The following is a 57,671-nucleotide window of genomic DNA, read 5'->3' on the forward strand; positions in this document are numbered from 1 at the left end:
GACAGACAGACAGACAGACAGACAGACAGACAGACAGACAGACAGACAGACAGACAGACAGACAGACAGACAGACAGACAGACAGACAGACAGACAGACAGACAGACAGACAGACAGACAGACAGACAGACAGACAGACAGACAGACAGACAGACAGACAGACAGACAGACAGACAGACAGACAGAGTCTGTCCTTTTTGGTGTATAATCAAAGTCATAAAAGTATATCCATAAGCACTATTGCATCTTGATTTTAGGTGTAATGGTGCTTTTTGCGTGTGTCAAAGGAGGAGGGAGATGGATAGGATGAGTAAAAAAGATAGGATTATCGCAGTCCTGGTCCTGCTGCTGGTTATGCTATCCGGCTATATTATCTGGCAGAATGACAGGAATGGGGATGAACCACAGTCCGGGCAGACTGCTGCAGAGGATACCTGTACCGAAGAAGATATTCCAGATGGAATTCAGATTCCTGGTTATCCACAGCTGACAGCAGATCACGAGAGCGGGGTGATTCAAGTATATTTTGAGAATCCGAAGGGAAATCCCTGCTATTTTCAGATAGACTTGATACTGGAAGAAACCGGAGAGACTGTCTATCAGTCGGAGATGTTTAAGCCGGGGACAGGCATAGAGACACCAAAACTTGATACGATACCGGCCCCAGGTGTATACAAAGCCACAATCGTATACACTACGCAGAGCCTGAGTGATAACACAGCCATGAACGGAGCGGTTATCCAGACAAAACTGACGGTACAATAACGATACGAAAGGAATGGTGAGATGAAAGGGAAACGATTCATATTTATGGCACTTGCAGTGATGATGCTTGCGATGTGCTGCAGAGAAGATGTACGGGCTTCCAAAGAACAGGGGGGAGAGACAACAGTATCCATTAATTTCTTACCACCGGATACGGATACCGGCCAGGAAGAAAAAGGTACGGCCCAGGAAGATAAGGCGGCACCTCCCACGGGGGACAGTCTATTGCCGGCAGCCATCTGGGCAGCCATCTTTTTCTTAGCAGGGCTGTTTCTTATTACCACTTGTTTAAAAATGCGATTCGCCGCGTTGAAAACCGGGCCGCAAAGATTTACCGAAGATAATGCTGAGAAAAGAGGATGGGGGGAAGAATGATGCGTAAGAAACTATTCACTCTGTGCCTGGGGCTCTTTATGCTGTTATCAGCAAATCCGGCTGTTGTAAAGGCGGAGGACAATCGGATACCTGCCGATGATAAGAACGCAGCAGCAGGCGGAGGGAGTTCAGTAGAAGTCACACTCAAGCCTGTAAACTATACGTTAGTTATTCCTTCGGAATTGAAGTTTACAGATGCGCATTGGGAAAAAGGGAGAACATACACGAAAGACTTTCAAATCTATGTTACAGGAATGGAACAGGAGGCAATAGAGCAGGGTTACCGTGTGCAGGTATTTGTCAGCGGCGATAACAACAATGGGGAATATGGCCTGAGAAATAAATCGGGCGGAGAGGACTTAGCTTACACGATTGAAAAGGAGGGCGGCATTGAGATTCCGGCCCATAAAAGATTTGCAACCTTTCAGCAGAATGACCGGCCACAGAAGGGCAGAGTCATCTTGAGCGCACCGGACAGTCTGGATAAAATTGGAAAATACGAAGGACGGCTGATATTTTCCGGGGAACTTATACCGCCTTCTGAACCCTGATTCAAGTCAACATACAAGGAGATTACTATATTATGAAAAAAGGAATATTAGTGATGGTGCTGCTGTGCTTCCTGCTGTCCGCACTGCCTGTCCTTGCGAAGGAAACGGAAGGCGGAACAAAACAGTCAGAAGAACAGAATACTGAAACAAGGGAAGACACCGGTGAAGAGGCAGAGGCCGGTACAGAACTTCTCGGGGACCCTGTTCCTGTGACAGCCAGTTATACTGTAACAGTTCCCCAGTACATAAAAGCTGGAAATAACGGCATGATCTATCAGTTTGATACCTTAGGCCGCAGAATTCCCTTTCAGATTAGTGTAAAGCCACGCGGCGGTGAGACTATGCCCTATAATATATCGGTCCGGGTTCGTGGATCAGGGGGGATAACTAATGATCAATTTATACTGTATGATACTGGAGGCAGTGGTGTGAAGAATGAGCTTGCCTACAGCGTATGTAAATTCGATGCTGCCGGACAGAAAATAGCGATAAAGCCGGGTGAGGAATTCGCTCGTTTGTCCCCCCTTGATCCGAACAGGAGGACTGCAAAAGGGGAGATTGTTCTGGATGACCCTTCCAGCCTTCAGGTCCATGGTACTATGAATCTTGGTGGAGAACTCTATTTTGAGTTTGAGACAGAAATAACATCGGCCAAACAGCAGAATATGGAAACAGTGGGAGTGCCCGGTGATAGATCAGAGGAGCAGCCGCTTATTCTTGTTTCTAACAATGGTACTTCTGATACGGATTCCGATGCTGATGGCAAAGCAGAAGCCATGGCTGCGGTTTCTGTGTCACTTGTGGACCCTCCCCGTTATACTTTGATTATCCCACAGACAATAAAGTCCGGGAATAGCGGTGTGATTTATACGTCAGATACGATACGGCGCAGGATTCCTTTTCAGATAAGCATTGCTGATGTAAAGGACTTGGAGTCTGGACTTTATAATTTATCTGTCAAAGTACATGGGGACGGCGGAAGCAGCGGTGAATTTGAACTTTCAGGCGATGACGGCGCCGGGAATAGAATGCAGCTTGGCTATAGCGTATATCAATCCGATGCTGCCGGACAAAAAACAGCGGTCAATCCACATGAGGAATTCGTTCGATTTCGGAACTTCTCTGAACCTGATGAGAGTATTGCAAAAGGGGAGATTGTTCTGGATGACCCTTCCGGATTAAACATCGGTCAGGCTGTAACACTCAAGGGGAACCTTATGTTTGAGGCAGAAGTTGTTCAAAATGACCAATATCATAGCGGTGATGCTATGAAATAGGGCGCGGCGATGAAACGCCAGAGAAGCGGTATAGAAAAATGCTGACATGTATAGGGAGCATTTGTACTTTGAAAAGGAAATGGAATGCAGGGAGGAGGAAGAAACGCTTGAAACTAAGAAATATAAGAAAGAAAACGTCCGCGCTTCTGCTGGCAGCGGCAATGATCATCACGGTATCTTTGCAGTTTTGTACCAACGTGTATGCGGCAGAATTACCGGACAGCAGTCAGTTTGCGACAGTGGAGCAGTTAAAGGATTTCAAGACGGACAGTCAGGACGGTAAAAATACGGTAAAAGTGTATTATGGAAAGAATGACCAGCAGTGGTGGATTGCGGGAAGCCAGAACGATAACCTTACATTGTTTGCGGCAAGTCCGCTGACGGAGGATGACCAACCGTTTGCGCCAGGTGTCTCAGATGAGGGATATCCCAATTATTACAAAGCCAGTCCGCTTCGCTCTACGCTGCAAAGCTTGGAAACCTCTTATTTTACAGAAGCAGAACGAGTTCTCATGAATCCCACTGTCGTTTATACGGAGGATATATAAAATGGGGTGGTTTATTCAACGACGGACAAGCTGTACCTTGCCTATGGCCTTTTACGTGTTAACATCGACAAATTTATAATAGTCGGCGCAAACAGTTCTGACAGTTTAAATGACGGTCTGCGTGTAGATAAACGTTATTGGGGAAAGCATGTTTTTTGGCTGCGCTCGCCGTATATGAAACCCGTTGCTGGCAGTGTTATAACGAACAGCAGTGACTATGCGTTGGTGGCGCTTCCGGGCGTGAAGACGGACATCGACAATGTGAGCCACGCCCGTGCCGTGGTGCCAGCGTTTGAACTGAACCCGTCTTCTGTCATCTTTTCATCTGCTGCGCCGGCGGCAACATCTGACGGACGGTTAGGGAGGAATGACGCAATGACGCTGCGATACAGTTCTGATACACTTGGTTCTGCAGAGGTGTCTTTTGACAAGCAAAGTGTAGCGCTGACAGATGTTCCGGAAGATACGTATCTGGTCGTACAGAACAGTGAGGGCGCATGGGCAAAAAAGGTCAGCGGTACAACTTCTGTCTCTGCAAGTGATATGGGCTGGATGAGATTGGAAAGCTTTGCGAACTGTAAGGTATGGCTGGAGAAAAGTAATACGGATGAAAGAAAGACATATGCCGCTGAGGCAACCGAAAGAACCGGGCACAATGTCACAATCAATGCAGGGGAAAATATGACGGTTACAAATAGTGTGCAGACGAATGTAACCGGTACAATTGCAGAGATTACAGGAGAAGCCGAGAAGGGTTATTACTTCCCCGCCGGCTATAAAGATTCCGCCGCAGGACTGAATGGTCTGCATATCACACAGAATGGAAATGTGGTCACGATTTCAGGAAAACCGGCAGGAGATGTGCAGGTTACTCTGCGGGACGCTACGGTTATGACGGAAGAAGACAGCCATATGCAAAGCACGGCGGCAGATGCGGATAAGCCAAAGGATAGCGCAAAAGATAGTGTAAAAGATAAAGGGAATGTAAAGACGGGTGACAGCAGCCGGATAGGCTTGTTTGCAGTATTGGGTATGATTTCTGCCGGATGTATCGGCGTACTTATAGGGAAGAAAAGGAAGAAACATATGAAAGAAAGAAACGATTAGGGTATGCCATTACATCCATGTGGCGGTAGGATGCCCTATCGTTGACAAAAAAGAGCTCCCCAATCGTTCTGTCAGAGGTGATTGGGGGGACGGGACTTACAATCCTGCGGGACTTATACTTCCGTAAGCTTGAACACTGTATGATGAAATCCCAAGTTTTAGAAAAGCACGATGTGAAAGTCTCGCTTACCTTTTTGCTTGTATGCTTTATAAAAATAGATTATACTGTATAGTAGTTAAGCAAATTAATTTGTGAGATGGTAATACATAAATCGACGGCTGAGCTAGGTTATTATATAGCAGAAGAATATTGGGGAAAAGGAATAATGACGGAAGCAGTTAAAATGCAATAAAAAATGATTCCCTTATTTTTTAGTTTTGAAGAGAGGAATGATAAAATGTTGTGTCATATGATAATAGATTTAAGCGCTATGCTCTGTGCAAGGTCTGGTGACTGGACGATACTTGTACAGAGATGATTTGATAATCGTCCACATTGGATTTTGCACTTATAGGACTATTCAAACAACTATAAGGAGATAAATTCAATGAATAACAATTATAATAGATACATAATATTTTGGCTTAGTCAGGCTATATCGCAATTTGGGAGCTCTATGACGAGCTTTTCGCTTATATTGTGGGCATATACACAGAATGGAACAGCCATGACGGTATCACTGATGACTTTCTTTAATTATGTACCATACATAATTATCAGTTTATTTTCTGGGACATTTGTTGATACTCATAGCAAGAAGAAAATTATGCTGGCAGCGGATAGTATTGCTGCCATATGCTCATTGTCCGTACTAGTGTTGAGTACAGTAAATGAATTACAGATTTGGCACATTTATCTGGTGAATATTATTATTGGTTTGACGAATGCGTTTCAAGGACCTGCTTCTTCTGTTGTACTTGGGAAAGTTGTGCCGCGGGATAAAATTACACAGGTAAGCGGAATGAATTCTTTCTCAAGTAATCTGGTGGCTGTCATGTCACCCATATGTGCAGCTGCTTTATTTGGATTCGGAAGTCTGGGACTAATAATAGTAGTTGATTTGATCAGCTTTTTATTTGCACTTTTAGTATTATTGTCTGTGCTGAAAATTCCTGAGGATATCATAAAGAAAACAAACAGGAAAGCTGTGTTTAGTGGGTGTAAAGAAGGTTTTTTATTTCTTAAGCTTAATCATGGCATTTTAATCATAATAATAACGATGGCGTTGCTTAATTTCTTCTCAAGATTGACTTATGAGAATATTTTGTCTCCGATGATACTTATGAGAAGTTCAAATAATTCCTTAATACTAGGAACTGTGAATGCAATAATGGGTGTTGGTGGAGTGTTAGGTGGTATTGTAGTATCAACTGGAAGAGTGAAAGCAAACAGTGTGAAGATGATATATATATCAGCAATGTTATCTTTTATGTTTGGTGATATCATTATGGGTATCGGTAGGAATGGTTTTGTATGGTCCGTTGCTGGATTGATGGCTAGTTTTCCTATTCCGTTTATTTATGCAGGACAGATGGAGATCTTGTATCAGAACATCCCTAAGGATATGCAAGGAAGAATTTTTTCTGTGAGAAATGCCATACAGTTTAGTACGATTCCTATAGGCATTTTGCTAGGTGGTTTTTTAGCTGACTGTGTATTTGAGCCATTTATGACACTGGATATTCCGCTTACAAGGTTCTTGAAAATGTTAGTAGGTGAGGGGGCAGGCAGTGGAATGGCTGTAATGTTTTTATGTACTGGAATATTAGGAACCTTGTTTAGCCTCATTTTTTATAAGGGGAATCAAAATGAGACGGGAATATATAATTAATCCTTGCAGTGGGATGAAAATTGAAGTAAATAGAGGTCAAAAAATTGGGAAATTTGATTGATTCTAATAAATACATGCTAATGTTTAAAGTTTTTGATGATACCGGAAATCTACATTGGTGAAAACGGTAACTGGTACATTAATGGATATGATACAGGAGTCAAAGCAAGAGGGGACGACGGAATCACCCCGCATATCGGAGCAAACGGCAATTGGCATATAGGAGAAACTGACACGCTGGTGCCGGCCACCGGTCCAAAAGGCGACCCGGGTGTAGCTGGCTCACAGGGAATCCAGGGTCCAAAAGGTGAAAAAGGAGATCAGGGTCCGGCCGGTCGTGAATATCGTGAACAACCTTGAGACATCGGAAGAAGGGTACGCGCTGGATGCCCGGCAGGGTCAGTTTCTAAACAAGGAAATTAAGGCCATGGAAACTGAAAAAGCGCCTATTAAGAGCCCTCAATTTAACGAAGTATATACAACAGGAACGGCTCGATATGGATAGACAATGCTTTAATTGGTGTGGTTAAATAATTAATAGGTTACGGTGCACAGAAAGCAGTTATAGGAGGATTCAGCATATGAAACATTTCTTTGAAGCTCTGGCAAGTGAAGAAAAACATAAAGCACTGCCTGAAGAGTTTGACTATTTCGAAAAACTGATTGGCAGCTGGAAAATAGATTATGTAGACAATAGTAGTTCCCATGCCATAAAAGACGAGTGGCATTTTTCGTGGATTCTTGAGGGAATGGCAGTGCAGGATGTCATTGTCTTGCCTGGTTTTGAATACGGAACAACGATTCGTGTCTACAATCCTGGAACGCACGCTTGGGACGTCGCATATTGCTATACAGGAAAAATCATGAGGTTTGAGGCAAGGAAGCAAGACGATAAGATAGTTCTTACTAACATCGAGGATGAAAGAAGAAAATGGGTTTTTGCAGAAATTTCAGACGATTATTTTCATTGGCAGGATGTGACAGTAAAAGAGGACGGCAATTGGTATGCTGATTTTGACTTATATGCCAATCGTGCCTGATGGTTATATCCGTTTCATCTTATAGGATAATTACACAGCCGCCTGTCGTTATGATAACCATAAAACCATCGTAAACAGATATTGTGGGAGGAAAAGATAATGGAAAAAGAGAAGGGTTCATTTAAAGAGTTTCTAGCGGCGGTCGCGCCGGAGCAGCAAGCGTTTGTCGAAAGACTTAATAACAAACTTGTGGAACAAGGCTGTGACCTCGTAATCAAAGAAGCAAAAAGTGGCTATACCGCTTCATACCGGTTAGAGAAGAAAACGGTAATGAACTGGGTATTTCGCAAGTCAGGCATTTTGGCACGGATTTACGGGGACAATGCTAAAAAGTACGAGGATACTATCGCATCTCTGCCTGCTGATATGCAGAAGAAAATGACTTCTGCTCGTGACTGCAAGAGACTTATGGAGCCTAATGCCTGCAGCGATACTTGCGTGAAAGGTTTTGTTTACACCTTGAATGGCGATACACATAAAAAATGCCGTAATGACGGAATGTTCTTCCTGCTGACAGATGAATCAGCGGAGCATATAGCTGGGCTGGTCTGTGCAGAGGTTGCTGCGCGGAAGTCGGCTTCATAGCGAAAGTGCTTCACCTCCTTATATATTTAGGATGGTGAGAGCTTGAATTGGTTTAATTTTATGCTTTCCCTCCCTATAAATCACAAACGCTTCGTGCTATAGTGTCTGTTAACACAAGAAAACATTTGCTTCAGGCATATAGGAGGAATAGCTATGGCCAACATGATTGCGATAACGATACCCATCATTATCGGGATAAACGGAATCTTGCTGATTGCATTGGAGATTATAGATTCCGTTTATCGAAAGAAGGGACAGAAGGAACAGGAAAAAGAAAAGGAAAGGGAGGAAATCAAAGCCCGGTGGGATCAGCTGTAGGGTGTGCTTATGTAAACAGGCACAGGGCAATAATAATCCCGGCAGTAATGACGCCGCCAAGGATGGCAGGATGAGCGGCCTTAGGATTATAAAGCGGATTAAGGGGCGACACGTAACTGCCCCAGGGGCTGTTAAAGGATTCCTCCAGCTCCCGCCTCGTCCTTAAGGGAACCGGCAGTTCGTCGACAAACTGCTTCCAGTCTTTCCTGAGAAGCAGATAGCCCCTCCTGCATTCATTTTTTTCCGTGCCAGGGTGTTCAAAAAAGAACCCTCCGTTATCATTCTGCTTCACAAATTGTGCATATGCATACTTTAAAGCCGCTGTTAGGGCGCTCCCGGCATTCTGCTCTTTTAGGCATATGGCTCTGAGACGGCAGTATATATCAGAGACTATAGTTCCACAACTTTCTTTCCGCGGGACGACGGCTCCAGGCAGATCTGCCAGAGAAGCAGAATGACCGGGTCCTGCAACGCTGTTCATATACACGAGCAGCATCTTGTCGACAGTCTGCGAAATGCTGTCTGCCAATCCTTTCTGTATGCCGGACGCATACAGGAAGGTATCTGTCTTCAGCCAGGTAGCTGCAGCCAGAAACCCTTTCATCTGGCTGTTGCATGCTGATATCTCAGGATGGCTCAGCAGATTTCCTTTACCGAGAAGCTCTGTCAGAAACTTTTCCGCAATCTTTAGATCCTCTGTCCGGTATAAAATATTAAGGCTTGACTTGTTTTCTGAGAACAGGTCTCTCGAGACAGGACCCTCTGCATTTTCCAGAGGCTCTGCCCGTACACTTTGCCAATAGTCCGATTCTAATAATTTTTTACCGCTGAACGCCCTACTGTAAGGCGTTTCCTTTTCGGAGGGGTTTCTGAAGTACACGATTCCTTCACGCACATTTTTCGAAGCTGTCTCTTTCCCATTGAATCCGCCTGTAAAAGAAGAGTGCTCCTTTGCCAAAAAACGCATGACCTTGTCAGATGGCAGAGTCCGTCCCGCGGAGGACTTAAACAGACTGTTAAATAGAATGATTCGATGCTGCCTTTCCCCAAATCGTTGAAAGAGGCTGTCAAGGGTATTGAAATGCTTCTGCGTCAGCTTCTCCATGTTTTCCAACAGATATGTTTCCAGAAGGCAGAGCAGCCTTTTCTGTTCTTCGCTTCCCTTAAGCTGGATAACATGCCTGAGGATATCGGTATAGAGCTCTTTCAGCCGGGCCAGCTCCTTTTCAGGAGAAGTGCCAGGATATGCCTGCCATACGCTTAACTTTTCTAAAAGCCGTGCAATGTCTCTTGCTGTGTCTGCTTCTTCTGTCCCCCTGGCCTTACTTTCTCTTGAGATGTCGGCCGAATCATTTCTCTCCGTGGCCTTTGTACATGAATTTTCTGCGTTTTCAATAAACTCCATTTCAGCCTTCGACTGCCGGCTGCTTATATCGGCTGCAATATCAGCCACAGACGTCAGATTGCTGTCCGGCTGTTCGCTGGCGGAATAGGGAAGGCCTTGTATATCCATGTGCATCATCTCCTCATCTCGATGGTCTCTTACTATGAATATCGTCAGCCGCAGACCTTACATAAGTGATAACCTTAACAGCTTGAAAAGAATGGATGCAAATCTTGTAACGAAAAAGAGCTGCGCACAATCAGCTTGTGCGTCAGCTCTTCTTATTCTGTACTTTATAGCCGGGAGATCTGCCGGCCCTTCTGTGCTCATATTCCTCGATATCTCTGCCTACAGCCTTACGCATTCTATCCATGACCCTTATGGACGGCGTACCATATGCTGTACGGCTCATTTCCCGTTCCATCTGTTTTGCTTCTTTTATGAATGCTCTCTGTATTGCCCTTTCCATCTCATCCATAGGAATCACCTCCGCCAGCGTGTTGATTCGTGGGTCTTCAGCCTATAAAATCTAAAGTGTACTTACCGTACACCCTGTTCACATTATACCTTATCTATGTTTCAAAATCAATAAATCTTGACCGGATTATGTGAGAGGAGTGCAGGCTTCGGCAAATTCCAGTTCCATAAACGCATCCGATATAACCTCTGCCTGATGTTGAAGCAGTTCTTCTAGTATGATGGCATAACCTTCAGCATCAAAATTTTCCAGGCAAACGGCCATATCATCAAGATAGGGGAGATAATAGGAGTTGATTGCGTCCTGGTTTCCTAATTTGCATCTCATAGGATATCCCCAGAGCAGCTGCTGGAACAGTTCCCGGTACACGGTCCTTATCGTCTTATATGGTGCGGCCTGTGCGATAAACTTAAGTGAATAGGAGGTAACCAGGTCCGGTCTTCCGATGTTCTTGAACATATCAAGCTGGTTTATAAAGGAACGGATACCTTCTCCATCCGTGGAAGAGAAGGCTGCCGCTGCTGCGTCCCGGCAGGAAAGGAGGATAATCTGCAGACTATATGCAAAGTCTGACAAGCGTTGCCTTACCTGGGGCTCCGTCCATCCGCAGTACGCCTCGATCTGATCCACCCGCAGTATCTGGGTGCCGATACCATTGACGGACCTTGTCATACCGATGCTGTTCAGCAGCGCGAGCGTCCGGCGCACCGTACTGACTGATACTTGCTTTTCCTCGGCGAGCCTGCTGATAGAAGGCAGATAATCTCCCGCCGTGTAACCGCCTCGTCCCATCGTGGTCATAAGTTCAAGGGCGAGGCTGTAGCAGATTTGAGAGGCCTTTTTATAGCTGCTCCATGTAAATGCAGCCTGCTGGCTTGGAAGAGTGCCTGTAATCCTGCTTTCGTAGAAGTGCTGGACGGCTGTGGCGTACGTATCTATAAAGTCCATTGACGCGGTGTAAAGGGCGGCCCAGTCTTTCCTGCGGCATAGTTCCGCTCTAAAGGAGACAGCGTCCGTTTCTGCATCTATATAGGAGCGGTAATCTTTCAGACTGAAAAATGGTATCATATAATGGATGCATATCTTGTGGATGAGACGCATCAGAAGCGGATTGTCCAGTGAACCATATATCAGGTTCAGATACTGCATGATGAGGTAGGACGGATGGACCTGCCGTGCCGCAATCAGTTCTTCCAGACGGTCTATTTTATCCTGGGTCACCTTCTTCCATGCCGCCAGCTGGATGTTGCCGAACAGTATGGGCATACTAGGGAGCAAGTCCAAAAAGGCATCTTTGCGTTTGGCAAAAAAAGTCTGGATATGCTGTTCCACCGCTCTCTCCTGATAATCTGCCTTGACTATAGAACCTTTGTTTTTCGACAGCGTGACATAGCCTTCTTTCTGAAGTCGGCGGTAGGCAGACCGGGCCGTATCCAGCGAGACCATAAGAAGGCTGCACGTATCCTCTATCTTAGGCAGACGGTCGCCGCACCGGTAAGTTCCGAATTCTATCTGCGTCTTGAGAATATCATATATAACAAACTGAAGGCTTGATTCATTTTCCAAACATTATTCCTCCGACCATTTTTTATCATTCAACCTATATTTATTGTAACACTATTTTACAGCCAAATCTATAATTAAGCAGTTCCTTTATCACCGCGGGTTGCCATACGCATTGTATTTTGCTATAATCAATAAGATAAAGTCGGATGTGGACAAGGTGTTGTTCCACTGGAGTGCAGGCGTCCGGCAGGTTACCAAAGACGAGAAAGGAGTCCCCGGGGCGGCAGGGAAAAGGAATGTATGCCCTGGCTACGAGTTATGAAGAACGAGAATTTTATTAAAGATGAGGCAGCAGGAGAGAAGACGATGCCGGTCGACGTGGCAAAAGGGAGCGAGGGAGAAGGTCCGGCCGTCGTGCCTGCCACAACCGACATTGATGCTGCCTGCCGTCCGCAAGAGGAGAAAACACAATACTTTGATTGGATGATGGAGGAATACGCCGGTAACATCTACATCTGTGATATGGAGACTTATGAGCTGCTTTATGTGAACCAGGTTGCCTGTACAACGCTTCAGACTCCGAAGGAAAAGATCCTTGGAAGAAAATGTTATGAGGTGATTCAGGATAGGAGCGAACCGTGTCCGTTCTGTACGAATCCATATCTGAGCAAGGACAAATTTTACGAATGGGAATTTGATAACAAGGCATTGGGCCGTACCTTTATGATTAAGAACCGGATCATCGAGTGGAACGGACGGCGCGCACGGATAGAATTAAGCTGCGATATGCTGAGCACGGAATATAAGCTGGCAAAGAAAGACCAGGAGCGCGAGACGATTGTCGGTACGATACCAGGAGTATTCTGCAGGCTGGATGCCAGAGATTATAAGACCGTCTTGTGGCATGGAGCAGGCTTCTCCAAGCTGCTCGGCTGTGAGGAGGATAATCGTAAGATTACAGAAGTTTCCGCCCCTGCATACGTAAAAGAAGATGAGCTTCAGCGCATCAAAGAGACGCTGGATGGTCTGACGGAGACCGGGCAGAGTTCGGTCATGGAAGTGGTCGTCACTCCTCCCGGCGGGGAAGAGAAGATACTGACGGTCACATTCAGCTATATAAGCGGCGAGGACAGCTGGGACGGCATACCATCCATATACAGCGTGGGGATAGACATTACGGAAGACCGCATAGAACAAGAAAGGCAGCATGTGGCTCTGGAGGACGCATACCAGTCGCTTAAGTCGGCCAATTCTGCAAAGACGGATTTCCTGTCTGCCATATCGCATGATATCCGTACGCCTATGAACGCGGTGATTGGAATGACCGCTATCGCGGAAGCAAATCTGGAATCGAAGGAAAAAGTGGAAGACTGCCTGAAGAAGATCAAAGTGGCGAGCCGCCATCTGCTGAGCCTGATTAGTGAAGTGCTGGACATGTCCAAGATAGAAAGCGGCAGGATTGATCTGACGCCGCAATACGTGGAACTGCCGGAGCTCATCCAGAACACATGCGATATGTTCCGGACATTGATGGAAGAGAAGCAGCAGGAGTTCCATGTCATAGTCGGGCAGGTGCGGCATGAGAAGGTAGTCGCGGACGGAGACCGCTTAAGTCAGGTATTTGCTAATTTGCTTTCTAATGCAATGAAATATACGCCTGAAGGGGGAAGAATCAGCATGGAAATTAACGAACTTCCTTCTCTTATCCCTGGAAAAGGCTGGTATGAGTTCATATTTAGAGATACTGGGATTGGCATGTCTGAGGACTATCTGCCCCATCTGTTTGAACCATTTACACGGGCTGAGGGGGTCCGGGATGGGAAGACACAGGGTACGGGGCTTGGAATGTCGATTACAGAGAATATAGTCTCCATGATGAATGGTACGATTGACGTAAAGAGCAGGCTCGGCGAGGGAAGCTGCTTTACGGTCTCGCTCCCTCTTCAGCTGCTGAACGAAGAGGAGGAGAGTAAGGAAGAGCTGCTCGGCCTTCCGGTGCTTATTGTGGATGACGACCAGATCGTATGCGAGAGTGCGGCCGTCATGCTGAATGAACTGGGAATGAAAGGATACTGGGTATCATCAGGAGCTGAGGCGGTACGCCGTATCGTAGAGGCGGAAAAGCGGGCGGACGATTTCTTTGCAGTCATACTTGACTGGCAGATGCCTGGGATGGACGGCCTGGATACATTAAAGGCCATTCGGAAACAGGTAGATAAGAATATTCCCATTATCATCATATCTGCATATGACTACTCCGGTGTCGAAGAGGAATTCATACAGGCAGGGGCTGACGCCTTTATAACAAAGCCGCTGTTTCAGTCTAAGGTTCTGCATGTTTTAAAGATGTTTTGCGTAAAGAAGAATAAAAAAGCGGAAAAGTTAAAGCCAGAAGAGGAACAGAGCATACTTTGCGGCAAACGTCTGCTCCTGGCTGAGGATAATGAAATCAACAGGGAAATTGCGGAGGAACTGCTTGAAATGAGGGGAATAGCTGTCGATTCTGCAGAGAACGGGGCGCTTGCAGCGGAGATGTTCCGCAAATCGGAAGCAGGATATTACACGGCGGTGTTAATGGACATACAGATGCCGGTCATGGATGGATATGAAGCCACTGCCGCGATTCGGGCGATGCCCCGTAAAGACGCGGCTTCTGTTCCGATTATCGCCCTGACGGCGAATGCCTTTGTAGCAGACATCGGAAAAGCACAGAATGCGGGAATGAATGCCCACGTGCCAAAACCGATAGATATGGAAAAATTATTGGCAACGATTGAAACATGTATCGGTCAATAGCCATCTGCCCGGGAGTCTATACGATTTCCGGGCAGCATTCCTAATTCACGCATATTTGCGGATTCTTAATGTGACACCAAGAGAATCAGCCAGCCTCTGGCAGGCTTCGATTTCGTCCGCTGGGAGGACGTCTACGATAGTGAGCCTCACATCTTCTATGTGCTCTCTGCATCCGGACGCAAACTGAAGCAGGGCATCAAAAGCGCCTTCGAACTGAGGCCGTGTCACTTTGTCATACGCTTCCGCTGTGGGAGCATTTAGACTAATCGATACTGCGTCTACAGCTTCGGAAAGCAGAGGAATGATATCCCTTTGGTGGTATAGGTTGGCAAGTCCGTTTGTGTTGACACGGATACGCACCCCATATTTTTGTCTGGCATATTTTGCCGAGGCGATGAGGTTGTCAAGCGCACAGGTCGGTTCACCATAGCCGCAGTAGACAAGCTCTTCAAAGCCGGAAAAGTCAAAGGCATCCATGGCATCCGTAATCTCTTCCAGCGTGGGGTCTGTCTTATGCCAGAGTGTCTCTGCATCGCCTACCGAATCTTCATGGCTGCGTATGCAGAACGTGCAGCGGCAGTCGCATTTGTTCGTGATATTGGCGTATACCTGATGTTTGTACGTATATAATATATCAGCCATCTTACTCTCTCCTTCTTCTATGTCATTTTCGTTCAATTACAGGAACAGCAGCTGGTTGGTGCGGTTCTTGATGTGTATCTTGTCGAGTGCCGCAGCTGCTGCCAAAAAGATGACGGCACTTCCCCCTGACTGTATGGCGCTTCCGGTGAGGGATGCTATCGGGGACAGGAAGGAGCCAAACAGTATTCCCTCGGCCAGATAGTAGCCTGCGGCAGATATGAGTCCCGCGATAAATGGAGCGGCTGCATTTCTCGGACTGAGCATACGTCCCTTACGGCTTGTAAAAGGAAGGACAATCAACATCTTTATGACGATTGTGGCCGGTGCCCACATGGGAGCGGTGAGCATATCCGCAAGCCCTCCCCCGATAGCGGCAGCGGCCAGAGCATAAGGTCTTGGCAGCAGGACGGCCGCAATGTATATGAGGGCGTCTCCAAAATGTATATAGCCTCCGTTCGTACCGTAAGGTATGTGGAAAATGTAAGCTGTCATGATGACAATCATGGCGGCAAAAAGCCCGGTTACGGTAAGAAGCGGAACTTGTTTTCCGTGTTGTCCATATTGTTTCATATTCCATCGGTCCTTTCCATATTTGCTGATAATGATAACACCAAAGTGGATGGATTGAAAAGTCCAGATATGATATATTTGAGCAAGCCAGTTTGCTTAGAAGAAAAAAGTACAAATAACCCTTTACTTTTTATCAAATATGTGTTAAAGTGTAAAAGTAATCAATGAGATTTGAATCGTACCTATGTTTGTAAGTCGTTTCAGGATGATTTACAAGATAAGGTACTTTTTTTATTATCTCAGATACAAATATTATTAAATGGAGGTACTGACAATGAACAGCGGTACAGTTAAGTGGTTTAACTCACAAAAAGGATTTGGATTTATTACAGATGACCAGGGCGGAGATGTATTCGTACATTTTTCAGCGATTGTTTCTAACGGATTCAAGACTCTGGAAGAAGGACAGAAAGTGACGTTCGATACAGAGACAGACCCGAAAGACAGCAGCAAGCTGAAAGCAGTTAACGTCTGCACAGCTTAGTCTTTAATTTAAGTCCAGGATAAGAATTATTAAGAAATATGTTTCAGAGCAGAAGAATTATACTTTCATTTGAATATTTGTATTTTTGATAATTTAGAGGATTATGGCCTGCACTTCCACGGAAGTGCAGGCTGTTTTTATCATATAGAATAATTTAGGCCTGTCTGAACAGCATGGGGAGGTATTTTTCGTAATTGACCCCGTCGTTTCGGGGGACTTGTTCTTTTACTGAATCTGCAAGGGCCAGTTCCAGAAATTCCCCCGCCATATTCATGATAGATGGTATGGAATCCCCCCTTGTGACGCCTGCCGCCAGACATGAGGCGAACAGGTCGCCGGTGCCTGAATAACTGCCTCCGATGTAAGGAAATGAAGAGAGGCTGCAATCCTTTTCCGTGATAAAAAGGTTTCCCATCATTTCAGTACCTTTTTCATCATGGTGACGGATGCCGGTGACGATTATCTTCTCCGGTCCTTCTTTGCACAGCTCTCTGCCGATTCTGCCGATAGATTCAGTAAGACGGCCGCAGTCGTTTATCTGTGACAGCATGTGATAGTCCGTATCTGCAAGCAGACACAGCTCGGTGAGATTAGGCGTGATGATATCCGCCTTAAGCGTCAGACTCCGCATCTGTCTGAGGAGTTCTTCTGTAAACATGGCATATGTATTGCCGTTGTCTCCCATAACAGGGTCCACGATAAGAAAAGTCCCCGCTCTGTAGAATGTCTCTATGAACTCAAAGATATGCTGAATCTGCCGTTCGCTTGCTACAAAGCCTGTATATATACCGTCAAAAAGGGCGCCCATCTTCTTCCACTCAAGGCGGAAGTATTCCATCTTATCGGTATAGTCGTCGCAGTAATAGCTCGGGTAGCCTGTCTGTGCGCTTAGGACAGCGGTTGGCAGCGGGCAGGGCTGTACCCCCATGGCAGCAATAACGGAGATTGCGGCGGTAAGAGAGCAGCGGCCGAATCCGGACAGATCATTGATAATTGCTATTTTTTTCGTCATAATATTACCCTTCTTATCGATTTATTCTTTCATTATGGCACGGCTTCTGCTGTATGCCATGAAGTCATTCTACCACTAACCGGCAATATTTGAAAAGTCTGTATTTTTATTTTGGTTTTACATAATAGAAAAATATCCAATATAAAGGAAAAGTATTGCAATGCGTTATTTTTTAGACTATTATTAAAATATAAGAAAATCGACAGTTTATTCATAATGAAAGGGAGCATTATTCTTAATGTTTCCACATGAAAAGGAGGGAAATAAGTGAAACTGGAACTGGGAAAAATATTCATTCATGATGTTCAGTTTGCAGAACGGACCTATGCAGAAAATGGCATCCTCTACATATGCAGACAGGAGATTCTCGATCTGGTACTTCAGGACGACAGGCTTGTGTCTGCCGAGGTGGAACTTGCAAGGCCGGGGGAGTCTGTTCGTATCGCGCCGATCAAAGATGTGATCGAGCCTCGCGTGAAAGTGGATGGCGGCGGCCTCTTCCCTGGAATCATAAGCAAGGTAAAGCAGGTGGGAGAAGGCAGGACACACGCTCTCGTGGGAGCGGCAGTCGTGACGTCTGGAAGGATAGTCGGCTTTCAGGAAGGAATCATAGACATGTCCGGCGAGGCGGCGCGATATACGCCGTTTTCAAAGACGAACAATGTCTGTGTCATCTTCCATGCCAAAGACGGAATTGACGCGCATGAGCATGAGACCGCCGGGCGCCTCGCAGGTCTCAAGGTGGCTGCCTATATCGGGGAGGCGGCAAGAGACATTACTCCGGATGAAGTCGTCGCGTATGAGACGAAACCGTATTTGGAGCAGATTGCCGAATATCCTGACCTCCCCCGGGTAGGCTATATCCATATGCTTCAGTCACAGGGACTTCTGCATGATACATATTATTATGGAGTGGATGCCAAAAAATTTATACCGACCTTCATGTACCCTACGGAAATTATGGACGGGGCAATCGTGAGCGGCAACTGTGTGGCGCCGTGTGATAAAGTGACGACGTTCCATCATCTGAATAATCCGGTAATCGAGGATCTGTATAAGAGACACGGAAAGGATCTTAACTTTATAGGTGTCATACTTACGAATGAGAATGTCTTTCTGGCGGATAAGGAACGCTGTTCTGATATGGTTGGAAAGCTGGTGGGCTTCCTCGGCCTTGACGGTGTAATCATCACCGAAGAAGGATACGGCAACCCGGATACGGATTTGATGATGAACTGCAAGAAAGCTACGATGGCCGGGGCAAAGGTCGTTCTCATCACAGATGAATTTCCGGGCCGGGACGGTAAATCGCAGTCTCTGGCCGATGCGGTACCGGAGGCGGAGACGGTCGTATCTTGCGGACAGGGGAACGTCATCATCCATTTTCCGCCGATGGACAAAGTGATAGGCACGCTGGAGTATGTTGAGACCATGATTGGCGGTTACGAAGGCAGCCTGAAGCCGGACGGGAGCATCGACGCAGAGCTGCAGATTATCATAGCGTCCACGATTGCAAACGGCTATAACCATCTGGCCGCTCGAACTTATTAGGAAGGGAGGAATGCTGGATGTCTAAGACTATTATTGTCCACTATATCAATAATTTTTTTGCCGGGGCGGGCGGAGAAGAGGCGGCAGGCATGGCGCCTGAACTCCGGGAAGGCGCCGTGGGACCAGGTCTTGCACTTGCAGAAGCCTTTGGAGAGGAATACGAGATAGCAGCTACCGTCATTTGTGGAGACAACTACTTTGGCGAACATATGGAAGAGGCAACAGAAAGGATTCTCAAATTGATCAGACCGTACGGTCCTCAGCTGTTCATTGCCGGTCCTGCATTTAATGCAGGAAGATACGGGGTTGCCTGCGGCACGATAGCCAGAGCGGTCGAAGAACAATTCCATATACCGGTGCTGACCGGCATGTATGAGGAGAATCCAGGCGCCGATATGTTTCGCAGAGATCTTATCATCATAAAGACGAAGAATTCAGCCGCCGGAATGCGCCAGGCAGTCAGGAAGATGGCTGCAGCAGGAGAGAAGCTGGCTAAGGGCGGGGAGATTCTGGGACCGGAAGAAGAAGGTTATCTGGAGAGGGGAATACGTGTAAATTACTTTCATGAAAAGAGAGGTTCGGAAAGAGCGGTAGATTTGCTTGTCAGAAAGATGCGGGGCGAGGAATGCACGACAGAGTATCCGATGCCGGTCTTTGACCGTGTGCCTCCGCTTCCTCCTGTTGATGACGTAAGTAAAGTTAAGATAGCTGTAGTCACTTCAGGCGGAATCGTTCCACAAGGCAATCCAGACCATATAGAATCCTCCAGTGCCACCAAATATGGTATCTACAGCATCAAAGGGATGGATCACATGGATAAGGCAGACTTCATGACGATTCACGGAGGATATGACAGGGCATTTGTCACAGAAGACCCGGACCTGGTCGTTCCGCTCGACGTACTGCGTGAGATGGAAAGCGAGGGCGTTATCGGCGGGCTGGCCGATTATTTTATCACGACTACAGGGACAGGGACATCGACTGGGAATGCCAGGGGATTCGGCAGGGACTTTGTAAAGAAGCTGCTCGATGACAATATCGGGGCTGTCATCCTGACTTCTACATGAGGTACTTGTACGCGTTGCGGTGCAACGATGGTAAAAGAGATTGAACGCGCGGGTATCCCTGTCGTGCATATCGCTACTGTCGTTCCAATCTCACTGACGATCGGGGCGAACAGGATCGTGCCCGCGGTTGGAATCCCATATCCGCTCGGGGATCCTAACCTGGGGGAAGATAAGAGCAAGAAAATCAGGCGAGAGCTTGTGGAGCTGGCGCTGAAAGCATTGATGACGCCGGTGGAGGAACAGACGGTATTTGAGAAATAGCACCGAATAACTAAAAAATAAGGCAGGCATATTGACAAAACATGCCGGATGCGTTAATATTATATACGTTGCAAACGAGCAATGTATATAATATGTGGGCGTAGCTCAGCTGGATAGAGCGTTTGGCTACGGACCAAAAGGTCGGGGGTTCGAATCCTCTCGCCCACGCTGGAAAAGCCTTTGTATGACGCAAGTCTGCAAAGGCTTTTTGCCGTGTGCGGATAAGAGACCGTCTTAAAACATGAGTCAAATAAATGGATTAATAGCCGTCTTTATGGTATAATTTATGCAAATATATATGGGCCGCCGGAACAACCGGGTGCGGGCTCCAGGGTAATCTGGCGCAGTGGCCGTGGAGGATACTACATGAGAAGAAGAGTTATCGGGATATGTGTGTTTCTTTTGTCTTGCGGACTCATCATAAGCGGGTGCAGTAAGAAGAACAAAGTTGTAAACTATGAAAAGGAAAGCGGAGATATCATCGATATCACGTTTTTTGGCAATAAATATGAGCCAGAGAATGTCACTGTCATTGAAGAGATCATTTCGGAATTTATGAAGGAGAATCCGGATATACGGGTGTCGTATGAGAGCCTTAAAGGGAATGATTACTTTGAAGCGCTGGGAAAGAGGATGGCTGCCGGAAAAGGCGATGATGTCTTTATGGTAAACCACGACGCCGTACTGGAGCTGTCGGAGGAGAAAAAGCTTGCGGATCTGTCAGGTTTGCGGACGCTGTCAGGATATACGGACCGTATGCTGGATCAGATGGATGAAGACGGAAAGATATATTGGGTTCCAACGACGGTGTCCGTGTTTGGCCTGTACTGCAATATGGATCTGCTGGAAGAGAACGGGCAGAAGGTGCCCGAGAATCTGCACGAGTGGAGGCAGGTTCTTGATTACTTTAAGGGACAGGGCATAACCCCTATAATCGCGAATAACGATATCTCTCTGAAGACGCTCGCTATCGGGCGGGGATTTTATGATATCTATCAGGACGGGCGGCAGAATGAGGTGTTTTCAAGTCTGAACAGAGGAGAAGATAAGATAAGCACTTATCTGTCCTCCGGCTTTTCTCTGGTGGAAGAATTCGTACAGAAGGGATATATAGATGCACAGGCAGCCTTGGGCACAGAAAAAACATCTGACGATTTGGAGCAGTTTGTGAAAGGGGAATCCCCTTTTATGCTGACAGGTGCATGGGCGGCGGGAAGGGTCGAGAAGATGGAGCCGGAATTTTCGTTCCAGGTAGCTTCGTACCCTGTTCTTGATGATGGTTCGCTTATTGTTATCAACCCAGATACCCGGTTAAGCGTAAATGCAGACAGTGAACATTTAGATGAGGCAGTGAGATTTGTGGAATACTTTACGGAAGCGGGAAATATTCAGAAGTTTGCGGATCAGCAGGCGTCTTTCAGCCCGCTCAAGAAAGGAAGCCCATCCTCCGTGGAAGAGATACAGCCACTCGTTCCGTGTTACCAGTCCGGAAGAACGGTCATAGGCGCTGATGCCAAACTGGACATGCCAATCTGGAATCTGACGGCGCAGGCGTCTGTGAAGCTGCTTTCCGGCGAAACGCTTGATACGGTTATGGACTGGATGGATGGACAGGAAGGGAGTATATCAGAGTGATGGAGACAAAGGGAAACAGAAGTACAAAGAACAAGGTAGCTCTGGCGGCAGCAGGCGTCGGGGCAGTTCTTTGTGTTCTGACTTTTTTCTTTATCCAGGCCGTGAAGCAGCAGCTGTGGGAACAATCCGTGGATACTATCATGGAGAGCACCCGGCAGGGCTGCACGACGCTTAAGGTACAGCTTCAGGATGATATCAATTCTATCCGAAGCGTGGCAGAGCAAATTGAAAGCTATTCGCTCGGGCAGGCCGGAGAAATAGAGGGTGCGGTACAGAATTTCAGTGAAATAGAAGGCGGAGTCAGCATATATCTGGAGGATGGGGCTGGTGTCCTGGGAGATACGCCTGCGGATACCCAGGCAGAGGGAGTGCTGTGGTCGTCAGGCGGAGAAGAAGGGATCATCAATCCCCACATAAGCAGCGTTACAGGGATGAATGTGTTTGATGTCTTCGTAAAAGTAACACTGGCGGATGGGACGGAAGGCTATATTGTGAAGGAATATGAAGTAGAGGGCATCGTGGATAGTTTTACCCTTTCCTTTTATAATGATGCCGGTTTTTCTTACGTCGTGGATGCCAAGGGAGATGTGCTCATACGTTCGCCCCATCACAACAGCAATAAGACGGTCAAGAATTTGTTCGATATGCTGGAAGGTTCTGACAATGATGAATCCAGCGTAGAGGAATTTGCGCGTTCACTGGAAGGCTCAAGTACCGGGTGGGCGGTATTCGACTATAAAGGGGAGGACACGGTATTCTGCTATACGCCGTTAAAGCTTGAGACAGACTGGTACCTTGTCTCTATCATTCCTGAAAAGGTGGTGAACGCCCAGACAAATGATATCATTTTGCGTTCCATGGTTCTTATCGCGAGTATCATTATCGGCATACTGCTGCTCGCTTTATTGTATTTTAAATATGCGAACAGGACCAACAGAAAGCTCAGGAACCAGGCTGAATATATCAGCCATCTCTACAATGCCATCCCGGAGGGGATTGCCCTCATATCGGCGCAGCCTCCGTACAGACTTATCCAGCTGAATGAGGAAGGTATGAGCCTTCTTTCGTATCCGGCCGGCGCGCTGGAAGATGTGCTGAAGGACGGACAGTTTGAAGATATGTTCCATCAGGAAGAGCGTGGGTCTGTTCATCAGCTGATATCGGATACGGTAGTCAGCGATGAGAAGCATACTTTTGAAAACCGGATGAAGAAGGCAGATGGGGACTATATATGGACGTCCGGTATTGTGGAAAAGACGCTGGACGAGGACGGCAACCCTGTTCTTATCGCTGCATTCCACGACATTACTGTTGAAAAGCAGAAAGAGGTGGAGGCGGAGCGAGAGCAGCTGCAGGAGAGGGTGACGCTTGTCGGGGCAATATCCAATGCGTACCCTGTGATCGTCAGTGTCAATCTTACGAGGGATCTTGTCAGCTTTATCTATGTAAAGCCGGGGCTTCTGCTCCATCTTGGGGAGGAAAAGACGTACAGCGAGCTGTTTTCTAATATGGTATCTACCGTGCACCCGGATAATGTGAAGGAGTACAGGCACCGCTTCGCACCGGAAAGAATCGAGAGGATATTGGGACAGCAGAAGCAGGAAGTATTTTTGGAAATGCGGCAAAAGCTCATGGATTCTAACTACCACTGGACGTCAACACAGATAATCTATGTAGATAATCCATATTCTGAAGATAAGCTGGCAATCCTCATCTCCCGCCGCGTTGATGAGCAGCGCTATGAGGAAGAACAGCAGCGCCAGGCGCTGCAGACTGCGTTGGACAATGCCCGGGACGCCAGCGAGGCAAAGAGCCGTTTCCTGTCTAATATGAGCCATGATATACGTACGCCGATGAATGCGATCGTCGGTATGACTGCTGTTGCGGAGGCCCATCTGGATGAGAGAGAACGGGTGCGGGACTGTCTGAACAAAATCAACCGTTCCGGAAGCCATCTGTTAAGCCTTATCAATGACGTGCTGGATATGTCCAGGATTGAGAGCGGGAAGCTGTCTCTTACAAATGAACCGTTTAACCTTGCGGAGAGCGTGATGGAGACGGTAGAGCTTGTCCGTCCACAAGCGGAGGAGAAGAAGATCCATATTGATGTCCACTTTTACGGACTGAAAGATGAGAAGGTGGAGGGAGATGCCCTGCGCCTGCGCCAGGTAGGGGTCAATATTCTGAGCAATGCTGTAAAGTATACGCCGGAAGGTGGTAGCGTAGAGGTTGACATAAGCCAGGAGAAAAGCAGCAGGAAAGGCTACCAGAGCTTTATATTCCGGTATGCGGATACCGGGATAGGCATGACGGAAGAATTTCTTGAAAAGCTGTTCCTCCCCTTCGAGAGAGCGAAGGATTCTACGAGCAGCAGAGTAGTTGGCACCGGACTCGGCATGGCAATCACTAAGAACGTAATAGATTTGATGAGCGGTGACATTCAAGTAGAGAGTGTGCCAGGAAAAGGGTCCGTATTTACGGTGACGCTTCCGTTAAGGCTCCAGGAAGGCCAGCATAAGGAAGGTCCTGAGGGCTGGAGCGGTGCACGGTGCCTCATTATTGATGATGAGAAAAACAGCTGCAGGAATGCGGCGAAGATATTCGGTGAGCTGGGGCTTGACGTACAGTATAGAAATGCCGATACAATAGCCCAGGCATGCAGCAGCCCGGAAGAGCTGGCGGCAGGTAATCTGCGTCTTATAATGTTTGGGTGGGAAACGCCGTCTGAAAACAGAACCGAGGCCGTAAGGAAGATGCGGGAAACGGCTGGACCTGACATACCAATACTTGCACTTCGGACGCAACATTCAGAAGAGGTGGAGAGCAGAGCTATTGAGGCCGGAGTATCACTCGTTTTATTCCGCCCGTGCTATCGCTCCAAGCTGTCTGAGCTGCTGGAGACGCTGAGCGGAGGAAGTGAACAGGACAGGGAAGAAAAGCAGACTGGCGGCATGCCGGACTATTCCCGCAAACATCTGCTCCTTGTGGAGGACAATGAGATGAACCGGGAGATAGCCAGGGAATTGATAGGTGAGTTTGGCGTGCAGATCGATGAAGCGTGTGACGGAAAAGAAGCGGTGATGAAGGTGGCTGAATCGGAAGAAGGCTATTATGATCTTATCTTGATGGACATTCAGATGCCAGAGATGGACGGATATGAGGCGACAAGAAATATCCGTTCTCTTGGCCGGAGTGATGTCCGTGAGATGCCTGTCATCGCTATGACGGCGAATGCGTTTGACGAGGATGTGCGTATGGCGCTGAGGGCGGGGATGAATGCGCATTTTTCTAAGCCTATAGATGTAAGGACGTTAAAACAGATGCTATATACATATTTATCACAGGGAGAACAGGGGGCAGAGGAAAAGTAATCCAGGCAAAGCCGATGCGCTTTGCCCGGACAGGGTGAGCATTTATACAGGTGAGAATTGGCTATTGTACAGGCGGGCGTAGAACCCGCCTTTTTTCAATAGTTCATCGTGGCTTCCCTGTTCAATGATATGCCCTTTTTCCATCACAAGAATCATATCAGCGTTTTTTATCGTAGACAGGCGGTGGGCAACGACAAAGCTCGTGCGGCCTTTCATCATTTTCTCGAAAGCTTTCTGAATACGGATTTCTGTCATGGTATCGATAGATGAGGTCGCCTCGTCCAGTATGAGCATTGGGGGCAGGCAGAGCATGACCCGGGCGATGCACAGCAGCTGCTTTTGCCCTTGGGAAAGGTTGCTTCCCCCTTCTGCGATAACCGTATCATAGGCCTCGGGCATCCGCATGATAAAGCTGTGCGCGTGGGCCTCTTTGGCGGCCCGGACAATCTCTTCTTCTGAGGCGTCCGGTCTTCCGTAGGCGATATTGTCCCGGATAGAAGCCGCTTTCAGCCATGTTTCCTGCAGGACCATGCCATAAGCCGCCCGCAGGGAATGGGTCGTTATATTACAGATATTTTCTCCGTCTATGTTGATGGCGCCGGCATCGGCCTCATAAAAGCGCATGAGCAGATTGATGAGCGTCGTCTTCCCGCATCCGGTGGGCCCGACGATGGCAATCCGGTGGCCGGGGCGTGCGTCCAGATTCAAATGCTCAATCAACGGAGTGTCACGCACGTAAGAAAAACTGACATCCTGCAGGGTGACCTGCCCCTTTGGATCTGCAAGCTCTACTGCACTGGCGTTGTCTTCCGGGATGGAAGGCTGGTCGATTAGCTCAAATACACGGGCCGCAGATGCCAGTGAGTTCTGAAATTCTGTTATGACGCCTGTGATATCGTTGAAGGGCTTCGTGTACTGGTTCGTGTAGCTCAGGAAGCTGGAGAGCTGGCCGACCGTCAGCATTCCACCGATAACTGCAAAGCATCCGGCAATCGCCACCCCGGCATATATGGCGGAGTACATGAACCTGGTGGCAGGGTTGGTGATAGAGGAGAAGAATGTTGCGCGCAGAGAATACCCTGACAGCCTTTCATTGATTTCCTCGAATGTTTCCTGTGCCTCCGCCTGATGGCCGAATGCCTGCACGACTTTGATGCCGCCAAGCATTTCGTTCGTGTAGCCTGTCAGCTCTCCCCTCGCCTCGGACTGCATCTTAAACATGGTGAATGTACGCTTGGATATGAAGTTTGCAACGAGAAAAGACAGCGGGCTTAAAACGACCACTACGAGCGTGATGTAGGGATTGATGCTCAGCATAAAGATTATCGTGCCAAGTATGGTGATGACACCGGTAAACAACTGCGTAAACCCAAGCAGCAGACCGTCGGAGAACTGGTCAATGTCCGTGATGACGCGGCTGATCAGATCTCCGGAAGGATGACTGTCCACGTAGGAGAGGGGCAGTACCTGGAGGTGGCTGAAGGCGCGGACGCGGAGGTCCTTTACGATCCGATAGGTAATCTTGTTGTTGATATGGTTCATGAACCACTGGCATACCGCCGTGACAGCGATGCATATGAGTATCGTTATGATGATGGACACAAGTCCGCGGAAGTTTACATTTTCTTTTCCTATTATCTTGTCCACACCATGACCGGTCAGGATTGGGATGTACAGTGTCAGTACTACGGTGGCGACTGACAGCAGCAGGGAAAGGACGACAAGCGCGCGGTATGGCCTTATGCACGCAAGGATGCGCCTCAGCACTGCATGTCTGTCCGTTTTATTATCCTGTCTGTTCTTATGCTTCTGCATGATGAGCCACCTCCTGCCTGGATGTCTGTGATTCATATATTTCCTTATAAACAGCACATGACGTGAGCAATGCCTCGTGTGTTCCGGTTCCGGCAATGCGTCCATCATCGAGGACGATGATCTTGTCTGCGTTCTGGATGGCAGATACGCGCTGGGATACGAGGAAGACGGTCATCTGCCTCGTGTCCTGCCGGATGGCTTTCCGGAGCTTCGCGTCTGTGGCGAAGTCGAGCGCGGATGCGCTGTCATCCAGAATGAGGATTTCCGGCCTGCGCACGAGTGCCCGGGCGATGGTCAGCCGCTGCTTCTGGCCCCCGGACAGATTTCCGCCATCCTGCTCTATCATAAGCTCCAGGCCTTTCTTCCTGGCGTCCACGAACTCTCTGGCCTGTGCGGTGTCGAGCGCCTGGTAGATATCCTGTTCTGTGGCATCTGGCTCGCCCCATTGTATATTTTCCCGGAGTGTCCCTTTGAAAAGCTGTGCTTTTTGGGGCACAAGGCCGATGCGGCTCCGGATGGAATATGGTTCTAATGTCTTTACGTCCTGTCCGTTGATGAACACCTTGCCTTTGGTTACATCGTAAAAACGGGGAATGAGGCTAATAAGGCTTGTTTTTCCGGAGCCAGTGCCGCCGATGATACCTATCGTCTGTCCCGGCATAGCCGTAAAGTTCAGACCGCTCAGCGTCTCTTTGCCGGTACCTGCGTAGCTGAAGGAGACATCTTTGAACTGGACCGCAGGAGTGCCCTCCGTTCCTGCCTGCAGTGGCCTGCCTGTAGTATCAATGGAAGAGTGCATATCGAAGATCTGGTTCACACGGTTCAGGCTGGCCATAGATTTGGACAGAAGGATGATAAGGTTAGCGAGCTTGATAAGCTCTGCCAGAATCTGTGACATATAATTGATCAGGGCAATCACCTGTCCCTGGGTGAGCCCGCCAATGTAGACTTGCCTGCCGCCTGTCCAGAGGATAGCGATGATGCCTAGATTGATGATTACATATGTGAGCGGATTCAGCAGGGCAGATATCTTCCCTACATGAATCTGTTTTTGAAAAAGATTACCACTCTCCTTACGGAAGTGTTCCATCTCGCTGTCCTGATGGTTAAAGGCCCTCACGACCCTGATACCGAGAAGATTCTCCCGCGTGCTCAGCAGCACCTTGTCTACCTGCTTCTGTACCTTCCGGTAGAGGGGCATGCTGACAAGCAGTATCGCAAAGACGACGACAAGCAGAAGCGGTATTGCTGCCGCAAAGGGGAGCGCTGCTTTAACGTCCACGGTAAAAGCCATGATCATGGCGCCGAACACGACGAAAGGTGAGCGCAGGAACAGGCGCAGGAACATATTTATCCCATTCTGGACCTGGTTGATGTCATTGGTCATACGGTTGATCAATGTAGAAGTGCCGATGGTGTCGATTTCCTTATACGATAACGTGTTGATGTGGGCGAACAAGTCATTGCGCATAGCCATGCCCGCCGACACCGCAGATTTGGCCGCAAAAAACTGTGCGGTGACAGAAAAGCCAAAACCGACAATGCCAAGCAGGATGAGAATCCCCCCCATCTGCCAGAGATAGCCAGACCTCTGCCGACCAATTCCAATATCAATCATCCTGGCCACTACCAGAGGAACAAAAAGCTCGAAGCTGGCTTCCAGCATTTTAAAAAGCGGCGCAAGAACCGTCACCACAGGATGCTTCTTCAGATAATTCAGTAATCTTCTCATAATGCTAGTCTCTCCTTTACAAAGATAAGTATAAGCGGTGGAGGGGGAAAAAGCAATTTGGAACGTAACATTTTTCAAAAGAATCACGTCCCAAATTGAACTTTGTGGTGTACCCAATTGCATTATACATATTGACAAGTAGATGCTAAGGTGCTATATTCTATTCAAGCAATTGAAAGGGAGTAGCTGAACGCCTGGGTCAGGCGGGTTTGAAATCGTCAGCCGATACCGGAAGGTATCCGTATCAAATGAGATAGCGAGACTTTTATTGTGGCAGATGTCAAGGATGTCAATGTCATGATAGAGGTCTTTTTTAGTTCACACAATATTTAGTACCTGTCGTGGACATTGTATCCGAATAGAAGGAGGTGAAAGATATGGGATGTCTTGGAAATGTGTTATGGTTTGTGTTTGGAGGAGTATTCAGCGGCCTGAGCTGGTGTCTTGCAGGTCTGCTCTGGTGTATCACTATCGTAGGTATACCGGTAGGAATGCAGTGCTTCAAATTCGCATCGCTGAGTTTCTTTCCATTTGGCAAGGAAGTCAGATACGGTGGAGGAGCAGGCTCTCTATTGCTTAACATAATCTGGCTCATCGTCTCGGGGGTTCCCCTGGCACTTGAGCACGCGGCATTTGGCGTACTGCTCTGTATCACTGTCATCGGCATACCGTTCGGCATGCAGCATTTTAAGCTGGCACAGCTGGCACTTATGCCGTTTGGCGCAGAAGTATCGTAACGAAGGTTATTTGGAATCAAGCAATTAAGAAGACGCACATAGCAGACGGATGTCTGCAGAAATCAAAAGGAGAAATAGATGGAATTTATTATCGAAAATCTGACAAAAAGCTTTGGGGCAAAGAAGGTGCTAAAGGATATCTCATTTTCGTTTGACAGCGGCAAGATATATGGACTCCTCGGCAGGAATGGGGCAGGAAAGACGACGCTGTTCAACTGCGTCAACAAGGATATCAAGTCAGACAGCGGGAGCTTTTTCCTGGATGACGGGAAGAAAGAGGAGATAAAGCCGGAGGATATCGGTTACGTCCTGTCTACGCCGACCGTGCCGGCTTTCCTTACAGGCCGTGAGTTTATCAAATTCTTCATTGAAATAAACGAAAAGTCGATTAACGACTTAAGGCCGATAGACGAATATTTTGATATGATGAACATAGAACGAGAAGACCGGGACCGGCTGCTGAAGGACTATTCCCACGGAATGAAGAATAAGATGCAGATGCTGGTAAATATCATCGCGAGACCGCCGGTACTGCTGCTCGATGAGCCGCTGACTTCCCTTGATGTAGTGGTCGCTGAAGAGATGAAAGAACTGCTCCGGGGGCTCAAGTCTGACCGTATCATCATCTTTTCCACGCATATCATGGAACTTGCGCTGGATTTGTGCGATGAGATAGTCATATTGAATCATGGAGAACTGGAAGTTGTGGATAAGTACAATCTGGACAACAGCGAATTCAAGGACAAAATAATCCGAGCGCTTAAGGAGGAAGAAGATGATGATGAAAGCATTCCGCATATCGTATGATTTGAAAAATACATACCGGGTAAACGGGATCATATATTCTATCCAGCAGGTGCCTGTCATAAAAAGACTTTTCACGGATGATTTGTATGCCAGCAGGGGACTGAAAATATTTGCCAATATCCTATCGGCTGCCTGGGAAATCGTTTCTGCTTTTCTTGGAAAATATTTATATCTGTTACTGCTCGTGGCATTGCCCGCCGGCTTTTATAAAGGAGCAGATGTGGGAGGCGCGGCTATGCATATCCTGCTGTTCCTGACGGTCATAGGCACATTTATGAACACGTATATGTTCAATCCTACGAATGACAAGTATTATGCAATGATTCTTATGCGCATGGACGCCAGGGAATACACCCTGTCCAATTACCTGTATTCGTCACTGAAGGTGGCTGCAGGATTCCTGCCGTTTACGATTTATTTTGGCAGGGCATGGGGGCTGAATACTGGTCTGTGCATGCTGCTTCCTTTCTTTATCACGGGGGCTAAGATGACTGCCGCATGGCTGCTTCTGCTCCGATATGAAAAAAAGGGCGTATGCATGAACGAGAACCTTCCGCCCAAATTTGCCTGGCCCCTGACCGGAATCCTGCTCGTAACAGCCTACGGGTTTCCCTATGCCGGAATCATGGTACCAATGGGGGCATTTACGGCCATGGCTGCCCTGGGGGCAGTGTCCGGACTGTATTGCCTCTACAAGATGATGGGATTTGGAAAATACCGGGAGATGTACCAGCTTATCCTGGCGGATAAGAGAAATGCAGTAGAAATGAGCGATATTGTCAAGAAAACGACGGAAGAGCAGAGCCGGAAGATGATTAGCCAGGATACGGCGATTACAAGCAGGAAGAAAGGCTTTGAATACTTTAATGAGCTGTTCATCCGCAGGCATAAAAAGGCGCTGTGGCGGCCGGCCCGTCGGACAGCCTGTATCGCGGCAGTCTTCATCGCCGTGCTGCTGGCCGCCATGCAGATGGATGCGGATGTAAAAGAGGCGGTAAACAGGCTTCTGCTCATCTTTCTGCCATATTTCGTATTTATCATGTATGCAATCAACAGAGGAACATCGTTTACTCAGATATTATTTATGAACTGTGACCACAGCATGCTCACTTTTGCCTTTTATAAAAAGCCGGAGTTCATCCTCAAGCTTTTCCGCATCAGGCTCAGGGAAATCATCAAAGTCAACCTGCTCCCCGCGGCCGTCATCGGGACGGGACTGGCATTGATGCTCTATGTTTCAGGCGGCACGGATAACCCGCTGAACTACGTCATATTGTTCATTTCCATATTGGTGCTCAGCATATTCTTTTCCGTTCATTATCTTACATGCTATTATCTGCTGCAGCCGTATAATGTCAATACGGAGATGAAAAGCGCCACGTACAAGATTATAATGTCCGGTACGTACATCGTATGCTTTTTGTTCATGAAGCTACGTATGGATACATTTGTATTCGGCATAGTTGCGACGGCATTCTGCGTACTTTACAGCTCCATAGCCTCACTGCTCGTATACCGCTTTGCATCCAGGACATTCCGGCTTAGAAATTAGTTGCTTTTTTATGTCACAACAAGGCGGAATTGGAGTCTAATATAACAGGAGGTAAGATGATATGGACGATAAACTACAAAATGAAATGGAACAGCTGGTCGGCCGGGCTGTGGCAGGCGACAAAAATGCAGTGGAGAAGATACTTACAGAGATACAGGACCTTGTATTCAACTTTTCGCTGCGGATGCTCGGTACGATTGCAGATGCAGAGGACGCCACCCAGGAGATACTGATCAAAGTGATGACGCACCTGTCATCCTTCCGTGGGGAGAGCAGATTCACTACGTGGGTCTTCCGGATCGCGTCAAACTATCTGAAGGATTATAAGAAACATATGTTTTCAAAATATCCTCTCAGCTTTGAGTTCTACGGAGAAGATATCGAAGGAGGAAAAGAAAAAGATATCCCTGACCTGACTCAGGGGGTAGAGCAGGCAATCCTTGAAGAGGAACTGAAGATGTCCTGCACGAATGTGATGCTCCAGTGCCTCGACAAAGAGAGCAGGTGTGTCTTTATACTTGGGACGATGTTCAAAGTAGACAGCAGGATCGCAGGGGACATGCTCGGTATCTCCCCTGAGGCATACCGCAAGCGCCTGTCCCGCGTAAGGTCTAAGATGGCAGAATTCATGGGCAGGTACTGCGGGCTGGAAGGAGGCATGTGCAGCTGCGGCAGGCGGGTGAATTATGCCATTGCGAGCCACAGGCTTCGGCCGGATAACCTGGAATACTCAGCGATGGGGCAGGGAAACGATAAGGTGATGAATGGATTTAAAAATGCGATGGAACGTGTGGACGACCTGTCCTTTGTCTTTTCAGACATGCCATTCTATCATGGAGGCAGAGAAGTAAAGACGTGGCTGCAGGGATTCTTTGATTCAGAAGAATACCGTACGATTACAGAGGCATAAGGAGGGGGATGTATGGAGCTGCAGATCATATTGGAATATCTTAGAGGATTGAAAGAGAATAATAACCGGGAGTGGTATCATGAACATAAGACGGAATACGATGCGGCATATGCAGAATTTCTGAAGCTGGTCGAGACGCTTATGATAGAGCTTGGAAAAGAGGAACCGGGCCTGCTCCGGCATGAACCTAAAAAGCTAACGTACAAGCTTGTCAGGGACACCCGCTTCAGCAAGGACAAGTCGCCGTATAATCCTGCGTTTCGCGTACATCTGTCAGAAGGCGGAAAGCAGCCGGTGCCGGTGGGTTATTTTCTTATGATTACGCCGGGAGCCTCCTTTCTGGGGGGCGGTCTGTTCGCAGACATATTCAAAGAAGAGACAGCGATGATGCGCAGCTATATAGCGGCGCACGGCGACGAGTGGGAAGAGATAGTCGAAAACGGCACGTTCAGGAGCTTTTTTAAAAGTGAAAGGGACTGCCTTGAAAAATGTACCGGCAGGTTATGACAGAGAGCATCCCCAGGCTGCTTACCTGAAACATAAAAGCTGGTATGTAGAATATCCTCTGGCGGACGGACTGCTGGCAGATGCCGGGAGGTTTATCGATAACATACTGGAAATCTGTAACGTCATCAGACCATTAAATGACTTTATGAACAAGGCCATGGCAGATTCCCGGTTCATGGATCAGCCGTAGCAGCCGGGCGGGCGTGAAGCTTTACATGCTTTTTACAAGACCTTTCCAGTATCATGGTATCGGTTCTGCGGCTTGTACGTTACACTTATCGAGTGATAAATAATCCGGGAAAGAAGAGGGCATCATATGTCAAAGATGCATGTGCCCGATCCACCATGCTAAGGGCACGGTAATAAGACGATTAAGGATGAAAGGCATACATGAAAGAAGATAAAAAGGGAATATCATTCAAAGAGATAAGAGATAATGAAGAGATTAAGCTGTTGATTGAGAATGGAAATTCTGTTCTGAAAGCACTTGGATTTACAGAACATTCCAGGAGACATGCCGCTAAAGTTGCACATTGTGCGGGAAAGATACTGAAAGAGCTGGGATATAAGAAGCACGCCATTGATCTTGCCAAGGCGGCCGGGTATATGCATGACATAGGAAACAGCGTAAACCGGCATGACCATGCCCATACAGGTGCAGTGCTTGCATACGGCATACTGAAGGATATGGGGATGCCGCTGAAAGATGTGCTCACTGTGACCACGGCAATCGGGAACCATGACGAAGCCACGGGAACTGCGGTGGATATCGTCTCTGCGGCGCTCATACTTGCCGATAAGACAGACGTCCGCCGCAACCGGGTGCAGAATCAGGTAACGGCCAATTTTGATATCCATGACAGGGTAAATTATGCAGCTTTGTCATCGGTGCTCGATGTGGACAAAGAGAAAAAGAATATCCGCATGACGCTTGAGCTGGATGATGCTATGTGCTCGGTGATGGACTATTTTGAGATATTCATGGAACGGATGATCATGTGCCGAAGGGCAGCAGAAGTGTTCGGCTGCCAGTTCAAGCTGATAGCAAATGGAAATAAACTATGCTGACATGGACTTCTTAGTAATGTTTTATTGTAATCCGCTTGTCACCCAGGGATGAATCATTTACAATGATTACAGAAAAGAGGTGTGACATGAAGAATCAGTTTGGAAAATCACTTCGTTCCCAGATGGAAAAAGCAGGGATAAAGGAAAGCGAGCTGGCAGATGCACTCAGCTATGACGCCACGTATATCAGCAAATGGATCAACGGAAGCAAACTTCCATCCGAGCGGAATGCTGAGCGGATCATCGGCCAGATGGCGGACTGCTTCGCCGCCCATTCGAGATTGCCGGAAGAGGCGGAGAGGGAAGTACAGAGGCAGCAAAGCCTGGCAGAGCTGAAAATGGCCTATGCCGGTGACAGGAGCTATCTTATATTTCAGAATTATAATAACAACGAGATGTCCTTTGCCGACAGCCGCCAGACTCTGATTCAGCTGACAAGGGCCGCCTTCGTGCAGGCACTGGACTTGTATGACGGGCGTATCCGAATTGCTGCAACGTTTGACCTCTTCCGCCTGTACGGCAAGGAATTCAGAAGCCTGATGAAGGGGCTGAACGATGCCGGGGTGAAGAAGGTTGAGCTGAGTCTGGCGCTGGAGCCGGAAGAGCTGGTGTCAGATTATAATTATTATGCAGCCGGTATTACAGATACGATAGGAAGCTTTGATTATATCGAGATGTCTATTGTGAGCAGGAAGCCGGAGCAGCCGTCTATCCTGGTCATCAATGACCTGCTCTGCCTGCAGGTACTGTGGAGTCTGGGGGGAGAGATATCTGCTGTCTTTTCCATGGAGCATAAGATAATAAGCCGGTTTGCCGCTGCCTGCCAGCAGATTACGGAGACAGGGGAAAAATTGCTGGATCCGGCTGAGCCGGAAAGCCTGAGGCGTACGAATGTCCAGCTCGATTCCTATTCTGACCGGCGCCAGTGGCAGTTTTTTAACGAACCTCCTGCCATGCTCTTTCCAGAAGAAATCATGGATATATTTATTGGAAATGCGCAAGACGAGAGCTACGCACGCTATCTCGTCAAGCTGAAAAATGTATTCGCAAAGCGTACATGCAAAGCAAGGATAGATCTCGTGCTGTATTCTTCTATGCTGAATGAATATCTGACAAACGGCAACATAAGCGTCGGAAATGTAAGCCATCATCTGACGCCGGAGCAGACGCGCCTCCACCTCACGCATTTGAGCAAAGTCATGTCGGAGAATCCGGATGTCAGGCTCTATGTGATACGCGACACGGTCGTCCTAAGCGAGGAGCTGAGAAGGGCGCCGTCCATCTTTTTAGATACATATTCCCTGAATATTGAAAATTCTAAAAAGAAGCCAAACGATAATTACCACATATCTATGGATCCGCGGATGCGTGGAGCGTTCGAGCAGTTTTTTGAAAGAATGCTCCGGAAGCCGTTCTGCAACAGGCTTACGGCGGAAGATGTGCTCCGTTATCTGTAAAACGATAGGACAGGCGGACTTGAATTACTTGAATTCAAGTCCGTTTTTCTGTTTGTCAATTTATTCACATCTGTTCAAGTGTAAACAGGCAGGGGGGATTTTATAATGGAGACATAGCAGCAATGCAATACGATATCTCATTAGAAAAGGGGGAACAGATATGGAAGAAAACAAGGTGAGGATTGGACAGGTGATTGCCATAGGCGGGGCGTTCATGGGATTTGTCATCGGCTCCAGCTTTGCATCGGGACAGGAATGCATGCAGTATTTTACGGGGTTTGGCGTGGCAGGAAGTGTTGGCGCCGGAGCAATCGCACTCGTTCTATATGCGTGGTTCGTGAGCACGATCGTAGAAGACGGCAGGTATCTTAAGCTGAACAATTCAGGCAAGATGTTTAATTTCTATCTTGGCAAGTATCTGGGATTTGTACTGGAATGGTTCACACCGATCATGCTGTTTTTCGTATACTCCATGATGATTTCGGGCGCCGGATCTACGTTTGAAGAATACTATGGTGTGAATGGCAATATCGGGCGTGCCATCATGATTATCGCTTCGCTTGGAACGGTCTTGCTCGGACTTGAAAAATTAGTGAAGATCGTAGGCTACATAGCGCCGGTTCTTCTCGTCGTCACGATGTTCATCGGTGTCTTATCCATTATAAACAACCCGGATGGCATTGCACAGGCGGACCAGAACCTGAAGACCGTGCAGGTGAATACCAATTTTAATAACTGGGCATTATCCGGTCTTATGTATGGTGCGTACACGGTCACAGGAGTCGTGCCTTATCTGGCGGATATAGGGAAATCTACGGCGACGAACAAGAAGAATTCCATTCTGGGCGGCCTGTTTGGCGGTGGCGCCTTCCTTATCGCCGTTATGATTCTCAACTTCGGCCTGCTGGCAAATATTACGGATGTCTACAACCTGGAGATTCCTTCTCTTTTTGTGGCGGCATCCATAAGCCCGGTATTCGGCCATATCTTTTCGGTCCTTCTGCTCCTTGGCATATATACGACGGCTGTGCCGATGCTGTATACGGTCTGTAATAAAATCTCATCAGACGGAAAAAGCAAAGCATACCGCGTTGCGGCTATCGTGACAGCCATCGTCAGCATTTTCGGCGGGCAGCTTTCGTTCTCTACGATGATCAGCATCATCTATCCGATTTCCGGATATGCAGGTGTCGTTATCTTTGCAGGAATGATTTACACAAAATATATTAAAAAGAAGAAGTATGAAGACTTTGACGAAGAGGATGTTCTTATCAAGAAGATGTAAAGGAGGAATATTATGAAAAAAGTATTGGTAACAGGAGGAACACAGGGTGTCGGGCTTGAGACGGTAAAATTATTGCTGGAACAGGGATATGAGGTACATATCACCTACCGGCGTTCTGCCGGAAAGGCGGAGGAGCTTATGCAGCAGAATCCGGGGCGTGTATTCGCCTATAAGCTGGATCAGGGCAGGCTGGAAGAGATTGAGAAGGCCGGTTTTCTGACCGAACATGAGTGGTACGGCGTGATATTCAACGCTGCACTTGGCTCAGGAACGGTGAAAGACTACGCTGAGCAGGGGGATCCGCTAAGGGCGGCAAATGATGTGGCGATGATGACCGTGAATGCCCTCGGCCCTCTGTGGATATACAAGAAGATCCAGCCGGTAATAGAAGCCAAAACGGAAAAGACAAAGCTCATATTTATCTCTTCTGTAGGGGGCGGGATTGCATGTTTTCCAAAATTCACTTTGAGCGACGGAATGAGCAAATGTGCGGTGGCATATCTCGCAAGACAGCTGGCAGCGGAAAATACCCACACTCCGATCGACGTATTCTGCATCAGCCCGGGTGCCATTGAGACACCGATGTTCTATTCGAGCACTTTAAAAGGCATGACGCCTGAGGAGCGGGCGGCCTTTGATGCGGCACAGGCGAAGAAAAGGCTGATTCAGCCTTCGGAGATTGCGTTCTGGCTCGGGGAACTTCTGCGGGACGAATCTACCCTGATGCATGGAGCCAATATTGATGCTACGATGGGGCTTGGCGTCCGTCCGGGGATACAGACGGAAGCGGGTCTTGAACATAATTAAACAGGAGGTGTAACATATGCTTGAATTTCTATCCGAGCGGGGAAAAAAATGGGTGCGGACATTGCCGCCGCTTGTAAAAGCTCATTTTGACAATTTCTATAATATGTATGACAGAGAGACAAATCCGAACGGTCTCATTAATATGGGTACCGCCGAAAGTCATCTTGTAAACGGGGAAGTCTGTGACCTGTTGAGGAAGGCTGCGGAACGTATGGATCTGACGGGATATAATATCCACTATAATAAGTTTGAAGGCAGCGATGAATTCCGTACGGCCATCGCACAACACTGGCAGAAAATCATTTTCAAAGACGAAAGTACAGTGGTGCTGGGCAAAGAAAATGTCGCCACTTGTGCGGGATGCACCGTTGCGCTTGAGACGCTTGCGACGCTTCTTGCAGAGCCCGGGGATGTATTTCTGATTCCGGCCCCTTATTATTCCAGCTTTGTGGATGACATACATGAGCGGGCAGGTGTGATTCCTGTCGGGGTGCCATGTGATGAAGCCCTGGACAGGGAAGTCTTTGAAGAAGCTTATGCAAAAGTGGTGAAGGAAGGGAAAAGGGTGAGGGCCGTGCTCTTTTCGTCTCCCAACAATCCGATTGGTACAGTATATAAAGAAGGGGCGGTACGCGGACTGCTTGACTTCGCCATGGAGCATGATCTGGACGTGATATCAGACGAGATCTATGCACAGACGGTGTTTGATCCGGAAGCAGAATTTGTCAGCACGATGAAGCTTGTACCGGCTTCCTATCGGCACCGGGTGCATGTCACGAGCAGTTTTGCAAAAGACTTTGTCTTGTCCGGGTTTAGAACGGGCTTGTGCATATCGTTTAACCCTTGTATCATACAGGGCTTTGCGTCCATAATATATTACTCCTCGGTATCTTCACACACCCAGTCGCTGCTGACCGCTTTGCTGAAATCACCTGAACTGCCGGGTATCATGGAGCTTTCAAGGCAGCGCCTTGCAGCGGCATATCATATCATAGCCGGCGGGCTGGAAGCGATAGGCGTACCGACTATGAAAGCGCAGGCAGGCATATTCGTGATGGGGGACTTTTCAGCTTATATGGAAAAGCAGGAATTTGAAGCGGAGCATATACTTTGGGAGAAGATATATCATGAACTTATGATCAATGTATCCCCGGGACAGCTGTTCGGGTGCGGCCGGCCCGGATGGTTCCGCGCATGTTATGCTTTTGACCGGGACACGGTTGAAGAGGCATGCCGCAGGCTTGCAACATTAAGATAGCAATGGACAGTAACCGGCCGGCCACGGGCTTATGGATATGGATTTTGCATGTGCAAAGGACAGATTCCGCGCCCTGGCCGGTTTGGATAGCACGAAACATATCTATTCTTCTGAATGATATTGCGGCATGTAGACACTTCTATTGTCATATGACGCGTCTGAATAATCCAATCAACTCACAAAACACGTATTTTTTTACTATTGGCGGCAGGATAATGCTATAATTATAATTAAATAACTTTTGTCTTTCATGAGAGGGGATTTATGCAGAAGATATTTAAGAAGTATACTATTATCATTATGTCAACTGCCATATTATCGATCCTTGTGTTCAATTTCTTCTTTTCTGCAAGCTCATCAAGGAGCCGGCAGCTGGATACGTTTAATGCCAAGATAGATCAGGTCATCCATACGATGGAAAATAACCAGGAGGAGCTGGCATCTATAAAAGAGAATCTGGACGAGGACTATCTGACCCGGGCGAAGGCAGCTGCATATGTGGTGGAGAAGAATCCTGGCGTATTGGACAGTGTGGAGGAACTGACGAATCTGGCCGCTCTGTTGGATGTGGATGAGCTGCATGTTACAGAGGCGGACGGAGTTATCCGTTATTCTTCCGTTCCGAAATATATCGGTCTAGATTTTCACAATGGCAGACAGATGAGGGGATTTCTTCCAATCCTGGAAAGTGACAGCGATGATATGCATATCATCCAGGAAGCGCAGCCGAATACGGCGGAAGCGAAGATGATGAAGTATGTGGGAGTCTCGAGAAAAGGAGTGAAGGGCCTTGTACAAGTAGGGCTTGAACCAATCCGCCAGATGGAGGCTCAGGAGAGGAACACATATGACTATATATTCAACCGGTTCCCCACAGATGTAGGGGAAGAGTTTTTTGCGATGGATGCAGACAGCGGGAAAGTCGTCGCGCATACCGGCAAGGGCGGGGACAGCGACGAGCTGGAGGCCTGCGGACTGGATAGCCTGGAAGAGTGCAAGTCGGGCGCATACAGGACTGTGGATGCCGGAGTGGAATGTTATGTAGTCACAAGAGTCTATGGAGATGTCCTCATAGGAGCATACATAGAAAAGGCTACGTTATATCATACATTTTGGAAAAATATTCTGCTGACATTCATCTACCTGCTGGTTGTCGAGGTGATTGCGGTGCTGCTGCTGAACTATCTGGTAAAACAGAAGGTTGTAAGCGGTATCCACAAGATTCGGGACCATCTGTCTGACATAACAAAAGGCGGGCTTGATACGACAGTGGAAGTAGGCGGCACCCCGGAATTTGAAGATTTAAGCAACGGTATCAACAGGATGGTGAGAAGCGTTGTGAGCAGTTCCAACCGCATATCCAAAATCATCGCCATGTCTCAGATTCCGCTTGCAGCCTTTGAGTATCAGAACGATATGGATTATGTATTCGTTACCGCCAAACTAGGTGAGCTGCTCGATATGGACGCGGATATGCTTGAGCGCTATACGAAAGATCCGGAGGCATTTCTACATATGATCCGGGTATTTATGGAAAGTACGGTTGAAAATGAAAAGGATGTATTCTATGCCGGCGCGCAGCGATATGTCCGCATTCACTTTACGATAGAAGAGGCAGGATATTATGGGGCGGTGACAGATGCCACGAGGGAAATGCTGGATAAGAGGAAGATGCTGTATGAGAACAACCATGACCAGCTGACCGGACTCAGCAGATATCCGTACTTTAAACAGAAGGCGTCACACATATTGGGCAGTATGAACGAAGACGAAATATGTGCCTGCGTCATGATGGATCTGGATGCGTTCAAAAATATAAATGATACTTACGGACATGATGTCGGTGACAGATACCTTCAGGAATTCGCACAATTCATGAAAGAACTTCCCAAAGAACACTGCCTCGTGGCAAGACGCTCCGGGGACGAATTCTGTATCTTTGCATTCGGATACAGGAAGGAAGACGAGATAAAGTCCCTATTGGACAGATTCTGGAAAGCACTGCGGTCAAAGACGGTAAGCCTTACAGATGGAGAGGAATGCATAATAAGCGCATCCGGCGGATACGTATGCACGAACGACAGGAAGCTGAGCTTAACATGGCTGCTCCGGCAGGCAGATGCGGCACTGTATGAAGTAAAGAGAAAAAATAAAGGACACTTTGAACTTTAATTTAGGACGTAAGAAAATTGAAAAGGGTTACGTCCCAAATTGAACTTTGTGGTGTACCAAAATGAAATAAGGGGTGTACCTATATGAAAAGCAGCAGGCTTTTTCAAATTTTATATCTTTTGATGGAGCATGGCAGCCTGACTGCCGGGATGCTCGCAGAGCGGCTGGAGGTTTCTGTGAGGACTATCTACAGGGACCTGGACGCGCTTTCGGCGGCGGGGATTCCGGTGTATGCCCAGAAGGGGCAGGGCGGGGGCGTCCGTCTGATGGAAGGATTCAAGATAGAGCGATCCCTGCTCAGTGAGGAGCAGCAGGAACAGATTCTGACGGCGCTGCAAAGCCTGGATTCAGTCGGGGCAATCGACAGCGGGAGCCTTCTTACACAGCTGTCGGGCCTGTTTGGCAAGAAAGCGTCTGACTGGCTGGAAGTTGACTTTGGAAGCTGGGGGGCTATGAAAAAGGAAAAGGAATACTTTGAACTGTGCAGACAGGCGATACTACATTGCAGACTTATTTCTTTTGAGTATTTTAATTCCTCCGGCGAGTGGTGTGAGCGTACGGCAGAGCCGATGAAGCTTTGCTTTAAGGGAGGCAACTGGTATGTATCCGGGTATTGCCGTAAAAGGCGGGGATTCCGTTTATTCCGTCTGAGCAGGATATGGAAGCTTACGGTGGAAGAGGAACTGTTTATTCCGAGGGAATATACAGAAGAGGAAAGCCGCGGGGACGGTCTTGAAATGATACCCATGAAAATAAAGTTTTCCAGAGAAGCGTCTTTTCAGGTGATGGACTTTTTCGCACCGGAGGACATTGAAGTGGCAAAAGACGGCTCTATGCTTGTAAATACTGCGTTTCCTCCGGGAATATGGATTAAGCGCTTTCTGCTGTCGTTTGGAGCACTGGCAAGGGTAATCGAGCCGGAATGGGTGCGGCAGGAGATGTGCGAGGAAGCAGAGAAAATCAGGCAGTCATATGAAATATGACGGAAGGTGTCAGATTACCTGTAATATAATAGCTGCAGAATACGGTATATAATTAGGAGGTAAAAGATTATGATTGAACTGCCGGAAGCTCTGGCGAGGGCAGAAGAGCTGGATAAAACGCTTACAGGAAAGACTGTGGAAAAAGTATATTCTCCGACGTCACCGCATAAGTTCTGCTGGTTTAATGGTGATCCGGATTCTTATGATGGCCGGATGAGCGGAAAGAAAGTAGAGGGAGCGGCCGGGTTTGGTATATTTGTGGAGCTTCAGTTTAGTGACGACATAAGCCTCTGCTTTAACGACGGTGTAAATGCAAGGCTATTTGCCCCAACGGACAGTATACCGGTAAAGTACCAGCTGCGGATGGACTTTACGGATGGATGGACTTTACTGTTTACAGTGGCCATGTACGGCGGAATCATCTGCTTTGAACATACGTATGACAATGAATATTTTATGAAAAGTAAAGAGGGCCTGTCCCCGCTGGAGGACGGATTCAACGAAGCATATTTCCATACGCTGCTGGAAAGCGTAAAACCTAACGTAAGTGCAAAAGCCTTTCTGGCTACGGAGCAGAGGATTCCGGGACTTGGCAACGGAGTGCTTCAGGACATCCTATTCAAGGCCCGTATCCATCCGAAGAAAAAGACTGGAAAGCTGACTGAGGAGGAAGCGGCCCGTCTTTTTCGAAGTGTGAAGGAAGTGCTTACTGAGATGTCCCGCCTGGGTGGGCGGGACACGGAGAAAGATATATGGGGAAACCCCGGCAATTATCACACGATACTGTCTAAAAATACATACAAGCATAAATGTCCAGTGTGCGGGGGTGACATTGTCAAGGCAGCGTACCTCGGCGGTTCAGTCTATTACTGCCCTGAGTGCCAGCCGCTGGATTAATGCTGATAACAGTTAAATAGAGTATACGACGGTGCTCTATAGACGGTCCATATTAAGAAAGGGGATACAGGCATGGCGAATTCATATAAGGTAATTGATGAAAAGAACTGGAAACGGAGCATGCACTGCCAGATATTCAGAAACAGCGTAGAACCGGCATTTTGCGTGACATTTGAACTGGATATCACTAATTTCCTGAAAGAAGTTAAGAGTAGAGGCTTTTCTTTTACGATGTCGCTCATATACATCGTTTCAAAATGTGCGAATGGAATCGAAGAATTCCGTTACAGGTTTGTTGACGGACAGGTTGTTTTATATGACCGTATAGATACCGCTTTTACATATCTTGATAGTGAGACAGAATTGTTTAAAGTTGTGAATGTTCCCATGATGGAGACGATAGAATCTTACGACGCGGTGGCACAAAAAACAGCCCACGAGCAGAAAGTATATTTTACGGGACCTCTCGGTAACGATGTGTTTCAGTTTTCACCGTTCCCATGGGTATCGTACACACATATTTCCCACACAAATTCCGGGAACAAAGAGAATGCCACGCCTCTTTTTGACTGGGGAAAATATTTTGAAAGAGATGGGAAGCTGCTGGTGCCGTTTTCAGTTCAGGCTCACCATTCCTTTGTGGATGGCCTTCATATCGGGAAGCTTGCGGATTCTCTTCAAGATGCACTCAACAAAAAGCTGTAACACAGCGGTCTATTACTATATGATCAGGAAAACTTCGAGCTGTTCATCGGAGGGAGCTGGAGTATGAATACCACAGAGAGAAAAGTACAGGAAGGGCCCCTTCGGTGGATATTATATTTGCAATACGCAAAAAGCCATAAGGATGACTTCAAGACGGATTTTCTGTTTTTAGACGTCTCCTATTCTTTTCTGTGTGCAGCCACGTAGTCGGCTCCAAAGCATATGGCCGCCAATATAAACAGAGAAATAGTGTTCATCAGATTTTCTGGAAGCGTCGGATTCTGCATTCCGGTAAACAGAGGGATTACATGGTTTATCCCGATGCTTACGGGAACACACAGCAGCAAAGAGAGCCCCGCCGCGCATAATTTCCTGCCTGGCATCATATGAAAAACGACATATATACACCAGATTCCAATGACAGAGATGACAGAAATGGAGGTGCCAAGCGCAAAGACTATGGGCAGCCTCAACAGCCAGCTCAGAACCGCCAGATATGGAACTACAAGAATACTTGCTGCAGCGAGCAGCTTTCGGATGATCTTGGTTTTGGCTTTAAAGGCAGGCAGCAGCATTGCCCAGCTGAAAAGCAGGGTGACAATAACGAGAAGAGACCAAGACAGTGTACCTGTCAGGCCAAAGTCACAGATGATACATGTAGCCATAGCTATAAGAAAAGAGGCTGACAATACGATTAATGATACATGCCGAAATCTTTGAAACTTAAGTTCCGTACTTCTGTTAGAATATTGAAGCGCTTCTTCCACCATAGACTCTGTATGTTCTGGCTGTGCATCCTCTTTCTTTTCTCCGTTCAGCAGTTCGCTCGTGGACACATCCAATGTTTTAGCCAAAGGAATCAAAAGCGATATGTCGGGGCAGCTCAGTCCACGTTCCCATTTTGAAATAGCTTTATCAGTCACGTCCAGCTTTTGTGCCAGATCTTTTTGAGTCAGATTTTTTTCCTTTCGCATTGCGCAAATAAATCTTCCCGTTTTTTCACTTTGATTGTTTTCCATTAAATTATTCCTCTCTGATTTCATTACTACAGCAGTAAACTGATAGCTATATTATAAGAGGACAGGGTATGTAAAAGCAACCGATTCCTGGTTGAATGACATACCCGACCATTGGTTTACCCATGCCTTTTTACCGCTGCCCTGCTTAAGAGACCGTATTCCAGAGCAGCTGGTTATTTTCAAAGTAACCACATATCTCCCCACTGTCTTTCAGCCTGGCAAGCGGACGTATATCTCTGACCGCGTCAGCATGAGAAGGGATGAAAAGGCCGGCTTGCATGGCACATACGCTGTGCAGCGTATCCAGATAGGCCGATACATCATAGAGAAAGGTAAGCCCGTACTTTTCAAGAGCTGTCTCGCTGCTCAGGCAGTCGGCCAGATATACTGTCCCGTCGGGCATGCGGTATCCGACCATATCGAAGAAATGTCCTGGCAAAGGGATAATGTCTACTTCTTGAGGAAATCCCGGTGCGGTTACGTCTTCTGCACAGCTTGGAGCAGCCATTAGAAATTTATGCCGCAGTTCCTTAAACGGATATCCGCCGTATAGGAAAGAAGGTTCCAGAAGAGGGTGCTTCGTAAATGCGGCTTCAATGCCTGGAGCATAAATCTTACACCCGTACTGCTGCTGCAGGTACCGGTTTCCGCCGATGTGGTCAGCATTAGAGTGGGTGTTAAGGATGGCCTTCAGATTCCAGCTGTTCTGCTCAAGAATTTTGCGTATCTTACGACCCGCATCCTTGTCATTACCGCTGTCTATCAGATAGACGTCACTGCCTCCTTTTGACGAATCTGCGGCACATATTATGGGCCAGGTATTCTTGCAGAGCATTAAACTCGATTACAATTATTATATATAGGCTGTTATATATTTTCAAGGAAAAGAACAGGCCTCCGCAGAATCTTATAGGAAGAAATCATGAACGGAACGAGCACCTGGCAGGAAGAGGCCCTAAAACGGGCTACTCTTCCTGGTATAAGCAATTGTAGAGAATGTCGATAAATTCTCCGTTTGCCGGCCTATGCTTCAGTCGGTAACCGGCAATCTTATCCAGTAATTCCCGATTGCCCTTATACCAGCAGTTAGTAATTGCAGTGCGGATACAATGCTCCACATTATCTCTGGATGTACCAAAATGGTCTGCGATATCAACATATAACGTTTTGTAGACCGCCAGCAGATAATTTTCACTCGAATGGCACAGCTTCAAACCGTACAGAAGAAAGTGGAATCCCTTCAGCGTGGAGCGTATCCCGAGCCTTAATAACAGGGCTCTTGTTTTGTCCATAATGCCTCCTTACGACCTTACGGATATATTGTATACAATACATGGAACAAAGGAGAGCAGCGGACGCAAACAGATAAGAAATAGTCATAAACGACAATATTCGACAATAAACGATATGTTGCAACATAGAATGCCATAAGCACGATATAGACAATTCTTTATTTCATGTCCCCCCATTTCCCGCTGAAGGATGTTAGGATTCGTATATCAAAAATAGGAGGAACTAAATCAAGGAAGAAACTACAAACTTTATACCGGAAAACTACATCGGTGAGAATGGGAACTGGTACAAATAGCAAAGGCAGCTATCGGGAATTTGCGGATGGCACATTGGAAATGTGGGGGACAATACCTGTTTCGGAGGCTTCCATAACGACAAAAAGTGGGAATATCTTTATTACACCGGGATATACCTTAACTTAGCTGTTTGTGCTAGCTTTTCCAGTACCTCTGGAGCATGGATTTATTCAGTTTCATGCTGCCGGCAAGTGGAAATAAGCTTTGATTTGGAGAGCCTGATTGGGCTCTCCTTTGCTGGCAATCTTAATTGTAACTTATATAAATAATGAAACGGCACAATATACTAATAGTAATGCCATAATCGTATTCGTTATTCGGGCATATTTAGAAAATAACACACGGAATACAGAACCAAAAGCAGCCCAGCATACGGTAAATATAAAGCCGATCAGAGCTAATAGCATTGCAAAACCTAACAGCACCAGTGGTTCTCCGTCAAAATAGGGCAGGATATAGGCTTCCATTGAAACGATACCATATATGTATATCTTTGGATTGATAAATTGAAGTATAAAACCTGACAGAAAACCGCTGCCGCTGTTTTCCTCGTCCAAATTCCCGCTGCTCCTGAATGTCTTCCATGCCAGATAGAGCATGTATGCGGCCCCCAGCATCAGCATTGGAAGTTTTATTTTTGGCAAGACGGATGACAGCAGGCTGCAGAATAAGGTACAGACTGCCATTATCACAGAGAATCCTGCCCAGATTCCGAGATTAAAAGGAAAAGATTCCTTAAAGCCCTTTCTGCTTGCGTTTGACATAGACATAATATTATTAGGACCTGGGGTGCCTGCCGTAACAGCGGCATAAGCGAGAAATTGAATCCAGCTAAACATAATAAATGACCTCCTTTTGTTTTGAGTGTTGTAAATGGAACTATAAGTTCGATATATTGTTCTTTTCTATATTGTACTATTAGTCCTTTATATTGTCAATAAAAATAGTGTCAGTTTTAGTTTTCACTATGGTACTCATGTACAGATAACAAGGCTGGAAAGGCTGACGAATAGGGAGTTTAACGGCTCTTTCCAGCTTGTGCCGTAAAATGTTTACAGGTCATGATTTAATCAAAATCCCGCCCGGTTCCCGCCCTGATTTCATAAATACTTGGGGCCAATATAAGAATCGATGTAGCAACTTGACAGTTACGGCATTAACATTTAGAGTATAAGAAACAAGAATATTCGCCTTAGGCGGAAAAGGGAACTCGACAAATCGGAAGTTTGTGAGGAGGTATGTGTAAAATGACTTGTAAAATAAGGAAATGGAAGTTATCGGACGCAAACGCTTTAGCGTCGGCTCTTTCCAATACAAAAATACAGGATAATCTTCGGGACGGATTACCTTACCCATACACGGAGCAAGACGGAGTGGATTTTATTTCTGCTATGCTCTCCGCAGATGAAAACGAAACGTTTGCGTTTGCTATTACGATAGAAGGAAAAGTAATTGGCAGTATTGGTGTTTTTCGTCAAGGAAACATTCACAGGCAGACTGCTGAATTGGGATATTATATTGCAGAAGAATATTGGGGCAAAGGAATAATGACTGAAGCCGTAAGACAAATCTGCATGTATGTTTTTGACAAGAGTGATATCATCCGTATCTACGCAGAGCCGTTTGCATATAATGCCGCATCTTGCCGGGTACTTGAAAAAGCAGGTTTTCAATACGAAGGAACATTGAGAAATAACGCTGTAAAGAACGGTAAGGTTATCGACATGAAGATGTACTCACTGCTGAAAACAGAATGGTAGGGGTGATGAAAAAGGCCCCCGCTGAACCCTTTTCCGGGAAAGGTGAAAGGATATAAAACCCCTCGGTTCCGCTACCGCACAGGCCCGTTCAAGTCATATACGGTCTGCTGAGCTGTTTTTTGCTATTTGGTAAATAAGAAATTTTTAATTTAGGAATTGACCTTTTTTTTAAAAGAGTTTACAATATAATAAACTATAGGACTTTTATAATACACTTTGACGGGAGGGTAGCTGCTATGGATATTAATATGGCAATTGCTCATAATATCAGACGGATTCGGGAGCAAAAAAAGCTTACGCTGGATGCGGCAGCAAAAGTTACCGGTGTTTCAAGAAGCATGCTGATACAAATTGAAAAAGGGGACGTGAATCCAACCATATCCGTTTTATGGAAAATAGCGACTGGCTACAAAACTTCCTTTACTTCGCTTGTAGAAGAACAAGAGAAGAATGCTGTAGTCGTGCGCGCTTCTTCTATACAGCCAATTGTTGAAGATAAGGGAAAATACGTAAACTTTCCATTATTTGGGTTTGATGAGCAGCGCTTGTTTGAAACATACCGAATCGAGATTGAGCCAGGTGGAAAGCTGGAAGCCGACGCTCACCTAGAAGGAGCGGAAGAATATATCACACTGTTTGCGGGAAGGATAACAATTACAGCCGGAGAAGAAATATTTGAACTAGGTGATGGTGATTCCGTACGCTTTCAGGCAGACAGACATCATTCTTATCGGAATATAGGAAGGACGAAAGCGTTGCTTCATATGATTATCTACTATAATAATTGATAAGGAATATTCGGTTAAGGAGCAGGCGGCCGGAAATCGGCTATAAGGCATACGAGTCTGCATAGAAAGTCCCGGCTAACGCCGGGATTTTCTTTTGCCTTGTAATTTGCAAGTAATCATAGCTTTCATTTGTACATCAGAAATAGCATGTACCTTCTATATTTCTCATTGATTCCGCTCCTATTTGCATGTATTGTTTACAAGCGAGGTGTAAGGTCAAAGGAGGCATTATGAACAACGTAAGAACCTTATTGCTGAAGCTTGGGGTACGCTCCACCTTGAGAGGATTCCATTTCATCCTCTACGCACTGCAGCTCTGCCTGGACAGAGAGGATTATCTGCTCTCCATCTATAAGACGCTGTATATGGAAGTAGCTCTGCATTTCGGTACATCCAGGGATAACGTAGACCACTGTATGCGCACTGCGATATCATACTGCTGGTGCAGGGGCAATCGGAAGCTTTTGGATAGTATTGTCGGCTATGAGCTGAAGCAGAAGCCTGCAAACGGAGAGTTCATCGACATTCTGTACAACTACTTATATCAAGAAGGGTAGCCCGCTTATGCGGGCTTCTTCTTTACTTGCATCTGGAGTTACTGCACATATAAACCAGTTTGTCAAGCAAACGGAAAATACGAAATAAAAGATGGTAAACGTCCAAAAGTGTCCCTCTTTGTCCCGTTTGTATTTGATAGAATGCAGCTATCAAATAACAAGGAGGACATACATATGGAAGAGACAACAAGCTTCATACCGGAAATCTACATCGGTGAGAACGGCAACTGGTATATCAACGGTTACGATACAGGGGTCAAGGCAAGAGGGGATGACGGAATCACGCCGCACATCGGGGCCAACGGCAACTGGTACATAGGGGAATCCGACACGCTGGTGCCGGCCAGAGGTCCAAAAGGTGATAAGGGCGATAAAGGAGAGACCGGCCCAGCTGGTCCGCAGGGACAGACTGGAGCCACGGGTCCGCAGGGGATGACCGGCCCCCAGGGATTGACAGGGGCACAAGGGCCGACCGGAGCCACAGGACCACAGGGAGCTACCGGCCCGAAAGGCGATACTGGAGCTTCAGGAGCACAGGGCCCGCAAGGACTACAGGGAATCCAGGGGCCGAAAGGTGAAAAAGGAGACCAGGGACCGGCCGGTCCGGTGAATATCGCAAATAACCTTGAGACGACGGAAGAGGGGTATGCGCTGGATGCCAGACAAGGAGAGGCAATAAAAGAATTGTTGAAACAAAATGCTATCTATGAGACCATCAATGGTTGGAATATCTACAAATATGCGTCAGGTAAAGTTGAAGCATACTATACAGACCCTCGTGGGGATGTTGCATTGACAGGTTTAAGAGCGGCAGGGGTATATTCGCACAATGATTATATTGGGAGGACATATACTTTCCCCAAAAACATTTTTACTAAAATACACTTCATAGATGTAAATGTACATTCAACTGGATATACACAGTGCCAAGTTGCATCTTCGGACATTAATAAAGTTATTATAAGGGTATGGTCTTCATATTCGACTACAGTTTCAGGCCTTAAAGTCTTATTAAAAGTAAGTGGAAGATGGAAGTAATAGCGTTTAAACCAGTTGGAAGGATTCTGGTTTGGAGCAGGACGTTGCCCTTGCCATATTTATTACTGCTCCCCCAAGCTGATGTCCAGCAGTAGTAGATATTTAGGACGGCAGTCGACGAAGTGGTACCGAACCAGTTCCTGTACTGAAGTGCGTCAAACCCATCAGAGTACAGACTATTTATCAAGGCTATACCGCATCGGTGAGGTTCTAAAGATGATGGCTACATCAGCCCGGTTACAATCCGCCATAAGAAGCTGCAGACATGGTACAATAAAATGTATTCTGCAAATGGAGAACCCGCAGTCCCTCTGTTTTCAAAGGATTGCGGGTTCTTGATGTTTTTTTTGATATGGAGTATACGGGATTCGAACCCGTGGCCTCAACAATGCGAATGTTGCGCGCTCCCAACTGCGCTAATACCCCATAGCGACAGTATACCACCAGAAGAGGAAAAAGAAAAGTAGTGTATTGATATTTATAAAAAATGAACAGATGTAAGTTATTGATTTTTATTGATTCCTTGTTATTGAAAAAGGCTTTAAAAGCATATAAGATGTTCCTATACGGAGGTAGGATAATGCAGACCAAAAAAGAGAACATCCGGGAAGACATACTTAGGGCGGCACAGAAAGAGTTCCTGCTCCATGGCTATGAAGCCGCGTCTATGCGTGTAATCGCAAAAAAGGCAAATACAACTCTTGGGAACATCTACCATTATTTTCCGAATAAGGAAGCAATACTTTCTGACATACTGAAAGAGCCGCTGGAAAAGCTTTCAAAACTGGTTGAAGGTCATCTGGCTCTAGAAGTCAATGTCTATACAATGGAAGAAATGTTGGACGCGTTAAGGGGAATGGATGATTTGAGCAACTATGAAGAATTCCAGTATGTGCTTGATGAACGTCTGCTGATTCTGTTTGATTTAAGAACAACCCGTTACGTCGAGGAGCGGGAACATTTTATAAAAAAATTTAAATGCCATATGGCATGGCACCTTGGCTTGGAAGACAGCGATTCCCCGTATATTGACATATTGACCTCCACTTTTATTTCCTGCATCCGTCACGTATTGCTTGAGCATAAAGATTCAGAAGATGCACAGAAAGAATTCATCAAGGTATTTAAAATGTTGTGTACCGGGCTGGCTGTCAATGGGGAAAAGCTGTAATCTGCCTTGAAGCGAAAGATGCGGTATGCTTTTGCAGCCGCAGAATCCGGTGTAGAAGAGGAGCGTTCAATAAAATGAGTATCGTGGCACTAAAAAATGTAAGCAGAATATACGAAAGCGGAGGGCGAAAGGTTTATGCCCTTAACAAAGTCTCTTTTACTGTGGAGGAGGGAGAGTTTACCGTCATACTGGGACCAAGCGGTGCAGGAAAAAGTACGCTGTTAAATATCCTCGGGGGAATAGACAAGGCGGATGAAGGAGAGGTAAAGATTTCAGGTCAGGACATCGCTGCGCTGAATGAAAAGGAAATGTCCGGCTACCGGGCCGAAAGGGTAGGATTCGTATTCCAATTCTACAACCTGATACCAACATTGACTGTCCGGGAAAATGTCGCACTTATGAAAGAGCTGAAAAGAGATGCCGTGTCCCCGGACGAGGCATTGGCAAAGGTCGGTCTCAGAGGGCACGGCCGCAAATTTCCAGACCAGCTTTCGGGAGGAGAACAGCAGCGGGTATCCATTGCAAGGGCAATAGCAAAGAACCCTGACTTGCTGCTCTGTGATGAACCGACAGGCGCTCTGGACAGCGAGACAGGCTGCATGGTGCTGTCAGAGCTTAGAAGGCTGTGCAAGGAGGAAGGCTGTACGACGCTCATTGTCACTCATAACGCAAACCTTGCCAAAGCTGCCGACAGAATTGTCAGGGTAAAAAATGGCCGGATTGTCGAGAACCTCGTGAATGAACATCCTGTTAGTATAGAAGAGGTGGAATGGTGATGCTGATCAGAAAAATGCTGCGGGATATCTATAAAAATAAAGTACAGTTTACGGCTATTTTCCTCATGATGTTTATTGGCTGCTTCCTTTTTTCCGGAATAACCGGAGAATGGAAAGGCCTGGAGAAGCATTTTAATGATTATATACATAACCAGAACATGGCAGATATATGGGCGTTCCATAATTTTACTGACACGGATATGGAGAAGATCAGGAAAGATGACCGCATTACAGAAGCGGAGGGACGAATAGTTCTGCCGATGGCTCCCTCAGGAAATAAGGAAGCTTCTTTGGACTGTTATGTGGCAGAAAGTAATAATATATCCAGGCTTCATGTCAAAGAAGGAGTTCCTTTTGACAGCAGCAAAAAGGGCATATGGCTGGATGCCCTGTATGCCGGAGAGAATCATCACACGGTCGGCGAGGATATGGAATTACAATACAAAGGCCTGGAAATCACGGGGGAAATCCTCGGCCTCGTCTATAGTCCGGAATATATATATGGGGCCTCGGAAGGCGGAATGATGCCGGATCATAAACAGTCGGGTTTCGCCTGGATCAGTCCGAAGCTTCTGCCTGGGGAAATGCCTTACGGCTTAAATGAGATTGTGGTAAAGACTGCAGGACCGGAGAAAAAACAGCTCATACAGGACATACTGGGTGACAGTAAAGTAGAGACAGTGGAGGCATCCGGCCAACCGGGCATATCCATGGTAAAAGATGAGATTGAGCAGCACAGGACGATAGGAACAGCTTTTTCAGCCGCATTTCTTCTGATAGCCGTGATGATTGTCATGACGACCATGCACCGGCTGCTGAAGAACCAGAAGATGCAGATAGGCATACTGAAGGCATTGGGTTTTACAAAGAAGAAGCTCATAATCCACTATTTGTCCCATAATGCATTCATCTGTCTTGCCGGAGCGTTTGGAGGATTCGTGTGCGGATACCGTTTCCTTCCCGTGCTCATCTATAAGTTTATGAAACAGATGTACGTACTGCCTCTGTGGGAAGGCTTTCTGCCTTCTGTCTACTATCTTCTCCCACTTGGCTGTACGTTCCTCTGTGTAATTATAAGCGGCCTGATCTGCCGGAAATATCTGAAGCCAGACGCAGCCACTGTCCTTTATGCGGATTTGCCTTATGGAAAAATGAAGGAGCTTCCAAGAGCAGCTGACTACCTTGGATTTGCAGGAAGATGGAATCTCAGGGACATCGCGAGAAACAGGCTGAGAAGCTTTATGAGCCTGTGCGGGATCCTCGGCTGTACGGCACTCTTGTTCTGCGCGTTTGCCCTATATGACACATTTGTAAATCTGTCGGACTGGACGTTTACGAAGCAGCAGGAGTATGAATGCAAGATAACAGACCTGCCGGAGGAAAAAGAGCAGCAAGACATTCTTGCGATGACAGACGGGGAGTATCTGATGGAAGGAAGCGCCTCTATCCTCACGGGGGCAGCGTCTGCAGAATCGGACGGTGAAGGAAATAGGAAAAATAAGAAAGAGGCGAAAAAAGACGTTGCACTTACTGTGGCAGAAAGTACGCGCTATGTGAAGCTGGCAGAAGATTTGGACACGTTTACGAGGGCAGACGGAGGGGTCGCAGTGTCAAAGAAGACAGCGGACCGCCTCCATATCAAAAAAGGTGATATTCTCACATGGAAGCCGGCAGGCGGCGGGTCTTATATAAGGTCTGAGGTAAAAGCAGTCATCCGCACGCCGCTCAGCCAGGGTATTATTATGATGAGAGAAGATTATGAGGGCGCAGGCCGGGTATTTGAACCGACTTCCATCATCGGAAAGGAGCCGGCCAACGGATTTGGGCCTTATGAAGACGAATGCAGCATATCATACCAAAAAGACCTGACCGGCGGGATAGACTCTATGATGGAGGGCATGGTGATGATGATAACAATCCTCGTAATTGGAGCGGTGATTCTGGGAAGTGTTATGCTGTATAATCTCGGTATATTATCTTATATGGAACGGTACCGCGAATTTGCGACAATGAAGGTGCTTGGATTCGCGGATAAGAAGATACGAAAGATTATGATACAACAGAACGTTTGGCTGTCCGTACTTGGTATACTGACCGGCATGCCGGCAGGCTACGGCCTGCTGCAATACCTGCTCTCTACTATACCGGATTCCATGGATATACCTGTATTTATAAAGACTGCATCGTGGGTGCTGAGCGCAGCCGGAACACTTATGCTCTCCTTCCTGATCAGCAGGATAGTGTCCAGAAAGATACCGCATATCGATATGGTAGAGGCGCTGAAGGCGGAGTAATTGGGAGTTTAGTGAAGCAGGACGCCGCTGGGGACGCATCGGAGCATCTGTCCCCTGCCTGGTTCCGGCTCTTCTTGCAGCAACAGCGTGTACGCCTCGCTGCAATTGCTTAACAATGAACAAATTCGCCGGCCTGATTCGTCTGGATTTACAAAACTCTTATCATTCAACTGACGCAGCCAGCGTTCATACGCTGGCCAGTAACGTCACACAGCCGCTCCTGCCCTTGTTAAGTGAAGTAGATGCCACTCGGCTCCCCGTCTGCAGCCACTTTACTTACCCTCCCACTTATGCTCTGATATCCATAGACCGGCCAGGGTCAACAGCATGCCGATACATGACTTCATAGTTACCTGTTCTTTCAGCACGATTACGGAAGCGGTCACGGTGATGACGGGTACGAGGTAGATGTAGACGCTCGTCCTTACTGCTCCAAGGATACGTACGGCTGCGTTCCATGTGACAAAGCAGAGCGCAGAGGCGCCGAGTCCCAGGAAAAGCATGTTTCCGAGGCTGACCGGGCTTATGAGCGCTTTTAGATCAGGGGTAAACCCGGAGAAGAGCATCACCGGAATCATGAACATGATACCGTAGAAGAAGACTCTTCTTGTCGTTTCTATCGTAGAATAACCGTACCCGGAGATTTTCTTCGTCAGTACAGAGTAGCAGGCCCAGATGAAAGCGGCCAGCAGCGCAAGGAAGTCTCCGGTCGGGTTCAGGCTTGCACTTCCGTCTGAAAAACTGATTAGGCTGATTCCAGCCATGGCAGCCACGAATCCGAGGAAAAATGGTATGCCGAGCGGTTCCTTCTCCCGTGAGACGAGCCGCGTAAGTATGGCAGTGAAGAACGGGGCTGTGGAGATGATTACCCCCACGTTGGATGCCTGGGTCATCGTCAGGGAGATGTTCTCCAACAGATAATAAAGGCAGATGCCACACAGGCCCGCGAGGAGAAAGGTTCCTTCCTGATTCCTGCCTTTTAGAGGCATAAACTTTGGCCGGACGCACCAAAGTGCGATGTAGCCGATGATAAACCGGATAAATAATATCTCGATTGGTGTAAAGTCTTTCAGCAGTACCTTTGTGGAGATGAAAGTAGTGCCCCATATGAGTATGGTTATAAAGGCGGCCAGATGGCCTTTGGCTCTGTTTGTCTCTGACATGTCTGTTATCGTTCCTCTCTCTTGCCTTCGTATGTATTCTTTGCCGGCGCATCTTTGGATGTGCCGGTACTACTATCTGTAAATATCCGTTGGTACTGCTTGGGAGTAAGGCCTGTAAATTCCCGGAAAAAGTTTGTAAAGTGGCTCTGGTCCGAGAATCCGGCCATATCGGACGCATCGATGGGCGGAACCCCTTGTTCCAGAAATTTCTTGGCCCGCCCGAGACGTACGGTCTGGAGATAGCGGTAGGGGGAGACTCCGACCTGGCGGGTAAATGACCTTATGAGATATGACTTCCCGAAGCTCGTCATAGTAAGCAGTTCATCCAGGGTGATATTTTCGGCGAAATGTTCGTCCATATAGCTGCATAGCGTCTGTATCTGCGGATTGGGCTGTATAATCTCCGCCTCGTCAAAAGGAGCGGCATAATCTTCCAGCACTTGATGAAGAAGGAAGAAGAATGCTTCCTCCCGCTCCATACGGGGCCCCCCCTTTAAGATGGCATCATACAGCCTTCCGAGCGATTGGGTGATATCGCTCTGGTACACGACATTTTGGGTGAAATGGGGGACAAACGGCTTCTCTGTGATTTCGGATGCCGCCTTCTCCATGATATCCGGGGGAATGTTGACAGCCCGGTAATCCAGTATCTCGCCTCCGAGCGGCGCGCAGTAATGGTTATCGTGAGGGTTGAAAAGGATGAGGTCCCCGGCAGTCAGGTCGTACTCTTTTGCCTTGCACCAGAGATGCCGGCTGCCACCTTCCACAAAGCCGATGACATAGAATTCATGAAAATGATTGGGGAATTTCTGGACGATTCCGCTTAAGTTATATGCTTCTATCTTCAAATCGCGGTCGTAGTATACGTGCCGCTGTTCCTGCTCTCTTGGCATTATTTTCCTCCTTGATGCTGCTGTTATATGAACTGATGATATTTTAACACATCTTCGGAAAGATTTCTTGAATGATGTGACACTTATGTTATACTTGGTAAAAAGGAGGATGTGAATATGAGATATGAAATCCAGGGCGAGACACTTCCGGTCGTCATCTGCCGGCTGGAGGCCGGGGAGAAGATGATTACAGAAGGCGGAGGCATGGCATGGATGTCGCCCAATATGTTGATGGAGACGACGACCAACGGTGGAATCGGGAAAGCGTTTGGGCGGATGTTCACTGGTGAGAAGATGTTCCAGAATATCTATACGGCTCAGGGCGGCGAAGGAATGATTGCATTCGCATCAAGCTTTCCGGGCTCGGTAGAGGCGTTTGAAATCGGACCGGGGCAGGAGATGATATTGCAGAAAAGTGCATTTCTCGCGGGAGAGGCAGAAGTGGATATGTCCGTGTTCTTCAACAAGAAGTTCAGTTCAGGACTGTTTGGAGGCGAGGGGTTCATCATGCAGAAGATAAGCGGGCACGGCACGATATTTGCCGAATTCGACGGGCATGTAATCAATTACGAACTCCAGACGGGGCAGCAGATTGTAGTAGATACCGGCCATCTGGCGGCGATGTCTGCCACTTGCAGCATGGAGATAAAAAGTGTTCCAGGCGTGAAGAATATGCTGTTTGGAGGCGAGGGTATCTTTAACACTGTCATTACAGGACCGGGTAAAGTCTGGCTTCAGACGATGCCTATCAGTAATGTGGCCGGCGTGCTGAGGCC

55 protein-coding genes, 2 tRNA genes and 1 pseudogene (1 of these 58 running past the window's edge) are annotated in these 57,671 nt (G+C 47.2%); 43 read left to right on the forward strand and 15 right to left on the reverse strand.

The genetic code is table 11. The features are described 5' to 3' along the window. From HMPREF0980_RS19205 to HMPREF0980_RS19030, 13 genes and pseudogenes are all read left to right on the forward strand, one after another. Positions 1 to 208 (forward strand): hypothetical protein (locus tag HMPREF0980_RS19205; RefSeq protein WP_198146317.1); only part of this gene is annotated, 208 nt, incomplete at its 5' end. A 98-nt stretch (positions 209 to 306) separates the two neighbouring features. Then, entirely contained in the window at positions 307 to 765 is a 459-nt protein-coding gene (locus tag HMPREF0980_RS15895) for a hypothetical protein (protein ID WP_242847429.1), read from the forward strand. Between the two features lie 21 nt (positions 766 to 786). Then, positions 787 to 1,140: a hypothetical protein gene (locus HMPREF0980_RS15900; RefSeq protein ID WP_049730057.1), complete on the forward strand. Its 354-nt coding sequence runs from the start codon at positions 787 to 789 to the stop codon at positions 1,138 to 1,140. Next, positions 1,140 to 1,691 (forward strand): hypothetical protein, encoded by a 552-nt coding sequence (locus HMPREF0980_RS15905; RefSeq protein WP_207643613.1) that lies wholly within the window; start codon positions 1,140 to 1,142, stop codon positions 1,689 to 1,691. The genes HMPREF0980_RS15900 and HMPREF0980_RS15905 overlap by 1 nt, the downstream gene beginning before the upstream one ends. Before the next feature lie 32 nt (positions 1,692 to 1,723). Further along, positions 1,724 to 2,968, forward strand: a complete 1,245-nt coding sequence (locus HMPREF0980_RS15910) for a hypothetical protein (RefSeq protein WP_049730059.1) — start codon at positions 1,724 to 1,726, stop codon at positions 2,966 to 2,968. A 107-nt stretch (positions 2,969 to 3,075) separates the two neighbouring features. Next, the gene (locus tag HMPREF0980_RS15915; protein ID WP_049730060.1) at positions 3,076 to 3,516 is read left to right on the forward strand and encodes a hypothetical protein; all 441 of its coding nucleotides are present in this window, start codon (positions 3,076 to 3,078) and stop codon (positions 3,514 to 3,516) included. A 6-nt stretch (positions 3,517 to 3,522) separates the two neighbouring features. Next, positions 3,523 to 4,623 carry a sortase B protein-sorting domain-containing protein gene (locus HMPREF0980_RS15920; RefSeq protein WP_049730061.1) on the forward strand — a complete coding sequence of 367 codons (1,101 nt, stop codon included), beginning with the start codon at positions 3,523 to 3,525 and terminating at the stop codon, positions 4,621 to 4,623. A gap of 257 nt (positions 4,624 to 4,880) precedes the next feature. Beyond that, on the forward strand, positions 4,881 to 4,976 hold the full coding sequence (locus HMPREF0980_RS18760) for a GNAT family N-acetyltransferase (RefSeq protein WP_084002892.1): 96 nt from the start codon (positions 4,881 to 4,883) through the stop codon (positions 4,974 to 4,976). A gap of 195 nt (positions 4,977 to 5,171) precedes the next feature. Beyond that, positions 5,172 to 6,455 carry an MFS transporter gene (locus tag HMPREF0980_RS15930; RefSeq protein ID WP_049730063.1) on the forward strand — a complete coding sequence of 428 codons (1,284 nt, stop codon included), beginning with the start codon at positions 5,172 to 5,174 and terminating at the stop codon, positions 6,453 to 6,455. Positions 6,456 to 6,551: 96 nt separating this feature from the next. Beyond that, positions 6,552 to 6,876: pseudogene (locus tag HMPREF0980_RS19970) on the forward strand (hypothetical protein); the annotation flags it as partial. A gap of 160 nt (positions 6,877 to 7,036) precedes the next feature. Further along, positions 7,037 to 7,495 carry a hypothetical protein gene (locus HMPREF0980_RS15940; RefSeq protein ID WP_049730065.1) on the forward strand — a complete coding sequence of 153 codons (459 nt, stop codon included), beginning with the start codon at positions 7,037 to 7,039 and terminating at the stop codon, positions 7,493 to 7,495. Positions 7,496 to 7,594: 99 nt separating this feature from the next. Next, positions 7,595 to 8,080, forward strand: coding sequence for a hypothetical protein (locus tag HMPREF0980_RS15945; protein ID WP_049730066.1), 486 nt, complete (start codon positions 7,595 to 7,597; stop codon positions 8,078 to 8,080). A gap of 153 nt (positions 8,081 to 8,233) precedes the next feature. Then, positions 8,234 to 8,398 carry a hypothetical protein gene (locus tag HMPREF0980_RS19030; RefSeq protein WP_157039377.1) on the forward strand — a complete coding sequence of 55 codons (165 nt, stop codon included), beginning with the start codon at positions 8,234 to 8,236 and terminating at the stop codon, positions 8,396 to 8,398. A gap of 7 nt (positions 8,399 to 8,405) precedes the next feature. On the opposite strand, the gene HMPREF0980_RS15950 is transcribed toward HMPREF0980_RS19030, so the two are convergent. The 3 genes from HMPREF0980_RS15950 to HMPREF0980_RS15960 form a co-directional block, all read right to left on the reverse strand. After that, positions 8,406 to 9,911 (reverse strand): hypothetical protein, encoded by a 1,506-nt coding sequence (locus HMPREF0980_RS15950; protein ID WP_049730067.1) that lies wholly within the window; start codon positions 9,909 to 9,911, stop codon positions 8,406 to 8,408. Positions 9,912 to 10,053: 142 nt separating this feature from the next. Then, positions 10,054 to 10,260, reverse strand: coding sequence for a hypothetical protein (locus HMPREF0980_RS15955; RefSeq protein ID WP_049730068.1), 207 nt, complete (start codon positions 10,258 to 10,260; stop codon positions 10,054 to 10,056). Between the two features lie 126 nt (positions 10,261 to 10,386). Next, a complete protein-coding gene (locus HMPREF0980_RS15960) occupies positions 10,387 to 11,826 on the reverse strand; it encodes a GntR family transcriptional regulator (protein ID WP_049730069.1) in 1,440 nt (479 codons plus the stop codon). Between the two features lie 258 nt (positions 11,827 to 12,084). Here HMPREF0980_RS15960 and HMPREF0980_RS15965 point away from each other — a divergent pair, with 258 nt between their 5' ends. Continuing rightward, entirely contained in the window at positions 12,085 to 14,562 is a 2,478-nt protein-coding gene (locus HMPREF0980_RS15965) for a hybrid sensor histidine kinase/response regulator (RefSeq protein ID WP_242847430.1), read from the forward strand. Positions 14,563 to 14,607: 45 nt separating this feature from the next. Here HMPREF0980_RS15965 and HMPREF0980_RS15970 read toward each other — a convergent pair whose 3' ends face one another. Further along, entirely contained in the window at positions 14,608 to 15,204 is a 597-nt protein-coding gene (locus HMPREF0980_RS15970; protein ID WP_049730070.1) for a TIGR04100 family radical SAM protein, read from the reverse strand. A 36-nt stretch (positions 15,205 to 15,240) separates the two neighbouring features. After that, complete coding sequence (locus HMPREF0980_RS15975; RefSeq protein ID WP_049730071.1) at positions 15,241 to 15,774, reverse strand: TIGR04002 family protein; 534 nt, start codon at positions 15,772 to 15,774, stop codon at positions 15,241 to 15,243. Between the two features lie 274 nt (positions 15,775 to 16,048). Here HMPREF0980_RS15975 and HMPREF0980_RS15980 point away from each other — a divergent pair, with 274 nt between their 5' ends. Continuing rightward, the gene (locus tag HMPREF0980_RS15980; protein WP_049730072.1) at positions 16,049 to 16,258 is read left to right on the forward strand and encodes a cold-shock protein; all 210 of its coding nucleotides are present in this window, start codon (positions 16,049 to 16,051) and stop codon (positions 16,256 to 16,258) included. Positions 16,259 to 16,412: 154 nt separating this feature from the next. Here HMPREF0980_RS15980 and HMPREF0980_RS15985 read toward each other — a convergent pair whose 3' ends face one another. Continuing rightward, complete coding sequence (locus HMPREF0980_RS15985) at positions 16,413 to 17,270, reverse strand: pyridoxamine kinase (protein WP_049730073.1); 858 nt, start codon at positions 17,268 to 17,270, stop codon at positions 16,413 to 16,415. Positions 17,271 to 17,537: 267 nt separating this feature from the next. Between HMPREF0980_RS15985 and grdG the strand changes: the two genes are divergently transcribed. From grdG to HMPREF0980_RS16015, 5 genes are all read left to right on the forward strand, one after another. Beyond that, the gene (gene grdG / locus HMPREF0980_RS15990) at positions 17,538 to 18,821 is read left to right on the forward strand and encodes a sarcosine reductase complex component B subunit alpha (protein ID WP_049730074.1); all 1,284 of its coding nucleotides are present in this window, start codon (positions 17,538 to 17,540) and stop codon (positions 18,819 to 18,821) included. 17 nt (positions 18,822 to 18,838) lie between these two features. Beyond that, on the forward strand, positions 18,839 to 20,149 hold the full coding sequence (gene grdF, locus HMPREF0980_RS15995; protein ID WP_084002896.1) for a sarcosine reductase complex component B subunit beta: 1,311 nt from the start codon (positions 18,839 to 18,841) through the stop codon (positions 20,147 to 20,149). A 94-nt stretch (positions 20,150 to 20,243) separates the two neighbouring features. Then, positions 20,244 to 20,317: transfer RNA gene (locus HMPREF0980_RS16005), tRNA-Arg, on the forward strand. Positions 20,318 to 20,515: 198 nt separating this feature from the next. Further along, positions 20,516 to 21,784: an ABC transporter substrate-binding protein gene (locus HMPREF0980_RS16010; protein ID WP_049730077.1), complete on the forward strand. Its 1,269-nt coding sequence runs from the start codon at positions 20,516 to 20,518 to the stop codon at positions 21,782 to 21,784. Further along, positions 21,784 to 25,155, forward strand: a complete 3,372-nt coding sequence (locus tag HMPREF0980_RS16015; RefSeq protein ID WP_049730078.1) for a response regulator — start codon at positions 21,784 to 21,786, stop codon at positions 25,153 to 25,155. The genes HMPREF0980_RS16010 and HMPREF0980_RS16015 overlap by 1 nt, the downstream gene beginning before the upstream one ends. 42 nt (positions 25,156 to 25,197) lie before the next feature. Here HMPREF0980_RS16015 and HMPREF0980_RS16020 read toward each other — a convergent pair whose 3' ends face one another. Together HMPREF0980_RS16020 and HMPREF0980_RS16025 are read right to left on the reverse strand one after the other, a co-directional pair. Continuing rightward, the gene (locus HMPREF0980_RS16020; RefSeq protein WP_049730079.1) at positions 25,198 to 26,970 is read right to left on the reverse strand and encodes an ABC transporter ATP-binding protein; all 1,773 of its coding nucleotides are present in this window, start codon (positions 26,968 to 26,970) and stop codon (positions 25,198 to 25,200) included. Beyond that, positions 26,957 to 28,702, reverse strand: a complete 1,746-nt coding sequence (locus HMPREF0980_RS16025; protein WP_049730080.1) for an ABC transporter ATP-binding protein — start codon at positions 28,700 to 28,702, stop codon at positions 26,957 to 26,959. Before HMPREF0980_RS16025 ends, HMPREF0980_RS16020 begins: the two co-directional genes overlap by 14 nt. 377 nt (positions 28,703 to 29,079) lie before the next feature. On the opposite strand from HMPREF0980_RS16025, the gene HMPREF0980_RS16030 reads away from it, so the two are divergent. From HMPREF0980_RS16030 to HMPREF0980_RS16095, 15 genes are all read left to right on the forward strand, one after another. Next, positions 29,080 to 29,439 (forward strand): YccF domain-containing protein, encoded by a 360-nt coding sequence (locus tag HMPREF0980_RS16030; protein ID WP_049730081.1) that lies wholly within the window; start codon positions 29,080 to 29,082, stop codon positions 29,437 to 29,439. A gap of 78 nt (positions 29,440 to 29,517) precedes the next feature. Next, positions 29,518 to 30,246: an ABC transporter ATP-binding protein gene (locus HMPREF0980_RS16035; RefSeq protein WP_049730082.1), complete on the forward strand. Its 729-nt coding sequence runs from the start codon at positions 29,518 to 29,520 to the stop codon at positions 30,244 to 30,246. Then, the gene (locus tag HMPREF0980_RS16040; protein ID WP_242847431.1) at positions 30,215 to 31,798 is read left to right on the forward strand and encodes a hypothetical protein; all 1,584 of its coding nucleotides are present in this window, start codon (positions 30,215 to 30,217) and stop codon (positions 31,796 to 31,798) included. Before HMPREF0980_RS16035 ends, HMPREF0980_RS16040 begins: the two co-directional genes overlap by 32 nt. Before the next feature lie 61 nt (positions 31,799 to 31,859). After that, entirely contained in the window at positions 31,860 to 32,708 is an 849-nt protein-coding gene (locus HMPREF0980_RS16045; protein ID WP_049730083.1) for an RNA polymerase sigma factor, read from the forward strand. Between the two features lie 12 nt (positions 32,709 to 32,720). Continuing rightward, positions 32,721 to 33,215: a DUF2461 domain-containing protein gene (locus HMPREF0980_RS16050; RefSeq protein WP_330375938.1), complete on the forward strand. Its 495-nt coding sequence runs from the start codon at positions 32,721 to 32,723 to the stop codon at positions 33,213 to 33,215. Further along, positions 33,190 to 33,405 (forward strand): DUF2461 family protein, encoded by a 216-nt coding sequence (locus HMPREF0980_RS19830; protein ID WP_330375939.1) that lies wholly within the window; start codon positions 33,190 to 33,192, stop codon positions 33,403 to 33,405. Before HMPREF0980_RS16050 ends, HMPREF0980_RS19830 begins: the two co-directional genes overlap by 26 nt. 200 nt (positions 33,406 to 33,605) lie before the next feature. Then, positions 33,606 to 34,283: an HD domain-containing protein gene (locus HMPREF0980_RS16055; protein WP_049730084.1), complete on the forward strand. Its 678-nt coding sequence runs from the start codon at positions 33,606 to 33,608 to the stop codon at positions 34,281 to 34,283. Positions 34,284 to 34,369: 86 nt separating this feature from the next. Then, positions 34,370 to 35,740: a helix-turn-helix domain-containing protein gene (locus HMPREF0980_RS16060; RefSeq protein WP_049730085.1), complete on the forward strand. Its 1,371-nt coding sequence runs from the start codon at positions 34,370 to 34,372 to the stop codon at positions 35,738 to 35,740. Positions 35,741 to 35,900: 160 nt separating this feature from the next. Continuing rightward, positions 35,901 to 37,025, forward strand: coding sequence for a YkvI family membrane protein (locus HMPREF0980_RS16065; RefSeq protein ID WP_049730086.1), 1,125 nt, complete (start codon positions 35,901 to 35,903; stop codon positions 37,023 to 37,025). Positions 37,026 to 37,037: 12 nt separating this feature from the next. Next, positions 37,038 to 37,832 carry an SDR family oxidoreductase gene (locus HMPREF0980_RS16070; RefSeq protein WP_049730087.1) on the forward strand — a complete coding sequence of 265 codons (795 nt, stop codon included), beginning with the start codon at positions 37,038 to 37,040 and terminating at the stop codon, positions 37,830 to 37,832. Positions 37,833 to 37,848: 16 nt separating this feature from the next. Further along, positions 37,849 to 39,090: an aminotransferase class I/II-fold pyridoxal phosphate-dependent enzyme gene (locus HMPREF0980_RS16075; RefSeq protein ID WP_049730088.1), complete on the forward strand. Its 1,242-nt coding sequence runs from the start codon at positions 37,849 to 37,851 to the stop codon at positions 39,088 to 39,090. A 264-nt stretch (positions 39,091 to 39,354) separates the two neighbouring features. Further along, complete coding sequence (locus HMPREF0980_RS16080; RefSeq protein ID WP_049730089.1) at positions 39,355 to 41,262, forward strand: sensor domain-containing diguanylate cyclase; 1,908 nt, start codon at positions 39,355 to 39,357, stop codon at positions 41,260 to 41,262. Positions 41,263 to 41,345: 83 nt separating this feature from the next. Beyond that, a complete protein-coding gene (locus tag HMPREF0980_RS16085) occupies positions 41,346 to 42,245 on the forward strand; it encodes a helix-turn-helix transcriptional regulator (protein WP_049730090.1) in 900 nt (299 codons plus the stop codon). Positions 42,246 to 42,314: 69 nt separating this feature from the next. Further along, the gene (locus HMPREF0980_RS16090) at positions 42,315 to 43,142 is read left to right on the forward strand and encodes a formamidopyrimidine-DNA glycosylase (RefSeq protein ID WP_049730091.1); all 828 of its coding nucleotides are present in this window, start codon (positions 42,315 to 42,317) and stop codon (positions 43,140 to 43,142) included. Positions 43,143 to 43,214: 72 nt separating this feature from the next. Further along, complete coding sequence (locus HMPREF0980_RS16095; RefSeq protein ID WP_049730092.1) at positions 43,215 to 43,847, forward strand: CatA-like O-acetyltransferase; 633 nt, start codon at positions 43,215 to 43,217, stop codon at positions 43,845 to 43,847. A 179-nt stretch (positions 43,848 to 44,026) separates the two neighbouring features. Here the strand turns inward: HMPREF0980_RS16095 and HMPREF0980_RS16100 are convergent, their stop codons facing one another. From HMPREF0980_RS16100 to HMPREF0980_RS16115, 4 genes are all read right to left on the reverse strand, one after another. Next, positions 44,027 to 44,821 carry a helix-turn-helix domain-containing protein gene (locus tag HMPREF0980_RS16100; protein ID WP_242847432.1) on the reverse strand — a complete coding sequence of 265 codons (795 nt, stop codon included), beginning with the start codon at positions 44,819 to 44,821 and terminating at the stop codon, positions 44,027 to 44,029. Positions 44,822 to 45,011: 190 nt separating this feature from the next. Then, positions 45,012 to 45,701 carry an MBL fold metallo-hydrolase gene (locus tag HMPREF0980_RS16105; protein ID WP_049730094.1) on the reverse strand — a complete coding sequence of 230 codons (690 nt, stop codon included), beginning with the start codon at positions 45,699 to 45,701 and terminating at the stop codon, positions 45,012 to 45,014. A 130-nt stretch (positions 45,702 to 45,831) separates the two neighbouring features. Then, positions 45,832 to 46,158: a sporulation initiation factor Spo0A C-terminal domain-containing protein gene (locus tag HMPREF0980_RS16110; protein WP_049730095.1), complete on the reverse strand. Its 327-nt coding sequence runs from the start codon at positions 46,156 to 46,158 to the stop codon at positions 45,832 to 45,834. Positions 46,159 to 46,712: 554 nt separating this feature from the next. After that, the gene (locus tag HMPREF0980_RS16115) at positions 46,713 to 47,294 is read right to left on the reverse strand and encodes a LysE family transporter (RefSeq protein WP_049730096.1); all 582 of its coding nucleotides are present in this window, start codon (positions 47,292 to 47,294) and stop codon (positions 46,713 to 46,715) included. Positions 47,295 to 47,702: 408 nt separating this feature from the next. Here HMPREF0980_RS16115 and HMPREF0980_RS16120 point away from each other — a divergent pair, with 408 nt between their 5' ends. From HMPREF0980_RS16120 to HMPREF0980_RS16135, 4 genes are all read left to right on the forward strand, one after another. After that, positions 47,703 to 48,215 (forward strand): GNAT family N-acetyltransferase, encoded by a 513-nt coding sequence (locus tag HMPREF0980_RS16120; protein WP_049730097.1) that lies wholly within the window; start codon positions 47,703 to 47,705, stop codon positions 48,213 to 48,215. A 236-nt stretch (positions 48,216 to 48,451) separates the two neighbouring features. Further along, positions 48,452 to 49,003, forward strand: coding sequence for a helix-turn-helix domain-containing protein (locus tag HMPREF0980_RS16125; protein ID WP_049730098.1), 552 nt, complete (start codon positions 48,452 to 48,454; stop codon positions 49,001 to 49,003). 230 nt (positions 49,004 to 49,233) lie between these two features. Next, complete coding sequence (locus HMPREF0980_RS16130; protein WP_049730099.1) at positions 49,234 to 49,560, forward strand: sporulation initiation factor Spo0A C-terminal domain-containing protein; 327 nt, start codon at positions 49,234 to 49,236, stop codon at positions 49,558 to 49,560. A 174-nt stretch (positions 49,561 to 49,734) separates the two neighbouring features. After that, complete coding sequence (locus HMPREF0980_RS16135) at positions 49,735 to 50,598, forward strand: collagen-like domain-containing protein (RefSeq protein ID WP_049730100.1); 864 nt, start codon at positions 49,735 to 49,737, stop codon at positions 50,596 to 50,598. Between the two features lie 353 nt (positions 50,599 to 50,951). Here the strand turns inward: HMPREF0980_RS16135 and HMPREF0980_RS16140 are convergent. Beyond that, a tRNA-Ala gene (locus HMPREF0980_RS16140) sits at positions 50,952 to 51,024 on the reverse strand. A 154-nt stretch (positions 51,025 to 51,178) separates the two neighbouring features. Here HMPREF0980_RS16140 and HMPREF0980_RS16145 point away from each other — a divergent pair. The 3 genes from HMPREF0980_RS16145 (at position 51,179) to HMPREF0980_RS16155 (ending at position 54,839) form a co-directional block, all read left to right on the forward strand. Then, entirely contained in the window at positions 51,179 to 51,769 is a 591-nt protein-coding gene (locus HMPREF0980_RS16145) for a TetR/AcrR family transcriptional regulator (protein ID WP_049730101.1), read from the forward strand. A 74-nt stretch (positions 51,770 to 51,843) separates the two neighbouring features. Beyond that, positions 51,844 to 52,545, forward strand: coding sequence for an ABC transporter ATP-binding protein (locus HMPREF0980_RS16150; RefSeq protein WP_049730102.1), 702 nt, complete (start codon positions 51,844 to 51,846; stop codon positions 52,543 to 52,545). Continuing rightward, entirely contained in the window at positions 52,545 to 54,839 is a 2,295-nt protein-coding gene (locus HMPREF0980_RS16155) for an ABC transporter permease (RefSeq protein WP_242847434.1), read from the forward strand. Before HMPREF0980_RS16150 ends, HMPREF0980_RS16155 begins: the two co-directional genes overlap by 1 nt. A gap of 272 nt (positions 54,840 to 55,111) precedes the next feature. On the opposite strand, the gene HMPREF0980_RS16160 is transcribed toward HMPREF0980_RS16155, so the two are convergent. Further along, positions 55,112 to 56,002 carry a DMT family transporter gene (locus tag HMPREF0980_RS16160; protein WP_049730104.1) on the reverse strand — a complete coding sequence of 297 codons (891 nt, stop codon included), beginning with the start codon at positions 56,000 to 56,002 and terminating at the stop codon, positions 55,112 to 55,114. Positions 56,003 to 56,007: 5 nt separating this feature from the next. After that, a complete protein-coding gene (locus HMPREF0980_RS16165; RefSeq protein ID WP_049730105.1) occupies positions 56,008 to 56,895 on the reverse strand; it encodes an AraC family transcriptional regulator in 888 nt (295 codons plus the stop codon). 117 nt (positions 56,896 to 57,012) lie between these two features. Between HMPREF0980_RS16165 and HMPREF0980_RS16170 the strand changes: the two genes are divergently transcribed. Beyond that, positions 57,013 to 57,671, forward strand: partial view of a TIGR00266 family protein gene (locus HMPREF0980_RS16170; RefSeq protein ID WP_049730106.1) — the 5' portion only. The gene runs 25 nt beyond the window's last position; only the first 659 of its 684 coding nucleotides appear in the window; it begins with the start codon at positions 57,013 to 57,015; the stop codon falls past the right edge of the window.

The sequence above is a fragment of the Dorea sp. D27 genome, assembly GCF_001185345.1.
Taxonomy (GTDB): Bacteria; Bacillota; Clostridia; order Lachnospirales; family Lachnospiraceae; genus Extibacter.

Bases quoted from the DNA above. Each gene is read 5' to 3' on its own strand.
- HMPREF0980_RS16125 (WP_049730098.1), top strand. From the start codon at position 48,452: ATGGATATTAATATGGCAATTGCTCATAATATCAGACGGATTCGGGAG.
- HMPREF0980_RS19030 (WP_157039377.1), top strand. From the start codon at position 8,234: ATGGCCAACATGATTGCGATAACGATACCCATCATTATCGGGATAAAC.
- HMPREF0980_RS16030 (WP_049730081.1), top strand. From the start codon at position 29,080: ATGGGATGTCTTGGAAATGTGTTATGGTTTGTGTTTGGAGGAGTATTC.
- HMPREF0980_RS16035 (WP_049730082.1), top strand. From the start codon at position 29,518: ATGGAATTTATTATCGAAAATCTGACAAAAAGCTTTGGGGCAAAGAAG.
- HMPREF0980_RS16070 (WP_049730087.1), top strand. From the start codon at position 37,038: ATGAAAAAAGTATTGGTAACAGGAGGAACACAGGGTGTCGGGCTTGAG.
- HMPREF0980_RS16095 (WP_049730092.1), top strand. From the start codon at position 43,215: ATGGCGAATTCATATAAGGTAATTGATGAAAAGAACTGGAAACGGAGC.
- HMPREF0980_RS15975 (WP_049730071.1), bottom strand. From the start codon at position 15,774: ATGAAACAATATGGACAACACGGAAAACAAGTTCCGCTTCTTACCGTA.
- HMPREF0980_RS16150 (WP_049730102.1), top strand. From the start codon at position 51,844: ATGAGTATCGTGGCACTAAAAAATGTAAGCAGAATATACGAAAGCGGA.
- HMPREF0980_RS16155 (WP_242847434.1), top strand. From the start codon at position 52,545: ATGCTGATCAGAAAAATGCTGCGGGATATCTATAAAAATAAAGTACAG.
- HMPREF0980_RS15895 (WP_242847429.1), top strand. From the start codon at position 307: ATGAGTAAAAAAGATAGGATTATCGCAGTCCTGGTCCTGCTGCTGGTT.
- HMPREF0980_RS16045 (WP_049730083.1), top strand. From the start codon at position 31,860: ATGGACGATAAACTACAAAATGAAATGGAACAGCTGGTCGGCCGGGCT.
- HMPREF0980_RS16015 (WP_049730078.1), top strand. From the start codon at position 21,784: ATGGAGACAAAGGGAAACAGAAGTACAAAGAACAAGGTAGCTCTGGCG.
- HMPREF0980_RS16120 (WP_049730097.1), top strand. From the start codon at position 47,703: ATGACTTGTAAAATAAGGAAATGGAAGTTATCGGACGCAAACGCTTTA.
- HMPREF0980_RS16160 (WP_049730104.1), bottom strand. From the start codon at position 56,002: ATGTCAGAGACAAACAGAGCCAAAGGCCATCTGGCCGCCTTTATAACC.
- HMPREF0980_RS16145 (WP_049730101.1), top strand. From the start codon at position 51,179: ATGCAGACCAAAAAAGAGAACATCCGGGAAGACATACTTAGGGCGGCA.
- HMPREF0980_RS15965 (WP_242847430.1), top strand. From the start codon at position 12,085: ATGAAGAACGAGAATTTTATTAAAGATGAGGCAGCAGGAGAGAAGACG.
- HMPREF0980_RS16075 (WP_049730088.1), top strand. From the start codon at position 37,849: ATGCTTGAATTTCTATCCGAGCGGGGAAAAAAATGGGTGCGGACATTG.
- HMPREF0980_RS15900 (WP_049730057.1), top strand. From the start codon at position 787: ATGAAAGGGAAACGATTCATATTTATGGCACTTGCAGTGATGATGCTT.
- HMPREF0980_RS16040 (WP_242847431.1), top strand. From the start codon at position 30,215: ATGATGATGAAAGCATTCCGCATATCGTATGATTTGAAAAATACATAC.
- HMPREF0980_RS16050 (WP_330375938.1), top strand. From the start codon at position 32,721: ATGGAGCTGCAGATCATATTGGAATATCTTAGAGGATTGAAAGAGAAT.
- HMPREF0980_RS15970 (WP_049730070.1), bottom strand. From the start codon at position 15,204: ATGGCTGATATATTATATACGTACAAACATCAGGTATACGCCAATATC.
- HMPREF0980_RS15905 (WP_207643613.1), top strand. From the start codon at position 1,140: ATGCGTAAGAAACTATTCACTCTGTGCCTGGGGCTCTTTATGCTGTTA.
- HMPREF0980_RS15945 (WP_049730066.1), top strand. From the start codon at position 7,595: ATGGAAAAAGAGAAGGGTTCATTTAAAGAGTTTCTAGCGGCGGTCGCG.
- HMPREF0980_RS16090 (WP_049730091.1), top strand. From the start codon at position 42,315: ATGATTGAACTGCCGGAAGCTCTGGCGAGGGCAGAAGAGCTGGATAAA.
- HMPREF0980_RS15985 (WP_049730073.1), bottom strand. From the start codon at position 17,270: ATGACGAAAAAAATAGCAATTATCAATGATCTGTCCGGATTCGGCCGC.
- HMPREF0980_RS15930 (WP_049730063.1), top strand. From the start codon at position 5,172: ATGAATAACAATTATAATAGATACATAATATTTTGGCTTAGTCAGGCT.
- HMPREF0980_RS18760 (WP_084002892.1), top strand. From the start codon at position 4,881: ATGGTAATACATAAATCGACGGCTGAGCTAGGTTATTATATAGCAGAA.
- HMPREF0980_RS16085 (WP_049730090.1), top strand. From the start codon at position 41,346: ATGAAAAGCAGCAGGCTTTTTCAAATTTTATATCTTTTGATGGAGCAT.
- HMPREF0980_RS16105 (WP_049730094.1), bottom strand. From the start codon at position 45,701: ATGCTCTGCAAGAATACCTGGCCCATAATATGTGCCGCAGATTCGTCA.
- HMPREF0980_RS16165 (WP_049730105.1), bottom strand. From the start codon at position 56,895: ATGCCAAGAGAGCAGGAACAGCGGCACGTATACTACGACCGCGATTTG.
- HMPREF0980_RS16020 (WP_049730079.1), bottom strand. From the start codon at position 26,970: ATGCAGAAGCATAAGAACAGACAGGATAATAAAACGGACAGACATGCA.
- HMPREF0980_RS15910 (WP_049730059.1), top strand. From the start codon at position 1,724: ATGAAAAAAGGAATATTAGTGATGGTGCTGCTGTGCTTCCTGCTGTCC.
- HMPREF0980_RS16080 (WP_049730089.1), top strand. From the start codon at position 39,355: ATGCAGAAGATATTTAAGAAGTATACTATTATCATTATGTCAACTGCC.
- HMPREF0980_RS15955 (WP_049730068.1), bottom strand. From the start codon at position 10,260: ATGGATGAGATGGAAAGGGCAATACAGAGAGCATTCATAAAAGAAGCA.
- HMPREF0980_RS15980 (WP_049730072.1), top strand. From the start codon at position 16,049: ATGAACAGCGGTACAGTTAAGTGGTTTAACTCACAAAAAGGATTTGGA.
- HMPREF0980_RS16055 (WP_049730084.1), top strand. From the start codon at position 33,606: ATGAAAGAAGATAAAAAGGGAATATCATTCAAAGAGATAAGAGATAAT.
- HMPREF0980_RS16100 (WP_242847432.1), bottom strand. From the start codon at position 44,821: ATGCGAAAGGAAAAAAATCTGACTCAAAAAGATCTGGCACAAAAGCTG.
- HMPREF0980_RS16130 (WP_049730099.1), top strand. From the start codon at position 49,234: ATGAACAACGTAAGAACCTTATTGCTGAAGCTTGGGGTACGCTCCACC.
- HMPREF0980_RS16110 (WP_049730095.1), bottom strand. From the start codon at position 46,158: ATGGACAAAACAAGAGCCCTGTTATTAAGGCTCGGGATACGCTCCACG.
- HMPREF0980_RS16025 (WP_049730080.1), bottom strand. From the start codon at position 28,702: ATGAGAAGATTACTGAATTATCTGAAGAAGCATCCTGTGGTGACGGTT.
- HMPREF0980_RS16115 (WP_049730096.1), bottom strand. From the start codon at position 47,294: ATGTTTAGCTGGATTCAATTTCTCGCTTATGCCGCTGTTACGGCAGGC.
- HMPREF0980_RS16060 (WP_049730085.1), top strand. From the start codon at position 34,370: ATGAAGAATCAGTTTGGAAAATCACTTCGTTCCCAGATGGAAAAAGCA.
- HMPREF0980_RS15950 (WP_049730067.1), bottom strand. From the start codon at position 9,911: ATGGATATACAAGGCCTTCCCTATTCCGCCAGCGAACAGCCGGACAGC.
- HMPREF0980_RS16135 (WP_049730100.1), top strand. From the start codon at position 49,735: ATGGAAGAGACAACAAGCTTCATACCGGAAATCTACATCGGTGAGAAC.
- HMPREF0980_RS16065 (WP_049730086.1), top strand. From the start codon at position 35,901: ATGGAAGAAAACAAGGTGAGGATTGGACAGGTGATTGCCATAGGCGGG.
- HMPREF0980_RS16010 (WP_049730077.1), top strand. From the start codon at position 20,516: ATGAGAAGAAGAGTTATCGGGATATGTGTGTTTCTTTTGTCTTGCGGA.
- HMPREF0980_RS15940 (WP_049730065.1), top strand. From the start codon at position 7,037: ATGAAACATTTCTTTGAAGCTCTGGCAAGTGAAGAAAAACATAAAGCA.